A 56,461-nucleotide genomic window follows, 5' to 3' on the forward strand; every position below is an offset into this window, starting at 1 on the left:
GAAAGGCCGCGGATCGGCGATCCCAGCAGCAAGCGCGCCAGCACAATAACGATCAGCGGCTGGACGGCACCGACCGTCGCGGCCACGCCACCGGGCAGTCGATAGGCCGAAATGAACAGCAGCCACCAGAAGACAGAGAAATTCAGCGCCCCGAGCACCAGCGACTTCAGCCACCAGACCCCATGCGGCAACCGCCGCACGATGAGGAGCAGCAGCAGGCCGGCGGGCAGTGCGCGCAGCATGGCGACAGTCAATGGATAACCGGCCGGCAAAAGCTGCGTGGTTACCAAATAGGTGCTGCCCCAGATCGCCGGCGCGATGGCGGTGAGCAACAGGTCGAAATTGCGATTCATGGCCTTGGCCTCAAATTTATCTTGACCTCAAGATAATCTGAGATACCTTGACGTCAAGATAAATTCATGGCGAGATCTCGTTATGGATCGCATCGATAAAATTCTCGCCCAGTGGCGCCGTGAACGGCCGGACCTCAACACCACGGCGATGGGCCTTTTCGGGCGCCTGCGCAATCTCGCGCTCCATCTCTCGCGCGAGATGGAGAAGACCTTCGGCCGCTTCGGCCTGAACGCGGCGAACTTCGACATGCTGGCGACCCTGCGCCGCTCGGGCGAGCCCTATACGCTCTCGCCCAGCGACCTGATGGAAACGATGATGGTCTCGTCGGGCACGATGACCAATCGTATCGATCAGCTGGAGAGGGCCGGTCTCGTCGCTCGCAGCCAGAACCCGGATGATGGCCGCAGCTTCCTGATATCCCTGACGCCAAAAGGTTTCGAGCTTATCGATGCGGCGGTGACGGCGCATGTCGAAACGCAGAAACGCCTGATCTCCACCCTTTCTGAAGGCGAACAAAAAGCTCTTGACCGGCTGCTTCGCAATTACTTAGCCGACTTTGAATCCGGCTGATTGCCCCGAACGCGATCCGGCGCAGGCGTCGCGAATGCAGCCCCTCAGCCAGCGATGCGCCGGATCCGCATCCATGCGCGGATGCCAGAGCAGCGAGATCGTCACATCCGATGTCGGCACCGGCAGCACGAAACTGTGCATGCCGACACGCAGATTGCCCGTATAACGCTCCGGTACGCTGACGATCAGGTCGGAGGCGCGCGCCAAGGCCAGCGCAGCCGAAAAGCTGCCGACAATCGTTGCGATCTGCCGCTTCAGGCCCAACTCTTCCAACGCCTCGTCGATCTGCCCTTTCTGTAGGCCGCGCCGTGATACCAGAAGATGTTGCCCGGCCGCGTAACGTTCCGGGGTCAGCTCTCCTTCACTCAACGGATGTCCGCTTCGGACCACGCCGATGAAGCGATCGCGGAACAGCGCCTGCGTTCGCAATTCCGGACCGGTATCGTCACCGACAACACCGGTTTCGAAGTCGATCGTCCCATCGCGCAAAGGCGTGCTGTCCTTGTCCAGCTTCTGCATGAAGTAGAGCCGAACGCCAGGCGCCTGCTCGGCAATGCGCGCGATCAGTTCGGCGCCGAAATTCTCCACGAAACCTTCACGGGTGCGCAGCGTGAAAATTCGAGCAAGCTGCTTCAGATCCAAGCTTTCGGCGGGCCGCAAGGCCGCTTCCGCCTCCTGCACAAGCTGACCGACACGGTCGCGCAGCTCCAGCGCCCGCGGCGTCGGCACGAGCCCCCGCCCCGCCCGAACCAGCAGCGGATCCCCTGTCGTCTCACGCAGACGCGCAAGCTGTCGGCTCATGGCGGATGGGCTGAGCCGCAATCGCCGGGCGGCGCGCGCGACACTGCCTTCGGCAAGCAGGACATTGAGAGTGATGAGGAGGTTGAGATCGGGCGTGGACATGGCGCGAGCATAGCACGGTTTGTGTAATATATAGCGTCTAACGCACGAATGAAGTGCAAATGCTGCGCGTTCCGCCATATCGCGTCGAGAGCTACCTTTCTGCCGGAAGTTTTATTAGGTCGCTAGAAATGGAGCTCGTGTTGCAGCCAATCATCGAAGATCCGGGCAAAGCCGGCCACACAAAATCAGCATCCTCGACCCGCTGGGCGCTCGCCAGCCTCTCGCTCTCCATGCTGATGCCCTCGCTTGGCACCAGCATTGCCAATATCGCTCTGCCGACGCTTGCCCAGGCATTCGATGCCTCCTTCCAGCAGGTGCAATGGATCGTGCTTGCGTATTTGCTCGCCATCACCACGCTGATCGTCAGCGTCGGAAAGTTAGGCGACATTTTCGGCCGGCGGCGCTTGCTGCTGATCGGCATAAGCCTCTTCACACTCGCCTCGCTCTTCTGCGGCGTCGCACCGACCCTCTGGCTATTGCTCGCCGCCAGAGGTCTGCAGGGCCTCGGTGCCGCCATGATGATGGCGCTGACCGTGGCGATGGTCGGCGAAACCGTGCCGAAAGAGCGGACAGGCAGCGCCATGGGCCTGCTCGGCACCATGTCCGCGATCGGCACCACGCTCGGCCCATCGCTCGGTGGCATCGTGATCGCCAGCTTCGGCTGGGAGACCATTTTCCTCATCAACGTGCCGCTCGGGATCGCAAATTTTCTGCTCGCCGCCCGCTTCCTGCCGAGGGATCGTCTGGACCGGAAGGCGAGCGAGGGTCGACTGGATACGATCGGCACCCTGCTGTTGTCCCTGACACTCGCTGCCTATGCGCTGGCCATGACCCTTGGGCACGGCAGCTTCGGTGCGCTGAATATCGGCCTGCTGTTAGCAGCAGCTTTCGGCATCGTTCTCTTTGCGGTCACTGAAACGAAAGTGGAAGCGCCGTTGTTCCGCCTTTCGATGTTCCGTGATGCATCGCTAAGCGCAGGCCTTGCCATGAGCACCCTCGTTTCCACCGTCATCATGGCGACGCTGGTGGTCGGCCCCTTCTATCTCTCCCGCAGCCTTGGCTTCGATGCAGCCCATGTCGGCGCCATCATGTCCTCCGGCCCGCTGGTGTCGGCCCTGACGGGCGTGCCGGCCGGCCGCATCGCCGATCGCTTCGGCGCCCAGCGCGTGACCATGACGGGTCTTGTCGGCATGATTGCCGGCCTCTTCCTGATAGTGATGTTGCAAGGCAGGTTCGGAACCGCCGGCTACATCGGTCCGCTGGTTGTCGTGACCGCAAACTATGCGCTCTTTCAGGCGTCCAACAACACCACCATCATGAAGGACATAAAGGCGGAGCAACGTGGCGTGATTTCCGGTATGTTGAGCCTGTCGCGAAATCTCGGCCTTATCACAGGCACAGCCGTCATGGGTGCGATCTTCACGCTGGGGTCAGGAACGAGCGATATTATCACGGCACGCCCGGAAGCCATTGCAACAGGCATGCAGATCACCTTCGCAGTCGGCGCCCTGCTCATCGTCGCGACGCTGGCCATCGCCATCGCCGGCATGGCGCGTTCAAGGCGTGATGCCCTTGCGCAAGAGGTCTCGTGAGAATGAGCCGAGAGGATGGCGGAGGATAATCCCGCCATCCGGTCACACCGGTCCGTGGTCGCCGAATTCCGCCGAAACGAAGTCGAGAAAGCTACGGAGCTTCGGCGTGATGCGGCGATCCGGCGCGTAGAGAACATGCAGCGGGCGCGTCGGCACGCTATATCCGGGCAAAAGCGGCACCAGCGCTCCCGTTTCCAAGCTCGATTGGATGAGTTCGGACGACTGCAGGATAATGCCGAGCCCTGCCAACGCGGCTTTCAGCAGCGCCTCACCATTGTCGATCATCAGCCGGCCGGAGATCGGAACGCTCACATTCCCCTCCGGTCCTTCAAAATCCCAATGAGTCCTGAGCATCGTATGCGAGAAGATCAGGCACTCATGATTTCGAAGATCATCTGGCGTGGAGGGGGTGCCGCGGGCGCGCAGATAGCTCGGCGCAGCACAGATCACCAGACGATAGGGACTGAGACGACGGGCGATCAACCCGCTGTCAGCGAGCTCACCGACGCGAAAGACTGCGTCGTAGCCCTCATCGATCAGATCCACCATGCGGTTCGTTAGCGACAGATCGATCGAAACCTCCGGATGCGCTCCCAGATATTTGGGAAGCGTTGGCGCGAGCGCATGGATACCGAACGTGACGGGGGCGTTGACCCTCAGCTTCCCGCGCGGCACGGCCCGAGTTTCCGCCGCCAGCGCCTCCGCAGCCTCGACTTCTGCCAGAATATTGCGCGAGCGCTCGTAAAACTGGCTGCCGACTTCCGTCAGGTGCTGACGACGCGTGGTCCGGTTCAAAAGCCGAACACCAAGATGCTGTTCGAGAAATTGCACATGTTTGCCGACGAGCTGTGGCGACATATTCAATGCCTCTGCCGCGGCACTGAAGGAGCCGAGCTCGACTGCCTTAACGAAAACGTTCATGCCGGAGAAGCGATCCATTAGAAACAACCCGTTTCAAGTATCGATTTATCTAGACAATTTATCCGGATATGGCGATAAATTTATATGTTTGTCAGTCACAACAAGGAGCTGATAAATATGAAAATCGCTGTCATTGGTGTCGGAAATATGGGAGCAGGACTGGCGCGTCTGCTGACCGGAGCAGGGTCTGACGTGATCATCGGCCATCGCGATCCCGCAAAGGCAGTAGCCTTTGCCGCCGAACTGGGCGCTGGCATCGAAGCGGGCGGGGTTGCCGCCGTCGTCAAGCTTGCAGATATCGTCATACTGGCGCTGCCTTATGGCGCTATCGCGGAAACGTTGAAGGAAGCCGGAAATCTCAAGGGCAAGGTGCTGATCGATATCAGCAATCCCGTTACCGCAGATTTCAGCGGCCTCGTCGTCGGGCACTCGAGCTCGGCGGCCGAAGAAATTCAGGCGCTAGCGCCCGAGGCAGCGGTGGTGAAGGCTTTCAACACGATTTTCGCACCGTTGCTGCCCGCCGAGGGACGGAACGGCAAGGTGCTGCAGGTCTTCATTGCCGGAGACGACGAGAAGGCAAAACATGCCGTATCCGACCTCGTCGAATCCATCGGCTTCGAGCCGGTCAACGCTGGTCCGCTCAGCAATGCCCGTTTCATCGAGCCGATCGGCGAGATGAACATCCACTTCGGCTTCTTTCTCGGCAAAGGACCGACTGTGGCACCGGCCTGGGTTCAGGTCTGACGGCACTCAGGACGACAGGATGACAAAAGAGGCTCGGAGTCTTCACTCCGGGCCTCCTTGCATAAACTGATGGCAACCTGCTATCAAAAGCTCGCCGTCAGCGGATCCGGACCGATGCGCCCGCCAGCCGAATCGAGCTTGGCCATGTCAGCCAGATCGTCACCGTCGAGCTTGAAATCGAAAACGTTGAGGTTTTCCTCGATGCGGCTCGGCGTCACCGATTTCGGGATGACGATTAGGCCGTTGTCGATGTGCCAGCGGATGATGATCTGTGCTGGCGTGCGGCCATGCTTGGCGGCGACCTTGCCGATGACAGCATTGCTGAGAAGCTTGCCCTGGCCGAGCGGGCTCCAGGATTCGGTCTTGATGCCGAGTTTGTCGTGAACGGCACGCAGTTCCTTCTGCTGGAAGGTGGGATGCAGCTCGATCTGGTTCAGCACGGGCGTCACGCCGGTCTCGCCGATGATACGTTCGAGATGCGCGGCGGCAAAATTGGAGACGCCGATCGAACGAGCGCGGCCTTCTTCCTTGAGACGGACGAAAGCCTTCCAGGTGTCGAGATAGCGGTTGCGATGCGGCGACGGCCAGTGGATGAGGTAGAGGTCGATATAGTCGGTGCCGAGCCGTTTCAGGCTTTCGTCGAAGGCCTTCAGCGTGGAATCGAAGCCCTGTGCCTCATTCCAGAGCTTGGTTGTGAGATAGATGTCCTTGCGGGCAACGCCGGACTGGCGCATGCCTTCGCCGACGCCATCCTCGTTGGCATAGATGGCTGCGGTATCGATATGGCGATAGCCGGCTTTCAAAGCCGTGCTGACGGCCATCGGCGCGACGTTTTCCGGCGTCTGCCAGACGCCGAGGCCGACCTGCGGAATGGAATTGCCGTCATTGAACGTGATTGTCGGTTGCGTGGTCACGATAAGTCTCCAAAGGATGAGAAGCGGGTGGAGTGAAGGCGCGATTTAAATTCTAAAAGAAAAGGGGTCGGTCTGGTCCGCAAAGGCGCACCGGTCGAAATCCCATATAGTGGAGAATATCGGGATGTTAACCCCGGGCGACCTTTCAGACAACCCGGACGGTCGTACCTCTTCGCAGTAATGGCAGGATGCGCCTCATGTCGCGCAGGCTCACCGCAACACACCCGGCCGTCGGCTCATATCCCGGCCTGATCAGGTGGAAGAAGATCGCCGAGCCGCGGTTGCGCCGGCGCGAGCGCACGTTCCAGTCCAGCACCAGGCAGATATCGTAAAGGCCGTCCTCCCGCTGCAATTCCTCGTGGCTCGGCTTGAAGGGCGCCTTCACCGGCCTGTTGTAGTTGGCATCGTCGGGTTGATCGCACCAGAGCATATCCTTCCGGATGTGCCGCATCGGCAGGGCCGTCCGCAGGAAGCGGATCCGATCGCCGCGCGTGAAGCCATAGAGCAGCTTCATGCCCGCAATCGGCGTCGCGCCGTCGCCCTCCCGCTTCAAGATGCTGCGCCCGGACCGGCCGATTGCCGCCGGCACCGTGATGCCCGCTACTTGCACCAATGCCCGCGTTTTCTTACCCGGCGCAGGCCGCACGACGATCGTCGATGCGGTCCGTCCCGCCTCCGCCCTTATCTTTTGCATTTCACTCACATGTTTTTGCTTTGCGTGTGATTTCGTTTGAAATCATAGCAGTTTCAACCAAACGACCAAGCCTGAGCCGCCTCGCGACTTGCCAAAAGTGCAATTTGGCGTAGGACTTAGGAGGAATGAGAACAAGGACCCGAACGGCATGACGGCACGCACCATTCTCCTGGTGGATGATGACAACGACCTGCGTGAGATGTTGGTCGAGCAATTATCGCTTTACGAGGAATTCAACGTCCTGCAGGAGGCGACCGCCGGAAAAGGCGTGCAGACCGCGCGCACCGTGCCCGTGGATCTCCTCATCATGGATGTCGGCCTACCCGATATGGACGGCCGCGAAGCCGTAAAGCTGCTGCGCAAGAACGGCTTCAAGCCGCCGATCATCATGCTGACGGGCCATGACACGGATTCCGACACCATTCTGGGCCTTGAAGCCGGCGCTAACGATTATGTGACAAAGCCTTTCCGCTTTGCCGTCCTCCTCGCCCGCATCCGTGCACAGCTGCGCCAGCACGAGCAGAGCGAGGATGCGACCTTTACTGTCGGACGCTATCTCTTCAAACCGAGCCAGAAGCTTTTGACCACCGAAGACGGACAGAAGATCCGCCTGACGGAAAAGGAAGCCGCCATCATCCGCTATCTCTATCGCGCCGACCAGAAGGTCGTCACCCGCGATATCCTGCTGGAGGAAGTCTGGGGCTATAATTCCGGCGTGACCACCCATACGCTCGAGACCCATGTCTACCGCCTTCGCCAGAAGATCGAGCGCGATCCCTCCAACGCCGAAATCCTGGTCACGGAAAACGGCGGCTACAAGATCATTCCATAGGCAATCGATGGCGCTGAACGACGATATTCGACTGCTGTCGCAACTGCCGCTGTTTCATGGCATGGGCGACGAGCCACTGCGACTGATCGCCTTCGGTGCCGATCGCCGCCACGTGAACGAAGGCCAGACGCTGTTCCGGGAAAAGTCGCCCGCCGAATGCGCCTATGTCATCACGCGCGGCAGTTTCGAACTCAGCACCATCGATGCTAACGGCCAGATACAGGTGGAAGCGATAGTCCAGGCCGGCACCATGCTTTCGGAGCTGGCGATGGTGACCTTGGTGGAACGGAAATATACGGCTGTTGCCGCCGAAGAATCCGACGTGATCCGCATCACCCGCGCCCTCTTTCACCGGTTGATCGAAGAATATCCAGACGCCGGCCTGCTGATCCAGAACCGCATCCGCGAAAACTTCGCCGCACTTGCCAGGCAAGCGGCCGCAATGCTCGGCCGGTTTTCCTGATAACACTCAATCCCGCTTCAGAGATTGAAATGCGCCACGACCGGCACGTGGTCGGACGGACGATCCCAGCCACGCGCCACTTTCAGAATCTCGATTCTCTGCAGATGCGGGCCGAGATCGGAGGATGACCAGATATGGTCGAGACGGCGGCCACGGTCGGCGGCCTCCCAATCCTTGGCGCGATAGCTCCACCACGTATAGAGCTTTTCGTTTTCCGGCACCTGCTGGCGCATCAGGTCGAGCCAGGCGCCGCGCTTCATCACCTCGAGCAGCCCTTCGGTCTCCACAGGCGTATGGCTGACGATCTTCAGGAGCTGCTTGTGCGACCAGACGTCGTGCTCCAGCGGAGCGATATTGAGATCGCCGACGAGGATTGCGGAGGTGTTCTGCTCGGCATTGGCATGCAGCTTCTTCATCTCCTCGATGAAATCGAGCTTGTGGCCGAATTTCGGATTGATCGTGCGATCCGGTTCGTCGCCGCCGGCCGGCACATAGAAATTATGCAGGCGAATGCGGCGGCCACCGCGCTCGAAGATGGCCGAGATGTGCCTGCTGTCGCCGACATTGCAATAATCCTGGCGGTGGTCCTCGGTCAGCGGGAAACGCGAAGCGATGGCAACGCCATGATAACCCTTCTGGCCATGAATGATGATGTGCTCATAGCCAAGCGCGCGGAGCGGCGCATAAGGAAAAAGCTCGTTCGGAACCTTGGTTTCCTGCAGGCAGAGAATATCCGGCCGGGCCTGCATGACGAACTGCTCAACGATGGGCATGCGTAGCCGCACTGAATTGATATTCCAGGTCGCAATCGAAAATCCCATGCCCGAACCTTTTCCCTAAAGCAATTCGAGGAAAAGTGCGCAGCGGTTTTCCGTCCGGAATTGCGTCAAACAGACAGCCGGATCGACTCTGCGATTCGATGAATCGCTGGTCCCTCCGGTCAGCCTAAGGCTTTAGACCGGCTGTGGCGGAAAGAAAAGCACCATTCGCCGCTTACTACGGCTCGGATGGAGACGACGCTCAGCGCGTGTAATCGATGCGGAAAACGCTGTCGTCGAAGGCGACGTTCGTCTTTACGTTGTTGATGATCACATCGGTTGTCTTGCCTTGCGGATCGATGACAGTCCATTGGCGCAGGTCATAGGACTTCGAATCGAAGATCATCGTGATGGTGGAATCGCCGAAGACCGTCCGGTTGCCGAGCGTGATCTTGGTGAGATCCGGCTGCGAATCCACATTGCGCACCATATCGGCTGAGAGGTCGATCTTGTTGGCCAGCAGCAGGCTCAGCGGCGTCTTCGACAGCTGATACATGTTCCTCGTCTGCGTCTGGTCGTTGATGACCTGCACGTTGTTCCCGTCGCAAATTACGCGCATGCGCGACGGCGGATCGTAGTTGAAGCGCATCTTGCCGGGCCGCTGGATGAAGAATGCGCCGCTCATCTGATCGCCGCGCGGGCCGATCTGCAGGAAGCCGCCCTTCATCGACTTGATGGACGAAAAATGATCGGCGATGGCCTGGGCGATGTTGGGATTGAGGGTAGCGGCCGCCGGCTGCGTCTGTGCTTGGGCCTGCGCGAAAGCCGAAACCGGCAGAGCGCCTGCCGCGCCGACAGCAACCGCAGCGCCGAGGAAATGCCGGCGGGTGAGGGAAAGTCGGCTGGACGGCTGCGCATCAAACTTTGTCATCGAATTCTCCTTCATGCTTCGTCCATGGCGCGCAAAATCGGCGTCTTCATGGCGCAACGGCCCAAGGCCGGTAAGGGCTGCGATCAAATTTCTCTGAACATAGACGGGATATGCCACACGGAAAGGTGGGTTGCCTCAGCGATCCAGGATATCGGCTTCAGTCGGAACGAGAATTTCGCGCTTGCCGGCATGGTTGGCCGGGCCGATCAGGCCCTCCTGCTCCATGCGCTCGATCAGCGACGCCGCACGATTGTAGCCGATGCCGAGACGGCGCTGGATATAGGAGGTCGAGGCCTTGCCGTCACGCAGCACAATCGCAACCGCCTGATCGTAGGGATCCTCCGAATCGGAAAGATTGGAGGTGCCGACCGGGCCATGGCCGTCATCGTCCTCGTCGTCATCAGCGGTAATGGCATCGAGATATTGCGGCGCGCCCTGTGTCTTCAGATAGGCGACGATATCCTCCACCTCGCCATCTGAGACAAAAGGTCCGTGGACGCGCTGGATGCGCCCGCCGCCGGCCATATAGAGCATGTCGCCCATGCCGAGGAGTTGTTCGGCCCCCTGCTCGCCGAGGATGGTGCGGCTGTCGATCTTCGACGTTACCTGGAAGGAGATGCGGGTCGGGAAATTCGCCTTAATCGTGCCGGTAATGACATCCACGGACGGGCGCTGCGTTGCCATAATGACATGGATGCCAGCCGCACGTGCCATCTGCGCCAGACGCTGCACGGCACCTTCGATATCCTTGCCGGCGACCATCATCAGGTCGGCCATTTCGTCGATGATGACGACGATATAGGGCATGGGCTTCAGGTCGAATTCTTCCGTCTCATAGATCGCCTCGCCGGTCTGGCGGTCGAAGCCGGTCTGCACGGTCCGGCTGATCGCCTCGCCCTTGGCGACGGCCTGCTCGACGCGGCTGTTGAAGCCGTCGATGTTGCGCACGCCGATCTTCGACATCTTCTTGTAGCGCTCTTCCATCTCGCGGACGGTCCATTTGAGCGCAACCACGGCCTTCTTCGGGTCGGTGACGACAGGCGACAAGAGGTGCGGAATGCCGTCATAGACGGAGAGTTCGAGCATCTTCGGATCGATCATGATCAGGCGGCATTGCTCGGGCGTCATGCGGTAGAGCAGCGACAGGATCATGGTATTGATCGCAACAGATTTACCCGAGCCGGTAGTGCCAGCAACAAGCAGATGCGGCATCTTGGCGAGGTCGGCAATCACGGGCTCGCCGCCGATCGTCTTACCGAGCGACATCGCAAGCTTTGCCTTGGAGGTCTCGAAATCCCGGCTGGCTATGAGCTCGCGCAGATAGACCGTCTCGCGCGTCGAGTTTGGCAGCTCGATGCCGATCGCATTGCGGCCGGGAACGACGGCGACGCGGGCAGCGATCGCGCTCATCGAACGGGCGATATCATCAGCAAGGCCGATGACGCGGGACGACTTGATGCCTGGCGCCGGCTCCAGCTCATAGAGCGTGACGACCGGACCGGGGCGGACGTGAATGATTTCGCCCTTGACGCCGAAATCCTCCAGCACGCCTTCGAGCATGCGAGCATTCTGCTCCAGCGCATCTGCAGAGAGCGTTGCATCGCGGGCGACGGCCTTCGGCTCGGCAAGCAGATGGACTGCGGGAAGCTGGAAACCATAGGGACGAATGAAGGAAGTCTGCGCCTCCCGCTCAGCCCGCGCTCCAGGCTTCGGGCGCGGAGCGGCTGGGGTGACGCGATGGCCGGCGGCAGCTCCCTTCGATGCAGCCGGGGCTAACGGCCAATCTTCATCCTCATCGTCAGGCAGAATATCGGCAGGACGCCGCGGATCGCGATCATAAAGGGAATCCTCGTCCTCATCCTCGTCATCGCCGAGGCTGATCGAGGGCGCGGAAACGACGCGCCGGGCCGCGGGGCCATCCATGGACGGCTCGAGACGGTCACCGCGCACCATCGGCGCCTTGGCACGCACGGGCTCGTTCAGCGTACCGAATTCGTCATCATTGAAATCGTAAGGCGCGTCGAAGGCATGGTCGCGGCGCTTGCGTGGACCCATGCCGAACAGCCGGCGCAAGCGGGCCTGCGTGTTATACCAGGCATGCATGACTGCTCCGAAGGCCATGAAATTGCCAAGGAAGCTGCCGCGGTCGTCATCCTCGTCCACGTCGCCCACCCGACGGGCGCGGCTGCGGGTTTCCTCGTAATCGTCCTCATCCTCCTCGTCTTCCACGAGATTTTCGCCGATGACGCCGGAGGCAAAGAGCATGAGCCAAATGGCCGGGACGGCGAGAACCGAACCGATGATGATGGCGACGACACCGCTCGGATAGGTGCCGATGAAAAGGGCCGGGAGGCGTAGCAGAAGATCACCGACGACACCGCCGATGCCGTTAGGGATCGGCCAAGTCGGCGGAGCGGGAAAGCAGGCGATCGAGCCGGCTGCGACGATGCAGCCGCCGAACCAGGCGCCGAGGCGCGAGGGTACCCGATGAAGCTTGCGGTTGGTGATCAAAGCAAAGGCCCAGGCGACGACGGGCAGCATCGCCAGAAGCGAGGTGAGGCCGAGCGACTGCATCATGACGTCGGCAAAGGCGGCGCCGGGAAAGCCGAGCAGGTTGGTCGGCGCATTGGCAGTTGCGTAGGAATAGCTGGGGTCCATGACGTTCCAGGTCGCCAGCGCCGCAACGGCGAGCGCCAGCAGGAACAATATTCCAAAGCCCGACAGCCCCTTGATCTGACGCCAAACCACGCTCGAAAGCGATAAACGGTCGGGGCGACCGCTCAACGCCGCCGAATTGCTTCTGCCCATGATATCAAGCCCCGTTCCAGTCCAAAGCGCAAGCGAATCGGTCTATGCCCACTCACCGGCAGGTTAGCCATACCTAATCAGAGGAGGGTTAATGGCATGTTAACCATGCATGCCGAGCCGGGAGATTACGGGGCTTTCGCCACTGGATGTAATCGCACCAAAGAAAAGGGCCCGAACCGAGGTCCGGGCCAAGAGCGGCCTATTTGCGATGAAACAGGACGCGACGGGATATTGAGCGAAACCGGAGAGTTTGCTCCGATTTCGCAAGCTCCGATCAGGAATTGTGGTAGGCGGCTTCGCCGTGCGAGGCGAGGTCGAGACCTTCGCGCTCGGCTTCCGGAGCGACGCGCAGACCGATGATGACATCGACGACCTTGTAGAGGATCGCCGAGCCGATGCCGCACCACAGGATGGTCGTGACGACGGCGGTCAGCTGGACGACGACCTGGCTGCTCATGGTGACGCCTTCGGCATAGCCGACGCCACCGAGCGAGGCGCTGGCGAAGACGCCGGTTGCGATGGCGCCGAAGATGCCGCCGATGCAGTGCACGCCGAAGACGTCAGCCGTGTCGTCATAGCCGAACTTGTTCTTCACGACCGAGACGAAGAAGTAGCAGAGCGGCGAGACGATAAGGCCCATGACGATCGCGCCCATCGGACCGGCGATGCCGGCTGCAGGCGTGATGGCGACGAGGCCGGCAACCATGCCCGAAGCGCCGCCGAGCATGGAGGCCTTGCCGCGGGTGAAGGTTTCGACCAGCGACCAGGAGATGATGGCGGCTGCGGTTGCGATGAAGGTGTTGACGGTTGCGAGCATTGCGCCGCCGGATGCTTCAAGGTTCGAGCCGGCATTGAAGCCGAACCAGCCGACCCAGAGCATGGATGCGCCGACCATGGTCAGCGTCATGGAATGCGGAGCCATCATGTCCTTGCCAAAGCCGACGCGCTTGCCGACGAGGATGGCGCCGACGATGCCTGCGATACCGGCATTGATGTGAACGACAGTACCGCCTGCGAAATCGAGCGCGCCCATCTTGAAGAGCATGCCGTTGGAATCCCACACCATGTGAGCGATCGGGAAGTAGACGAAGGTCGCCCACAGCGCGCAGAAGAGCACGGCCGCGCCGAACTTGATGCGCTCGGCGAAGGCACCGATGATCAGGGCCGGCGTGATGGCGGCAAAGGTCATCTGGAACAGCATGAAGATGAACTCAGGAATGACGACGCCCTTGGAGAAGGTTGCAGCCGTCGTCGAGGTCGAAACGCCCGACAGGAACATCTTGGCCGTGCCGCCCCAATAGGGGCTGGTGCCGCCGCCGAAGGCGAAGGAGTAGCCGTAGAGAACCCAGATGATCATCACGACGGCGCCGATCATCGTGCACTGCATCAGGACCGAGAGCATGTTTTTGGCGCGGACAAGACCGCCATAGAACAGCGCAAGGCCCGGAACGAGCATGAAGAGCACGAGAATGGTGGAGATGAACATGAAGGCGGTGTCGCCCTTGTCCGGAACCGGAGCGGCGGCGGTCGCAGCCGCAGCAGCCGGGGCGGCCTCCTGCGCAAAGGCGATCGCCGGCGCAAGCAAGGCCGCAGAAAGCGCGCCCACCCGTGTCAGGGCAGAGGAAAGCTTGGAAAATGACATGCAAATAACTCCCTGGTCCGCCGTGTCTTACAGCGCTTCTGAATCGGTTTCGCCCGTACGGATGCGCACGGCATGGTCAATGGAATAGACAAAGATCTTGCCGTCGCCGATCTGGCCGGTCTTGGCGGCCGACGCAATGGCCTCGACGGCCTTGTCGACGGTTTCGGATGCGACTGCGACTTCGATCTTCAGCTTCGGCAGGAAGCTCACGGCATATTCGGTGCCGCGATAGATCTCGGTATGCCCCTTCTGGCGCCCGTAGCCCTTCACTTCGGTCACAGTCAGGCCCTGGATGCCGACAGCCGTGAGGGCCTCACGGACCTCATCGAGCTTGAACGGCTTGATAATGGCCATCACAATTTTCATCTGGTTTCCCATCCTTTGTTAGCCTCGGCGCGGAGCCGACTCTCCTTGCCGCCGACGAGTGTTTCTGCAGCGACTGGCCATACACATTCAAAGGGCGTGCCAGATTCGTGACACATTTATAACGTATTGAAATAAAACAGATTTATTGCGCAGAACCAATAAAGCGGCATTTCTCGCCAAAAGAGCAGCACAAATAAAGTGCAATTTTATAAAATTGCACTTTATTTAATCATTTGCCTTTTTACGAATCAGGCCTTCCTGCGCTACCGACGCAATCAGGATACCGGATCGCGTAAACAGGCTGCCGCGCGTAAATCCGCGGGCGCCGGAGGCGCTCGGGCTCTCCTGGCTGTAGAGCAGCCAGTCATCGAGCTTGAACGGTCGATGGAACCACATGGCGTGGTCGAGGCTCGCCACCTGGACGGTCGGGTCCAAGACCGATGTGCCATGCGCGTTCAGGGAAACATCGAGCAGCGTCATGTCGGAGAGATAGGCGAGCACCGCATTCTGGTAGAGCCGGTCATCCGGCACCGGTCCCGTCACCCGAACCCAGATATTCTGCCGCTGGCTCGGCTGTGCGCGGGAGAAATAGCTCTCGATCGACACCGGCCTGATTTCGATCGCCCGCTTGCGCTCCCAGTAGCGGCGGACGTTCTCCGGCGCGTGGGCGAGATAGCGCTGTTTCACCTGCTCCTCGTCCATCAGCTCCTCCGGCATCGGCACATCAGGCATATCGCTCTGATGTTCGAAGCCGGGCTCGTCGACCTGGAAAGATGCGGTCAGCGCAAAAATCGCCTTGCCATGCTGGATGGCCAGCACGCGCCGCGTATTGAAGCTCGAGCCATCGCGCAGGCGATCGACCTGATAAAGGATCGGCACCGAAGGATCGCCCGGCAGCATGAAATAGGCATGCAGCGAATGCGCGAAGCGATCGCCATCCAGAGTTCTCTGCGCCGCCATCAGCGCCTGGCCGATGACCTGCCCGCCGAAGACGCGCTGCCAGCCGACCTGCGGGCTCTTGCCGCGAAATAGGTTCATCTCGATCGTTTCGAGATCGAGCGTCGCCAACACGGTTTCCATCGGGGTGAGCTTCTCGGTCTCTCGCGACATTTTGCTTGAACTCCCATGGTAGGAACCGTCAACAGGATGCTCTATATAGAGCAGGACGCGATAGTAAGACACAGGGAAGCACTATGTTGGACATGCTGGTAGTGGGTGGCGGATATGTGGGTCTTGCCGCAGCAGTCGCAGTCAAGCAGGCCGCACCTCACCTCGACGTGATGATCGTGGAAGCCGCTCCCGAAACCGCTTGGAAGAAGGATATGCGGGCATCGGCGATCATCGCCGCCGCCTCGAAGATGCTCGATGTTCTCGGTGTCTGGAACGAAATCGCGCCTGAGGCCGAGCCGATCACCCGCATGATCGTCACCGATTCGCGCACCGGCGATCCCGTCCGCCCGGTCTTCCTCACCTTCGACGGCGAAGTCGCCGAGGGTCAGCCCTTCGCCCATATGGTTTCGAATATGACCATGGTCGGGGCGCTTCGCGGCGCCTGTGAGCGCTTGGGCATCCCGATCAAGCATGGCCTCAGCGCCACGGATTTCGTCACCGACGACAACAAGACCACGCTCACCCTCTCGGATGGCAGCACCCTGGAAACGCGGCTTCTGGTCGCCTGCGACGGCGTGCGCTCCAAGCTGCGCGACATGGCCGGTATCAAGACCGTCAATTGGAATTACGGCCAGTCCGGCATCGTCGTCACCGTCGAGCATGAGCGCCCGCATGGCGGCTGCGCCGAGGAGCATTTCCTGCCCTCCGGCCCCTTCGCCATCCTGCCCTTGAAGAACAACCGCTCCTCGCTTGTCTGGACGGAGCGCACCCCCGATGCCGAACGACTGGTCGCCTCGGACGATCTCGTCTTCGAGGAGGAGCTGGAACGCCGCTTCGGCCACAAGCTCGGCGCACTCACCACCGTCGGCGAGCGCCGCGCCTTCCCGCTCGGCCTCACGCTTGCCCGCGCCTTTGTCGCGCCGCGCTTCGCGCTCGCAGGGGACGCAGCTCACGGCATCCATCCGATCTCCGGCCAGGGCCTCAATCTCGGCTTCAAGGATGTGGCGGCCCTTGCCGAAACCATCGTCGAGGCCGATCGCCTCGGCCTCGACATCGGCTCGATCAACACCCTCGAGCGCTACCAGACCTGGCGCCGCTTCGACACCTTCCGCATGGGGGTGACGACCGACGTGCTGAACCGGCTCTTCTCCAACGACAACACACCGCTGCGCATCGCCCGCGACTTCGGGCTAGGGATCGTCGACCGCCTGCCCAGCCTCAAATCCTTCTTCATCGGCCAAGCGGCCGGCACGACGGCAAAGGACAATCCGCGGCTACTGGCGGGCGAGGCGATTTGAAGCGAGACCGAAATTTCCGCCGTTAGGCAATAAGCAGTTCCATCAGCGCATTTTGCGCGTGCAAAAGAAAAGCCTTCGCTGTCAGACTTTGGCAAGCGGAATGTGTCATGGCATCGACTGTCACTTCCTGACCCCGGGTAACCGGTGGACAAGGAAGGAAGATCGCGTTGGGACGTCCTCGGTCGAGAAGAGAAGCCGATATCTGGAAATCGATCAATTCCGCTTCCTCGCAACCGGGCGGCCACGAGTCGGTAATGATCACATCCGCATCTAACAACTCCCCCATATCGGTACTTGTCCTAAAGTTCGGATTTAAAAGTCCAGGATCTGTGAGATGCCATTTCTCAGGATAGATCTGTGTGACCTGAATCGGTAAAGAAATCGAAGCTTCGACCCATGATCGGAGAATGTTGGCATCCGGCGCCACGACGACGACTGTCAGGCCGTCTGTGGTTCCTCTTACGCTTTTTATGTAGGCGAGATCACCGAGCGTCTCGCAAGGATGGTTGGATTTTGTGAGAGCATTGATAACGGGAGCGCTCGCGCCGCTGGCAAGCTTCTGAAGTGCGGCTAACTCTTTCGTACGAACGATCAACAGGTCGAACCAATTGTCGAGGTAGCCAGCCAGGTCGCTGGTAGTTTCATGGAGATTAAGGCTGATCGGAACGGTGACGCAGATGCCGCCCATCGCTTGCACGCCGAGATCGAACGCTGTCGTATTTCTCCAGCCGCCGTCGTCTATGATGAGCCCAACGCGTTTTCCTTCCATGGTACGCGGCATTGCCCGCCTTGACCACGCATCCGCCAGGACGCTTGCGCGGTCGATAATTGATAGCACAGTGTCCAAAGGCAGGTCGTGAAATTTAAGAAAGTCTTGGCGTGTTTCTAAAAGCACCGGTGACCCAGATTTCAAGGTGAACCTCAATCTTCGATACGTCTTGCTTCCGAAATCAGCATGATCGGAATGCCGTCGCGGATCGGATAGGCAAGGCGCCCCTTTTCCGAGATCAGCTCGTTCTTTTCTCGATCGTAACTTAGCGACCCCTTGGTCAGCGGGCAGACGAGGAGATCGAGCAGTTTCGGGTCGACTTTGCTGACCGTAACATCCATCGGCAAGCTCCTACTGCATCAGCGAATCAGTGTCGCCGGAGCCGGCCAGCACGATCTTGACGATGGCGATGAAGGTTTCGGCGCGGGTTTTGAGATCCGGGGCTTCGAGAAGAGCCTGCTTTTCGGCCGGATCGAAGGGCGCCATCATCGAGAGCGAATTGACCAGCATCATATTGTCGGCTCGCTCGACGCTTTCCCAATCCGCCTCCAGCTTGTTGGCTTCCAGATAGGCCCGGAAGGCCGAAAGCAGTGCGGCGCGGTCGACCGTATCCTCTTCATGGTGCGACTTGAGGTCGGAGATGAAAGGCGTGATGCGGAAGGTGCGATAGGGCTGATGCGTGGTGATTTCATCCATCAGCCGGAAACGGCATATGCCGGTCAGTGCGGCGATATAACGTCCGTCGCCGGTTTCGGCGATGGAGGTGATGCGTCCCAGGCAGCCGACATGCGAAAGGTTCGGCGATTCGGCGGGCTCGGAAAGGGCGGGCTGCACGATACCGATCAGCCTGTTGCCGGCGATCGCCGCATCGAACATGGCAAGATAGCGCGGCTCGAAGACATTGAGCGGCAATTGCGCCCCGGGCAACAGCAAAGCACCGGACAAGGGAAAGACAGCAACCGATTCGGGCAGATCGCTTGGCTTCAAATATCTGGCATTGCCGACTTGCATCTCTTCCATCCCGCTAGAACACCGCGCTGCCGGCCACGGTGGGCCGCACAGGAACGACACACATCGCGGTCGCTTCCATCCCGCGCCACGTCGTCAGACAATGTGAGCCCGTCTGCCGAAAACACAAGAGTATTTTAGCCGAGGTGCCGATACGCCGCGTTCATCTAAACCAAACGATCGCGCGAAATGTTTCGCACGATCGCTATCCACATCAGGAAAACAGGCTCTTACGAAAACAGAATGGAGGAAAGCTTGCGCCGTGCCGCGATCGTGGCCGGGTCCTTGGCGCCCCATACCTCGAAGAACTCCAGGAGCTGGCGGCGCGCGCCGTCATCGTCGTAGCTGCGATCCTTGCGCATGACGGTCAGAAGATGTTCGGCCGCCTCTTCGCGCTTGCCTTCGACATTGCGGATCTTGGCGAGCTTGATGCGCTGCTCGTGATTGTCGGGATTGAGGGCAAGCTCATGCTCGATCGCCACGGGATCGCCAAGCTTGCGGGCCTCGTCGATCTGGTCGAGCTTCTTCACCACGGCCTGGATGCCGGCATCGTTGGCGAGGGTCTCCGGCAGGTCGGCAAGCGCTTCGCGGGCACGCTGGCTCTGGCCAGCGGCGATCATGCATTCCGCCATGCCGGCGAGCGCCTTGGCATTTTCAGGATCCGCCTGCAGCACCGCGCCGAAGAGCTCGGCGGCACCATTGACATCACCGGCGGCAAGCACGCCGCTCGCCTCTTCCAGAACGGCGGCTATCTCCGCCGCCTGATCGTCCGCACCGCCCGCTGGGCCGCCGAGACGATCGATGAACTGGCGAACCTGGCTCTCGGGAACAGCACCCATGAAACCATCGGCCGGACGGCCATCGACGAAGGCGATGACGGCCGGGATCGACTGGATGCCCAGCTGACCGGCGATCGAGGGATGATCGTCGATGTTCATCTTGACCAGCTTGACGCGCCCCTGGGCCTCAGTGACCACCTTTTCGAGAACCGGCGTCAGCTGCTTGCACGGGCCGCACCAGGGCGCCCAGAAATCAACCAGCACCGGTTGCCGGCGTGATTCTTCGATAACATCCTTGGCGAAGTTGGCAGTCGTCGTGTCCTTGATCGGCGAAGCGCCACCGGCTGCCGGCGCGCCGCCGTAGGATGCCGAGGCCGACATCTGCCCGCCGAAGGAAGCGTTGTAGGGATTGTTCGAACCGCTCATGAGTGTCTCCCGCCTGCCGGCATCCTTGATCTTATGGAGAGCATGATTTCCAAACGAACCGATAAAGTTCGTTTGGCAGCACGCCGAATGGAATGGTCAAAGCACACGGACAGCCCGAAGAGAAGCCGCCTGCCATATCTTAGCGCTAAAATCGTACGTTAGCTCGTCACTTTCAAGACTAGCGGCGCATGACCCGTCGCCTCCATGAAGCGCAGGAGGTCGCCGCTGGCAATCGACGTCGTCGCATCGTTCGACAGGGGATGGCAGTTGATGATGTCATGCGCCATCAAATCGGCATCGAGGACGAAGGTAACGTTGTTGGCGACGTCGTTGATCGCACCGAAGGCCGTAACCGAGCCCGGAATGACGCCGAGATATTCCATCAGCTTTTCCGGCTTGCCGAAGGACACCTTGCTCGCCGCACCGATCTGGGTGTGAACGGTCTTCAGATCGACGGTCGCATTCTCCTCGACGGTCAACAGGAAGAAATTGTCCTTCTTGTCCTTCACGAACAGGTTCTTCGTATGGCCGCCAGGAATCTCGTCGCGCAGCGACACCGATTCGGCGACGGTGAAGACTGGAGCGTGGTCCTTGGTCGTATGGCTAATGCCGAGCTCGTCCAGGAATCGGAAAAGATCGTCGCGGGTTTTTGGAGTGGTCTCAGTCATGACGTCTCGCAATGAAAAATGGTTCGCCCCTGATAAGTCGCTCACAATTTCATTGCAATCTTCGAGACGGCAAAGCCCGGCGTTTCCGGGCTTTCCGAGAGCTTATGGAAAGAAGATGCATTTTTTCTTCGCGAACTCGTCATTTCCCTGTTGCATTTGAAAAATGGTTAGGCCATATAGCGCCCGTCGCCGCAAGACGACGCCCAGCGGTCCAACACACTACCCCGGATCGCGACGGGAATGAGCGGGTGTAGCTCAGGGGTAGAGCACAACCTTGCCAAGGTTGGGGTCGAGGGTTCGAATCCCTTCGCCCGCTCCAGTTTTCCAGATTTTCCTCCGAAGAGAAAAAGTCACGGCTCAGGCCGAGGCTGGTATTTTGCCGAAAAGGCGAGTTTCCTTATTCCCGTTTCCTTTCCTTGCATCTATGCCTTGCCCACACGCGAAGGGTCTCAAATCAGTCTCATTTGACGTTCAGGTCTGCGCATCGGATAGACCGGACGAAACGCGGTAGCTGCTCGCATGAAAAGCATGAAAACAAAGATTTCCCTGCTGATTGCGATGCTGTCGCTTCTACCCATTCCCGCATTTGCCCATCCGCATATCTTCATCGATGCCAAGTTCGAGGTCGTCTCGGCGCCCGATGGCTCGATCAGCGAGCTGCGCAACGTCTGGAGCTTCGACGAGGTGTTCACCTCCTCTGTACTCATGGATTACGGCAAGAGCGGCGACCAAGGTTTGAGCGCGAGCGAGCTCAAGGCGGTCGGCAAGACGGTGCGGGATTCGCTGGCGCAATATGGTTACTATACGAACGTCACCAGCAACGGCAAAGCGGTACCGATGGCCAAACCGGACGCGGTTGAGGCCAATTACAAGGATGGTTCGCTGACGCTGACCTTTTCGCTGAAGCCGGAGCAGAAGACTTTCCTCAAGGGAACCACCATCTTCGGCATCTACGACAAGACGCTCTATACGGCCGTCGATTTCGCCACCGACAACGATTTGACCACGTCGGGGCCGGCTTTAGGCCGCTGCAAGCGCAAGGTGATCAGGCCCAACCCGAAGGAAGTCATGGCGGAAAACCAGGCCGCGCTGACCAGCATGTTCTTCAGCGACCCCAAGGGCACGGACTACTCGCTGCTGGTCGCGACGCGGCTCGAAGTCCAGTGCTGATCCTGCAAGGGGCACATTCTCTCATTTGAAAGGCGGACCATCGTCTTCGGCAGACCCCTTGTCCCTTGGCCCAGCCGATATGTAGCGGCGGGCGATGAGCCAGCAGGCGAGCGCCCAGGTCGCGCCGGCGCACCAGCCGCCGAGAACGTCGGTCGGATAATGCACGCCGAGATAGACCCGGCTCGCGCCGATCATCAATGTCAGCAGGATACCGGCCGCGACGATGAAGACGCGCGTCGAACGATAGGTCCGCGTGCCTGAGATCAGCGCGGCGAGGGTCAGATAGGTCACGGCCGAAACCATCGCATGGCCGCTTGGAAAACTCAGATCCTGCACCTCGACCAGATGCGGTACGATATCCGGACGCGCCCGCGCGACGCCGATCTTCAACGCCGTGCTCAATGCCCATCCGCCCAGGACCGAAGCGAGGATGAAAATGGCGATGGAGCGCTGCCGGTCGAGAAGCAGATAGATCGTCACGAGCGCCGTCATCAGCGCGAGCACCGTCGTCCCGCCGAGGCTGGTAATGTCCTTGACGGCATGGGTGAGCCATCCCGGCCCGATCGGCATGTCAAGGTTCCCGGGCTGACGAAGCGCTAGCAATATCGCCTCGTCGAACCCCTTCGTGCTGCCTTCGAGCACCTCTCCTGTGAGATAGATGAACAGAAGAATGCCGCCCGAAAGCGCGGCGAACATCACGAGCAGCAAGGGCTCGTAGCGGTTCAACCATCCAGAAATGCCCGATGTGCCGAATGGCCGATCCTTCATGCGCTGAAACCTGCCTTGAGTGCTCTCATATCGTTCGTCCACCATCGATAGCGGACAAAGCCTATCTAGGAACAAAACGCGCAGCTTCCAATCGATGAAAGCCGGAACGATATATTCGGCGGCGCATGCGCTTCAGGTTCGTGAAATAAAACCTCTCTATCTTGACGGGAATTGTCGCAGGCACGGCGGCAGCCACGACAGGATGTGGCCTGCTTCGCTTTCTGCCGAAGGATGGTCGATGGGGGCGTTAGCAATACAGAAGCGTTCAGGCTGGTGGTCAGGCGCCATGTCTGCCGTCAAACTTTCTACTGTTTTCCAAGCCGCGAGCTGTGCTACTAGAGCTGCAGGGGCGATCAGGCATCAGGTGTTTTCAGAGTGTTAAATGTTGGGACATCTTTTTCCGCCCGGCCGTCTGTGCTGGCCGGAACGGGACTGCTGGCAGCGTTCATAGTCGGTATGTTCCCGGCCTCATCCAGAGCGGACGATACTCCTAAATCCTCAGCTGAGACCTGGGTCGTCACGCTTGGTGCGACGGTTGAATATGGCCCGAGCTATGAGGGATCGAAGCATTATACCTTCGGCGCCCTGCCCTCATTCGACATCCATCGTTTGGGTGAGGCGCAGGAATACAGCGCGCCTGACGATAATTTCGATTATCAGCTCTTCGATCTCGGCGGCGTCGAAATCGGCCCGGTTGTCGGACTGCGGGACGACCGCTTCGACATCAACGATCTGCACCTGCAAAGCCAGCGCAGGGTCCGCTGGAATTTCGATGCGGGCGGCTTCGCCCAATATTGGCTGATGGACAATCGGCTCCGGTTCCGCACGGAAATACGCCAGTCGCTTTGGGGCGGCGATGGTCTGGTGGGCGATTTTGCCCTCGACTGGTTCCAGCCGCTCGGAGACAAATGGCTCCTGTCCGCCGGCCCTCGCCTGTCGATGGCAAACTCAGTCTATATGCGCACCAACTTCGGCATCTTGGACAGTGAAGCTGCCAGACATGGCCATATCAATGCCTTCGATGCCGGTGCCGGCGTGAAATCGGTCGGCTTCACCGTGGCGGCGACCTATACGATCTCGCCGGAATGGAGCGTGCAGGTCTACGGGAAATATAACCGCCTGGTTGGCGATGCAGCCGACAGCCCGATCACCTCGCGCTTCGGCTCACCCGACCAGAACATCATTGGCTTCACGCTGAACAGAACCTTCAACGTCAAGTTTTGAAGCGCTCTTCGCTTCATTCTCGGCAATATAGTTGCGCGTTAGCGGAATGATATCGTTTCGCTTAGCAATCTGGATTTGGAATACGACGAGGTCCTCGTAGCGGAAGGCGGCCTCCGCCGTCGAAAGATAATATTCCCACATGCGGCAGAAGCGCTCGTCATAGAGCTTGGCGGCGTCGCCCCAACGCGCCATGAAACGCTCCCGCCACGCCTCCAGCGTCTTGGCATAATGCAGCCGCAGCACCTCGACATCGGTGATGGCAAGCCCCGCCGCCTCGATCTCCGGTACGATCTCGGACAGCGCCGGAATATAGCCGCCGGGAAAGATGTATTTGTCGAGCCACGGCGTCGTGAAGCCGGGCGTCGCCGAACAGCCGATGGTGTGCAGCACCATGATGCCGTCATCCTCGAGCAGTTCAGCGCATTTGCGGAAGAAGGTGCGATAAGACGCCAGCCCGACATGCTCGAACATGCCGACGGAAACGATCCTGTCGAAGCGGCCGGTCAGGCTGCGGTAGTCCCTCAGCGCGAACTGAACCTCTGCCGGCGTTCCGCCCGCCCTGTCGGCCACGCGTTTCGACGCATATTCATGCTGCTCTTCCGACAGGGTCACGCCGAGCACGTAACCGCCCGGTGCATATTCGGCCATATGCAGCGCGAGGCCGCCCCAGCCGCAGCCGATATCGAGGATGCTGTTGTTCGGCTCGATCAAAAGCTTGGCGGCGAGATGCCGCTTCTTGGCAATCTGCGCATCGTCAAGCGATTGGTCCGCATGCTCGAAATAGGCGCAGGAATATTGCCTGTCCGGATCGAGGAAGAGTTCGTAGAGCCTACCGTCGAGATCGTAGTGATGCGCGACATTCGCCTTCGATCGCCCCGGTAGGTTGCGATGGCGGAAAATCCGCAGCTTCGTCCTGATATGATCGATGATGCGGGCAATGAGGGGGTGGGTGCTGTTCTGCCCTTCGCGCAGCATCATCGCCACGAAATCGTAGAGCGTACCCTGCTCCACGATGAAGCGGCCATCCATAAAGAGCTCGCCAAGCCGCTTATCGGCATCGATGAGGAGCGCCCATTCGGCGCGGTCGTCGGTGAAACGGACACGGACCGGCTTGCCGGTGCCGTCGCCAAAGGTCAGCACACGGCCGCTTGCCGTGGTCACGGTCAATGCGCCGCGCGTCACGATCGAAGACAGCGCGCGCTTCACGCACCAGTCCACAACACCGGAGAAAAGGACATTGCTCTTGCCCTTAGAGCGGTTTTCAGCTGGAGAACCGGTCATCTTCCATCCTTACCGGCGCTGCTGCGCAGCCCGTCATGCTTGACATGCCAATCGTCACGCTCTTCCGGCGTCGCGTTGGCTCCGGCGATCAACCAGACGCCCAGGAGGATCAATCCGCTGCCGACCACCTGCAGGGCGACGACACGCTCGCCGAAGACGAACCAGCCTGTCGCGATGATCAGCACGTAGCTAATACCGGAAAGCGGGAAGGCGCGGCTGAGATCGAGTTCGGCAAGCACGTTCATCCAGATGAAGAAGGTCACGATCTCGACGGCGATGGCTGCCAATATCCAGTAGGAGGAGAGCGCTTGCCACAGCCAGCTTTCCGCGTCCCCGGCGTTCATCTGCTCGGCTCCGAGCTTGATGAAGAATTGGAACAGGGTATTCAGCACCGGTACGGCAAGCCAGGAAAGACGCATCGGCATTACACATCCGCCTCATCTGTCGAGAACAGCGGCGATACCAGTCGCAACAGTCCCTGAAGGAAAGGATTGCGATGGCGGAAATACATCGCATTGGCCGTCAGTTTGCTGCCGAGCCGCACCTTGTTTTCATAATAGGCCTGACCGCTCTGGTACCGGCTTAATCCATTGTCGAGGCAATAGCGCAGATTGGTGAACCAGCTCAGGAAATAGAGATTGTAGGGCCGGCCCTTTTCGCCATCCATGCAGAAGAACTTGTCGATCGCCACGCGCTCGTCATGGACGATCAGATTGGCGGCCATGAGCTTGTCTTCGACAAAATAGAAGGCGCAGAACGAGCGGCCGCTCATCCGGTCGAGAATGCCCTGGAAATAGGCGGGCGTCAGTTCTTCGAACTGCCATTCGCTGCGATTGCGCGTGTCGTGATAGAGCGCCATGACCTCAGGCAGGAATTCGCCGAAATCCGTCCGAATCTCGACCCTGACCTGTTCGAAGGATTTCATCTTGCGGCGCATGTCCTTGCGCGTGCCGGACGAAAGCCTGGCGAGATATTCGTCGATCGTCTTGAAATCGATATCGAGCCAGGCCGTCGGAAGGCCGCCGATCGTGGCATAGCCGCGCGCGGCAAACAGCGCACCGAATTCGGCCGATGTCGGCTCCGGAATATCCTTAAGCCCGATCAGCCCGCAATGCTCGGCCGCGGCGACCTGCTCGAAAAAGGACAGCATCTCGGCCAGCAAGGCGCCGCGTCGCTCGCCATCGACGTCGGGATGAAAGCCGATCGCCCCCGTTTCCGTGCAGGGTGAACCCAGGCAGGCAAGGCGCAGCTTCAGGAACTTCGGAAAATAGCGCTGGACCTTGCGCATGGACCGGCGCAGGAAGCCTTCCTCCAGCGTGGTGTCGAGGGCATAAAGGCAGAGAAAGGCCGGCATGGCTGCGCTGACCCGTCCGCCTTCCGTGACGGTGATGTAGCGCCATTCAAACCCTTCGAGACCGGCCTCCTCGATCGCCAGCAGGCAATCATAGTCCTCGACTTGACCCGGGAAACACGCATTCCAGGCATCGCGGCCGATGGCGCGGATGCTGACATGAACTTCGGCCACCGGATCGCCCATCGGCTGCGGCGGGACTTTAAGCAGCGGCTGCGACATGACGCGCCTCGAAGAAATCGGCCGTAAAATCGGCCACCTGACGGTGCTGCCGGTCGACATGGATCATATGATAGCTGTCCGTGATCCATTTCAGTTCGTGCGGAGCGCCGATATGCTCGGAAATGTAACGGGCATGCTTCGGGCTGGCGAGATCGTCATCCTCGGCATGCAGGATCAGCGTCGGCGTCTGCATCCGCGGCAACAGGCTGCGAAGAGCCTTGCCCAGCCGGTGCATCTCGACCAGACCTTTGCCCGGGAATTTTTCCAAAACGCCTTCGCTCGCCATGCCTTCGATCAGCCGGCGCATGCGCTCGTCCTTTATCCCGAGCGAGGTCGTCTCGCTGAAGTTCAGCCGATCGAGGAACGGAACGCGCGACAGCCAGCCGATCTGGGAGGCCAGCAGCGGATAGTAGAAGGGAACGTCCCAGCCGTCATAACTGAAGCAGGGAGAATAGATCGCCACCGCGCTGATGGTTTTCTTCTGCTGTTCGGCGGCCAGCATCGCCAGCTTGCCACCGACGCAGATGCCGGCCGCAAAGACTTCCTGCGTTCTGGATGCAAGAAATTCCGATGCGCTGACGACAGAGGCTAGCCAGTCTTCCCAGCTCGTTCCGCGCAGGGTCTTCGCATCGACGCCATGGCCTGCGAGCAACGGCGCATAGATGCTGTAGCCCCTGCGGTTGAGGTGACGGGCCACCAGCTTCATTTCGGCCGGCGCTCCCGTCAGACCGTGAATCAGAAGAACGCCTTTGCCGTTTGAGCCCTCCATGAAGAAGCTCAATTCGTCAGCTTTCATGAGACAGCTCCGACTGCCGATTTTCCTTGGCCATAAAGCCAAGAGCATGGCAGGTGCTGATCACATGCGTGCCATTCTTTTCTTGCTCGTCCTTGATCTGCTCATGCAGCGCCTGGAGTTTCGTCCAGTGAGTCCGCGGGCGATAATGGTGCTCAGCATGATAGCCGTTGCCGAACCAGAGCCAGTTGTAGAAGGATTTGTGGCTCGAAACGCCCCAGGCGATGGGCTCGTCCGGATCGCCGTTCAGATGTTCGTAATAGCCGTTCAGCGACGACAGGCAGTTGCCGATATAATAGAAGGGCACGAAGAACAGCACCGCCTTCCAATCGTAGATCAGCGCGAGCGCGGCAAGGCCCAGGAAGAAATAGAGTTCGAACCGTCCCCAGGCCGCATCGAAGGGGCGGTTGCGGGCGATCGCCTTGTGGATGTCGCCGAGGCTGTCGCGGAAGAAGCTCAGAAACGTGTAGGACCAGACGTTTTCCGGCTGGCCGTCGCGGCCATGGCGATAGATCGACAGCAGATCGATAGTGTCGCCTTTCTCATCCGGCCGGTCGCTGTTGCCGGAATGGTGGCGCATATGCACCCAATGATAATAGGTCTGCGAGAAACCGATCGCGACCGATTCCAGCAGGCTAAAGCCGTAGTTCATCCAGCGCGGCTTGAAATAGGGCGTATGGATGAAGTTGTGCGATATGCTGTTGATGTTCCAGGAGATGGAAACGGCATAAAGGCAGCCAAGAATGGCGGAAAGCCAAAGCGGCCGGCTTTCGAAGCCGACGATCAGATAGACATCGAAGGCGAGATGGGCGACAGCGGCCAGAACCGGTGCCAGATCCCATCGGGTGTGCGCAAAGATTTTCATAGTCCTGTAACTCCCACGCAGGCCACACCGGCGGTGACGAGGAACACGCCCGTCGCGTGGCGCAGGTTGATGTTTTCCTTGAAGATGACGGCGCCGGCGAGCACGATGACCACATAGCTCAACGCCATCAGCGGAAAGGCGATGGTCAGGGGGACGCGCTCCAGAACGGCCGTCCAGGCGAAAAGCTCAACGGCCCAGAACAGAATGCCGAGCCAGGTGATCGGCTTGGCCAGCGCCGAAAGCAGGGCGCCTTCGCCGGCCGTTTGCTTAAAGCAAACTTCGCGGGCCGTCTCCGCGAGTATGCAGAATAGGATCAGTCCCAGCATGGGAAGTGTCAGGCTGCCAGTCATTCCATGTACTCCGCCAGCACCTCCAGCAGCGCATGATTGGCTGCGCTGTTGATGTTTCTCATCGTTTCGGCGCCCTGGCGCATACGCGGCTGATCGATGAAGATCTCCGCGCGCTTCATGAACTGCATCCGAAGACTGCCAGCATAACTCGGGGTCGAATAATCCCCGATGACATCGGCGCCGATGATGCGGTGACGGCTGCCAATTTCGCTGATGAGGGAGAGGAGATAGGGCAGCCGCATGCGGCCCTGATCCCAATTGGTAACGGCATCGTCGGCGGCCAGCACGTCCTTGTCGATCGTCACATAGACCGCCTCGGTGCGAATACGGCTGAGCATGTGATCGATGAAATTTTCCTCGCCGATTTCGGCGATCGACTTCCAGTGCAGCGCCCCCCCTTCCTGGCGGTAGCTGGCCCCATTGCCATAATCGGCCAGGACGCGGCTCGGCGGATGTTCGTAAGGGTAGAGTTCCAGCTTGCCGTCGCCGAGCCAGTGCAGATTGGCCCCCTTGCGCTCCGGGCTGCGAAGATCATGGCTGCAGACGCCGATCGTGATGACCTTCTGGATGCTGGGATTGGCAAGTGCGCTGTTGACCCAGGAGCCGCAGTGCAGTCCGCCGTCGAACTTGACCCAATCCGGATGATTGTCGAAATGGATCAGCGTGGCCGCGCTGGACTGCCGCTCGAGCGCGTCGTCGAGCAGCAGGGCGGTGATATGATGGAAATCACCGGAGCCCATGAAGCACAGTTGCGGCGTCTTGCCCGTCGCAGGCCTGTTCTTGACGATCTCGCGGCTGAGATCGTCAAGAGCACCCTGCTTGCTCCACAGCCGAACCTGCTGGCCGGCATTCTTGCCGAAATACTGGTACGCGCCTGCGAATTTGCACGCGCGTACGAAGTCGGGCTGCAACTCCAAAGCATCATCGAGATGAAGAAGCAGCAGTTGCACCGTCTTATCTCCGGGCCGCGCGCGTCAGAAGCTGATCGAGAAGCGCAAGCGCCAGATCGATCTCTTCGCGGGTGATGAGCAGGTTCGGAGCAAACGTGATGACGTTCTTGTGGTAGCCGCCGACGTCAAGCACGAGGCCATAGGTCCTGCCGCCGACTTGAAGATCGCCCTTCATGCCTTCGTCGCACATCCAGTCCAACGTCGCCTTGTCGGGCGTGTAGCTGTCGTCCTTGCAGATTTCCATGCGCAGGGCGAGACCGAGACCATCGACCTCGCCGACGGTGGCGTGGCGCTTCTGCAGCTGCTTCAGCCCGTCGAGGAAATGCGCGCCCTTTTCCATGATCGCAGCGCCGAAATCCTGCTCTTCCAGCATCTTCATCGTTTCGAGCGCAACGGCAGTCCCCATCGGGTTGCTGGCGAAGGTCGAATGCGTGGAGCCGGGCGGGAAGATCTCCGGATTGATCATCTCTTCGCGAGCCCAGACACCGGAAAGCGGGTTGAGGCCGTTGGTGATCGCCTTGCCGAAGATCAGCGCATCCGGCGAAACGCCGAAATGCTCGATCGACCAGAGCTTGCCGGTGCGGTAGACGCCCATCTGGATTTCGTCGACGACGAGCAGGATGCCGTGATCATCGAGCACCTTCTTCAGTTCGACGAAGAAGTTCATCGGCGGAATGACATAGCCGCCCGTGCCCTGGATCGGCTCGATATAGAAGGCCGCATATTCGGACTTGCCGGCCTTCGGGTCCCAGACGCCGTTATATTCGCTCTCGAACAGGCGGGCGAACTTCTGGACGCAGTAATGTCCGTATTCTTCCTTCGACATGCCCTTCGGGCCGCGGAAGTAATAGGGAAATTCAACGAATTGGGCGCGATCGCCGAAATGGCCGTAGCGGCGGCGATAGCGATAGCTCGAGGTGATCGCCGAAGCGCCGAGCGTGCGGCCGTGATAGCCGCCCTCGAAGGCGAACATCAGGCTCTTGCCGCCGGTATAATTGCGCACAAGCTTCAGTGAATCCTCTACGGCCTGCGAGCCGCCGACGTTGAAATGGACGCGGCCCTTGTGACCGAACTTGCGCTCCGCATCCTGGGCGATCATCGCCGCAAGCTCTACCTTTTCGCGGTGCAGATATTGCGAGGCGACCTGCGGGAGACGGTCGAGCTGGCGGTGCGCGGCCTCGTTCAGGCGCTCGTTGCGATAGCCGAAATTGACGGCAGAATACCACATCTGCAGATCGAGGAACGGCGTCCCGGTCCGATCGTAGACATAGGAGCCTTCGCATTCTTCGAAGAATTTCGGCTTGTCCATATAGTGAACCGTGTCGCCATGGGAGCAATAGATCTCCTCAAGCGCGCGCAATTCCTCTTCGGAGCGGACGGACTCGGTCTCACCGCTGAAGGCTTCGGCTACATTCGTTTTCATTCAATGCCTCTCGGTCTGTTTTACGCTGTCTTGAAATGCGGCAGCGTACGGGAGCGTCGCTCGACGCTCGGGAGAACGGCTTCCATCTTTGGAAGCAGGTCGGAAAAATCTGCGAAACCGACATAGGGAATGCCGTTTTCCTCGCAGTAATCGACAAGCTTGGCCTTGGCGAAAACGAGGTCGACCTTGTCGGAAACGCAGAAGTCGCTTCGCCCGTCGCCGATGTAGACCTGAAGGTCATTGCTATCGACGACGCGGCATTTGCAGACACCGGCGCCGGATACGCAGCCGGTTGCCGTAAACGGCGGAAACAGCGAATAGGATTCGCGGCCCTGGGAAACACTGCAGGTCAGCACATTGGCGACGATCGGCAGGCCCTCGATGCCATGACGCGCCAGGATGCGCCGGATAAAATAATCCACACCATCGCTGACAATCGTGACAGGCAATTCGCCGCGACGGCAGAAGGACAGGAAAGCCTCAAAGCCGGGATCGATCGCCAGCGTATCGAGAAACCGGTCGAGCTCGCCTCTATTTGCTTCGATGAGAGCGATCTGCCGGCGCATGCATTCGCCGGAGCCGATCTGCCCCTGCTTCCACAACTGCTCGATATCTTCCCACTCGGAACCGGCGAAACGGGTTAGCACCATATCCGTCGCGTCTTCGATGGATACGGTTCCATCAAAATCGCAAAACACCTGCATGAAATACCCCTTCGCCTTATCTTAAGTTGCGTCTAACAACCTCAGATGAGCCGGGCATGAGCGGAAAATGATGCGAAAATGAAAAACGACGAGGCCGTGAGTTTTAGCTGAGCGGCAATCTCAAATCGACCTGGAGACCGCTACCCAGACGGGACGAAGAGAGATCGACGGTTGCCGAAAGGCGGTCTGCAGTATCCGCGACGATGGCAAGCCCAAGTCCAGCCCCTTCGGTATGCAGCGTATGCAGGCGGTAGAAGCGTTGGAACACCGCTTCCCTTTCATGCGGCGGAATGCCGGGGCCGCTATCGCTGATGGAAATGCAGGCAAAGCCATCCTCCGAAGCGATAGAAACTTTGATTTCCCCTCCCGCAGGCGTGTATTTGATCGCATTGTCGAGCAGATTGGTGACGAGCATGCGCAGCAGCGCCTCATCGGTTCTGACCTGGATCGCCTCATCGCCTTCCAGCACGACGTCGAGCTCGCGGCTGGTGATGATATTGCCGAGCTCGGCAATGAGCGACGCCATCCAGTGATAAAGCTCGATCGACGTGAGATTAAGGGGGTGGTGACTGACCCTGGCGAGCCGCAGCAGCTGTTCGATAAGATGAATGGTGCGGTCGTTGCTGGCCACGAGATCGGAAACGATCGCCTGCCGCTCCTGATCGCTGTCGCTGTTTTCGAGCATCCGCAAAAGCAGCTTCACGCTCGCCTGGGGCGTACGCAGCTGATGCGCAGCAAGATCGGAGAAGCGTCGCTCCAGCGTCAGCGACTGGCCGAGCTTTTCCAGCAGCTGGTTGATCGACCGACCAAGCGGCAGCAGATCGCGCGGCAGCTCTTCAACGGGAATAGCCGAGAGATCATCCGGCGATCGCGTGCGGATCTGCCGCACCAGCCCATGAATCGTGCGCAGGCCGCTATTGATGCCGAGCCAGATGAGAAAGCCGATGACCGGCACAAGCATCAGCAGCGGAAAAAACAGATTGAGGAGAATGTTGGAAACGAGCGTTTCGCGAAGCGCAATCTTTTCGCCGAGTTCGATTACAATGGTCGTGTTCGGGATCGGCAGCGAATAGACACGCCATTCGTCGCCGCCATAGGTCAGCGTGGTAAAACCCACCTTCTGCTGCGGGACGTCGGAGAGAAAGGCCGTGCTGCTATAGAAGCGGATATTGCCGTCGACCCAGGCGCGGAACATATGCGCATCGGCATAGTCATCAGCGTCTTCGTTGAAAGCCAGCTGATTGTCCATGTTGAAGTCGATATCGTCGATCTGCTTGGCGCCATGGTCGGGATTCTTTTCCAGCGGCCTGCGCAGCAGGCTCCAGATCACGTTGGCATCGTCGATGAGCTGGGCATCGTAGATATTGTTGATCTCCCGCGTTGCGCTGTTGAAGGCGAAGGCGGCGATCACGACGATCGTCACCACGACGACCGGCGCGATGCGCAGAAACAGCTTGCGGGTAAGCGTGGAATTGTTCATCGCTCGATCATGTAGCCGACGCCGCGGATCGACTTGATGAAATCGGTGCCGAGCTTCTTGCGCAGATTGTAGATCGTCACTTCGATCGTATTGCTCTCGACGGTGTTTTCCGCGTCATAGAGCGCATATTCGATATCGTTCTTCGTCACGTACCGGCCGCTGCGCTCCATGAGCAGCTTCAGGAGATGAAATTCTTTCGCCGTGGTATGGACCTGCACATTGTCTTTGCGAGCCACCATGGCCGAGGGGTCGACCTCCACGTCGCCGCAGCGGATGACGCTTTCGGTCCGCCCGTCACGCCGGCGGATGAGCGCGCGCAGCCGCGCCAGCAGCTCGTCGAGATCGAACGGCTTGACCAGATAGTCGTCGGCGCCCTCGTCGAGGCCTTCGACCTTCTGGCGCACGGAATCCATCGCCGTCAGCAGCAGCACGGGCACGGAATTTCCCCGCTGCCGGATACGCCGCAACACCTCCATGCCGCTTAGCTGCGGCAGATTGATATCGAGCACGATCGCCGCAAAATGCGAATGCGCCGCCGCTTCGAGGCCGGATTCGCCGTCGCGCATCCAGTCGACGCCGTAAGCGTGCTTTTCCAGCGCCTTCTTCAGCGACGAGCCCAGGATATTGTCGTCTTCAACAAGCAGAACGCGCACGACCGACCTCACATAGCGGTGTATTCCAAAGCGGATGTGAGCCGCAATTGGAGCGACCATGTGGCAAAGCTATGACGGATATTTTCCGCCTGGCAAGAGTTTCAAGAAAAGACGGCACTCCTGCAGACGGCTCGGAGGAACGGTTTTGCGCCGAATATGGCCTCATTGCTGCGTCGCCATCAAGCATTCCGCAAGACAGATTGCAGCTGGCGTGCTCTCCTGCGGCTGCAATATCCCTATCTCGCGATAAAACCCCGGTTCGGATAAGGGCACCATGCGGATCGGCGCCACCGGAGGAGGGCTGCCGTCGACAACAGGCAGAAGCGCCACCCCGAGCCCATGCCCGACCAATGCGGCAATCCCGGCGATATCGTCGACCTCCACCGATTCACGCGGAACGATCGAATGCGATCGCAGGAAGCGGTCGACCTGCCGCCCTCCGAAAGAGCTGCGATCATAGCGGATGAAGGGCTGCTCGCGCAGCAGCGTCCGCCAATCATCGCCCTGCAGCTTTTCGGGAACCGCAAGCACGTAGGGCTCGCGCACTAGGGGCCGCCAGATGAGATTCTTGGGCAAACCGAAGGGTGGTTCTATGAGCACGGCAAGATCGAGTTCGCCGGCATCGAGCAGGTCGAGCAAATGCAGAGAGACCCCTGGGACAACGCGAAGATGATGATTTGCGAATCGCAGACGGAAGGGGCCGAGAGCGCGGGCAAGCAACGCCGATTGAACGGAAGCAATGGCGCCGACGCGCAGCTCGCCGCCCGAAGCCTCGTCGACGGGATCGGCGATGTGCTCGAACATCGCGATAATGCTCTTGGCGCGCTCGAGCGTTCTAAGCCCGGCAGCATTCAGTGTCGCGGAGCGGCCCGTTCGCTCGAACAATTTAACGCCAAGCCTTTCCTCGAGCCGCTTCATCTGTCCGCTGACGGCGGCCTGCGTCAGGCCGATCCGATCTCCTGCCGCAGCAAACGTTCCAAAGCGGGCGATAGCCACAAGAGTTTGAAGTTCCGCAATCATGATTCATAAATTTTCCTGTATCTCAACATCACAATATACCGTTTTTCATAGAGAAAAATGTATCTTATTCATTGCTGCATCAATTCGCTTCTAGGAGACGATCATGAGCGCAGCACCGCTTCATCCCTTCCACCTCGCATTTCCCGTCAACGATCTCGCCGCGGCGAGAACCTTCTATGGCGGCCTTCTCGGTTGCCCCGAAGGTCGCAGTTCGCCTGATTGGATCGATTTCAACTTTTACGGCCATCAGATCGTCGCCCATCTGGCGCCGGGTGAAACGACCGACGTGGCAGCCAATGCCGTCGATGGCCACGGCGTTCCGGTACGCCATTTCGGCGTCGTTCTGTCGATGGAGGAATGGGAGGCAGCCGCCGAGAAGCTGACGAAAGCCAACATAGAATTCGTCATCAAGCCCTATATCCGCTTCCGGGGCGAGCCGGGAGAACAGGCGACCATGTTCTTCAAGGACCCGAGCGGCAATGCCATCGAGATGAAGGCTTTCGCCGACATCAACAGTCTCTTCGCCAAATAGGGATCAAGCCGGCGACAGGAGCGGCCGCCACGGTGGAAACCCGCCGGTCAGGAAATGCTCGTGTCGCCGGTAAACCTCTGGGCTGCCGTAAGACCGCTCGCAGCGGCATCCTTGCGTATCGCCCGCAGCTTTCGCATGGACGCTTCCAGCACGTCGAAGATCCGGGGATCGGCCGATTGTGCAACGTTGAACCGCATGAAACGGCCCGCCGTCTCCGACAGGCTGAAAACATTTCCGGGCGCGAGGATGACCCCTTCCGCGAGGCAAGCACGGGCAAGATCGGCGGCATCAAGCCCTTCCGGAAGCCTGCACCAGAGAAACATGCCCGCATGCGGCTTGAGCCACGGGACGATACCGATCGCTTCCAGCCGGGCCGCAACCTCATCCATCGCCTTTGCAAGCCGGACGCGCAGCGCCTCGGCATGCTTGCGATAACTTCCATCCTTCAGCGCGAGATAGACGAGCTCGGCCGACACTTGCCCGCAGCTGAAGCTGCTGGCGACCTTGAGATCGACGAGATCGTCGATCCACTCGGGCTTCGCGGCGATGAAGCCGCAGCGAATGGAGGCGGAAAGCGTTTTCGAGAAACTGCCGATATGGATCACCCGGTCCAATCCGTCATAGGCGGCCAGACGCGGCGCCGGCACCTGCTCGAAATCGGCGAAAATATCATCCTCGATGATGATGAGCCCGGAAGCATCCGCCAGCTTCAGCAGCCGATGCGCCGTGACGGGGGAAAGCGCCGCACCGGTCGGATTGTGAATGGCGGAATTGGTAATGTAGAGCCGCGGCTTGTACCGTTCGAGCACTTGGCCGAACAGCTCGACATCCGGCCCAGTCGGTGTGAAAGGCACGGAAACGACGTTGGCGCGATGCGCGCGCAGCAGGGCATGGAAATTGAAGTAGCAGGGATCGTCGACCACGACGGTATCGCCGGGTTCCAGCAGGAATCGGCAGAGAAGATCGATCGCCTGCGTGCCCGATTCCGTCAGCATGATCTGATCCGGGGGCACGTTGATTCCATGTTCGCCCAGGCGGCGGGCGAGCAGCTGCCGCAATGGCGGCAGGCCGAGCGGTGTCCCGTAATTCGCAAGCACTCCGATATCGCCGCGCGCCAGCGTTCGCATCGCCTTGCGCAGGGCCGCCTGCGGCAGCCATGAAGGCGGCAGCCAGCCGCAGCCCGGTTTCAGCGCGTCGTCGCCGACTTCGAGCGATTGCCGCGAGATCCACAGCGGATCGACATTGCGGCCCGATTTCGCTCCTGTTTCGGAGAGCGACAGGGGCGGCAGCGGCCCGCAGACATAGAAGCCGGATCCCGGCCGCGAGCGGATCACACCCTCGGCCGCAAGCCGTTCATAGGCCTCCACAACGGTCGAAACCGACACCTGCATCGTCTTGGCAAAACTGCGCACGGAGGGAAGCCGCGCACCGGGTACAAGGCTGCGCGCGGCGATGCGCTCTGATATCGCCGCCATCACGCCTTCGATCCGGGTCGTGCCGGCAGCGCCGGTCATCGAGAGATTGTCCATCCGTACTGCACCTTCAACCATAACAGTTCGCACAGATTGTACTGCACCGTCTCTGGTTCGGCCAGATAAATACGCCGATACCCGCGAATATCACGAAGGAGCATGCGCCATGGACAAGACGACGACAGGATGGATCTACGGTTTGACGGGAGTGGTGATCTTCAGCGGCTCTCTGCCGGCGACGCGGGTGGCCGTGATGGATTTCGACCCTCTGTTCCTGACCGTTGCCCGAGCCGTAATCGCCGGCCTTCTGGGTCTTGGCCTGCTGCTCGCTTTTCGTGAGAAGCGCCCGACCCGCGGCGACATCGTCTCGCTCGTCATCGTCGCCCTCGGCTGCGTCGTCGGCTTTCCGCTCTTGACGGCATTGGCGCTGAAGCATGTCACCTCGGCGCATTCGATCGTCTTCATCGGATTGCTGCCGCTAGCGACCGCGATATTCGGCGTGATGCGCGGCGGCGAGCGGCCGCGCCCGGCCTTTTGGATATTCTCCATCCTCGGCAGTGCGCTGGTCTGCAGCTACGCGCTGGCGCAGGGCGTATCGGCCTCGCCGGTCGGGGATCTCCTGATGCTTGCAGCCGTGATCGTCTGTGGCCTTGGCTATGCCGAAGGTGCCGTGCTCTCGCGCCGGCTGGGCGGCTGGCAAGTCATCTGCTGGGCTCTCGTCCTGTCCCTGCCCGTCACCATCGCGCTCTGCATCATGACCATGCCGCACAGCATTGACGGCATCGGCGGACCTGCCTGGTTCGGCCTCATCTATGTCTCGCTTTTCAGCATGCTGATCGGCTTCATCTTCTGGTATCGCGGGCTCGCCCAGGGTGGCATAGCCGCCGTCGGCCAGCTGCAGTTCCTCCAGCCCTTCTTCGGCTTCGCGCTCGCCGGAGCCCTCCTCAAGGAAAGTGTCAGCTGGTCGATGCTCATCGTGACCCTCGCCGTTGTCGCCTGCGTCGCCGGAGCGCGAAAATTCGCCCATTGAGTCCATCACCCGGCATATCGCGGCACTTGATCTTCTAAACCGATCGGTCTATAAACGACAAATCGGTTTAAAAGGAGTGCACCATACCGATCCCTCTCGCCCCGCCTTTCACCGCCGAAACCGCAATCGCCAAGGTCCGCATGGCCGAGGACGGGTGGAACAGCCGCGATCCGGAGCGTGTTTCCAAGGTCTATACAGAAGACAGCCAGTGGCGGAACCGCGCCGAATTCCCCCGCGGCCGCAAGGAGATCGTCGAATTCCTGACGCGCAAATGGGCACGCGAACTGGACTATCGGCTGATCAAGGAACTCTGGGCCTTCGAGGGCAATCGCATCGCCGTGCGCTTTGCCTATGAATGGCATGACGATAGCGGCCATTGGTTCCGTTCCTACGGCAACGAGAACTGGGAGTTCGATGCCGAAGGCCTGATGCAGCGCCGTTTCGCCTCCATCAACGACATGCCCATCAGGGAAGAGGACCGGAAATTCCACTGGCCGCTCGGCCGCCGGCCGGACGATCATCAAGGCCTCTCCGAGCTCGGCCTTTAAGATGGTGCGCAGCGTCTTCGAAAAATCCGACGCCATTGCCCTCGTTGCCGAAGTCTATCGCGAGCTCGGCTACGAGGGCGCGTCGATGAGCGAAATCACCGCCCGTACCAAACTGTCCAAGGGCAGCCTCTATCACTTCTTTCCGGGCGGCAAGGAACAGATGGCCGCCGAGGTCATGGCCAATATCGACGCATGGTTCGTCATGGAAATGTTCAGGCCGCTCGAAGAGGAAGAGCCGCGTGCCGCCATCGCCCGCATGTGGGAGACAACGGATAGCTATTTCCGCTCCGGCCACCGCGTCTGCCTGATCGGCGCCTTTGCGCTGGACGAAACACGCGACCGCTTTTCCACCGCCATCCGAGGCTACTTTCATCATTGGATCGAGGCGCTTTGTGGCGCTTTGCTCAGGGGCGGCGTGCCAAGTACCGAGGCGAAAATGCTCGCTGAAGAAGCTGTCATCGGCATTCAGGGCGCGTTGACGCTTGCCAGAGCCCTTGAAGATGAGACGGTGTTTGGCAGAACCTTGGCGCGGCTGAAGCACAGGCTGGAAACTGCCCTCGGCTAAAGCCATTTCATTGACGCGAATCACTGAACTATCGATGCTTCGCCCTCGCCGAATGCGCTCGTACCATTAGCTATTCCTCCACTTTTGCTAGCGATCTCCGCGAAAATCGCCTGGAAAGGGCATCTCCAGCCTCTCGATGTTGGGGATGACTACCTCAACAACCCACTGATATTAAAGAATCCTCCACAAAAGTATGTCATCGTTAATCATCTTTGATTTGCAACTATCCAAGCTCCCATGTTCAGCAGGGAATGGGAGCATCGAGGAGATGGATAGAAGATGCTGCAGCAGGTAAACGAAACCGACGACGCGCTGATCGACCAATTGCAACGCTCGGCGTTCGACTATTTCATGCTCTATACCAATCCGGAAAACGGACTGGTGGCGGATACGTCGATCAAGACGAGCCATTGCAGCATTGCCGCCGTCGGCTTCGCGCTATCGAGTTATCCGGTGGCCGTCGAGCGCGGCTGGATCAGCCGCGCCGATGCGGCAAAACGGGTGTTGGCCGCCCTCGATTTCTTTGCCGACAGCCAGCAGGGCACCGAACGCGGCGCCACCGGCCATCGCGGTTTCTATTATCACTTCCTTTACATGGAAACCGGCAAGCGCGCCTGGAACAGCGAACTTTCGACGATCGATACCGGTCTGCTGCTGCTCGGCGTCTTGACAGCCGCCGCCTATTTCACCGGAAACAGCCAGGTCGAGCGCGATCTCCGCAAGCAGGCGAAATTTCTCTATGAGCGTTGCGACTGGCATTGGGCCTTGAACAAGGGCCAAACCATCAGCATGGGCTGGAAACCGGCCAGCGGCTTCCTGCGCTGGCGCTATCAGGGCTATGACGAGGCGATCTTCCTCTATTTGCTGGCGCTCGCCTCGCCGACGCATGCGATCCCATCCTCCAGCTACGACGCCTTTGCCTCGACCTATACGTGGATGATGTTCAAGGACGCGCCCTTTCTCTATGCCGGGCCGCTGTTCATCCACCTCTTCTCGCATGCCTGGATCGATTTCCGTGACATCCGCGACAAGCACGTCGCCGACAAGGACACCGATTACTTCCGCAATACGCAGGCGGCAATTGCGGTGCAGCGCGATTACACCGAGCGCAATCCCGGCCATTTCGTCGGCTATACGAAGGACATCTGGGGCCTTTCCGCCTGTGACGGCCCGAACCCGACTGGCACCAAACATAGCCTGCGCTATGCCCCGAAGGTCTTCGGCTATGCCGCCCGCGGCGCGCCGCTGGGTCCCGACGACGGCACCATCGCCCCATGGGGGCCGCTGTCCTGCCTGCCGTTCGACCGCGAAGCGGCGCTCGATGGCACGCGGGCGCTGCTTTCAACCTATCCCAACCTGCTGCTCGACGGCCGCTTCCCCGGCGGCTTCAATCCGAGTGTGAAAGGCCCCGGCCCGGAAGGATGGGTGGACGACCGCTCGGTGGCGATCGACCAGGGGTTGCTGGTCATGATGATCGAAAACGCCCGCACCGGCATGATCTGGGACCTGATGCGGCAATCTCCGATCCTCCGCACCGGCCTCGAACGCGCCGGCTTCACCGGCGGCTGGCTGGACGAAAAGAAGGTAAAGCCTGCCATCGCTTGATCTGCCGATCGCGGTGGCCATCAAATGTCTCTGTCAACACAGCCAATGCCTGTCTGGCCACTCACCCGACCATCATCTCAGCCCCTCAAAGCCTCTTTATCGCGGCAATCACTTCGTCCTCGACATCGATACCCTCGCTTAGCGCAAGACGCCGTGCGCTTTGCCCGCGCCGGCCGGGCAGGCGAACATTCGGGTCGCGGGTGATTTCGCCTGCCAGCAAGGCCAGCCGTTGTGCCGTATCCACGGCACTCGTCGCCTCCGGATTGATGGCAATGATTGTGTGCCCGAGCGCCGGCGGAGCGCCTTTGTCGTCGAAGAGCGAGGAAGCCTCGAAGGCATAGTTGGCGCCGGTCAAGCCAGCCGCCAGAATTTCGACCATGAAGGCAAGTGCCGCACCCTTGACATCGCCGGCCGGGACCATCGTCCCGGCCAGAGCCTCTTCGGCATCCGTGGTCGGCCTGCCATCGCGATCGAAAGCCCAGTCCGCGGGGATCGAAGCGCCCTGCTGCCGCGCCGCCATCACCTTTCCGCGTGCCACCTTGGACAGCGCGAGGTCGATGACAACAGGCTCGTCGCCAGGAAGCGGTGCGGCGAAAGCGATCGGGTTGGTGCCGAAAACAGGCGTCTTGCCGCCCCAGGGCGCCATAGAGGCCGGCGCATTGGCGACCATCAGCACCACCAGCCCTTGATCGGCAAAACGCTCGACCGTCAGGCCCATGACGCCGGCATGATGCGAACGGCTGATGGCGGCAAGTGCGATACCCTGCTCGCGGGCGACAGCCGGCAGCTCGGCAACGGCAAGGTCGAGTGCGGGATAGGCATAGCCGTTGCCGGCATCGATGCGCAGCACGGCAGGAGAAGGCCGGCTGAGCTGCGGTTGAGCGAAGCCATCGACCTTACCAACCTTGGCCTGTCCGGCATAGGCAGGCACGCGCCGCAGCCCATGACCGCTCTGCCCGGCGGCCTCCGCTGCGACGAGCGCGACCGCCACCGAGCGGGCATTCGCATCGCTCACCTTGTTTCGCCGCAGAGCCGCCACAACAAGCGTTTCGGCTTCGGCGAGCGACAGGTGCATGAGACAAGTTCCTGAACAAGATGAGGGGGTAAGGACCTTCTACGCCGTCATTCGCCCCATCGCAACGCAGCAAAGTGCCATTACGCCACGTCGAACTTGACGCCCTGCGCCAGCGGCAGCGTGCGGCCGTAATTGATCGTGTTGGTCGCCCGGCGCATATAGGCCTTCCAGGCATCCGAGCCGGACTCGCGGCCGCCGCCAGTTTCCTTCTCGCCGCCGAATGCGCCGCCTATCTCGGCGCCGGAAGGGCCGAGATTGACGTTGGCAATGCCGCAATCCGAGCCGCGCGCGGACACAAACGTCTCGGCCTCGCGCATGTCATTGGTGAAGATGGAGGAGGACAGACCCTGCGGCACGGCATTATGCAGCGCCAGCGCTTTATCGAAATCGCTGTATTTCATCACATAGAGAATCGGCGCGAAGGTTTCCTGCTCGACGGGACCGGTCTGCTCCGGCATTTCGACGAGAGCCGGGCGAACATAGAAGGCATCGGCTGAACCGTTTTCGACGCGTTCGCCGCCGGTGACCTTTCCGCCGGCCGCCTTTGCAGCGGCAAGCGCTGCCTGCATGCCGTCGAAGGCATGTTTGTCGATCAGCGGGCCGACCAAAGTGCCGGGTTCAAGCGGATTGCCGATCGTCACCGAACCATAGGCCTTCTGTAGGCGCGGAACGAGCTGATCGTAAACGCTGTCATGAACGAAAAGGCGGCGCAGCGTCGTGCAGCGCTGGCCGGCCGTACCCATCGCGGAAAAGGCGACGCCACGCAGGGTGAGATCGAGATCGGCCGTCGGGCAGACGATGGCTGCGTTGTTGCCGCCGAGCTCGAGGATGGCGCGGGCGAAACGGCCGGCAAGACGTGGACCGACCGCGCGGCCCATGGCGGTCGATCCGGTTGCCGAGACCAACGGCACCTGCGGATGATCGACCAAAAGCTCACCGAGATCGCGGCCACCGATCAAAAGCGTCGAAAGATTGGCCGGCGCCTCGCCGCCCTCGGCGACATAGCGCTTCAGTGCCTTTTCAAACAGAGCCTGTACGGCAAGCGCCGTCAGCGGCGTCTTTTCCGACGGTTTCCAGATGGTGGAATTGCCGCAGACGATGGCAAGCGCCGCATTCCATGACCAGACGGCGACGGGGAAATTGAAGGCCGAGATGATTCCGATCGCCCCTAGCGGATGCCAGCTTTCCATCATCCGGTGCTCGGAGCGCTCGGTGGCGATGGTCAGGCCATAAAGCTGACGCGAGAGTCCCACAGCGAAGTCGCAGATATCGATCATCTCCTGCACCTCGCCAAGACCTTCAGAAGTGATCTTGCCGACTTCAATCGAGACGAGCCGGCCAAGGGCGGCTTTGCCGGCGCGCAGCTCCTCGCCGAGTAGACGGATCAGCTCGCCGCGCTTCGGCGCCGGCACATTACGCCAGGACAGAAACGCCGCGTGCGCCGCCGCGATTGCCGCCTTCGCCTCACCGGCCGAATGCTCCTTCAGCCGGCCGATTTCGGCGCCGGTCACAGGAGAGGTGACGGCAAGCGTTCCGCCGATGTAACGATCGGCCGATACGCCGAGCTCCGTCAATATAACCTTGGTTTCGGCGGCAAGATCTGATGTCGCGGTCATCTTGTTTCCTCTTCCCGTAATGTTGGTTCTCGGAATTGCCTTAGACTCTAGCGCCGACGAAATGCGCGGCCTGGGCGCCCGCCTCGTACCACATTTCCTTTGCCGCCCTGAAGCTCGGCTCGACGATATCGGTCACCGGCAGCGGCAGATCGGCCTCGGAAATCTGCCCGAGAATATGAGCGGCAAGCACCTTGCCGAACACCGTGCCCGGCGCGATGCCGCGGCCATTATAGCCGGAGAAGCCGACGACATTCTGATCCAGCTTGTGGAAACGGGGCAGCGCATTGTCGGTCATGCCGATCTTGCCATACCATTCGCATTCGAACGGAATGTCGCCGAGCTGCGGAAAGAGCTTTTTGATCGACCGCCGAGCCCAGTTCTTGTGAATGGCAAGACCGGTGTTGCGCAGCGCACCGACGCTGCCGAGAACGAGCCGGCCGGCCTGATCCATGCGGAAGGACGAGAGCACTTCTTTCGTATCCCAAGCCCCCTCGCGCCCGGGCAGCACGGATTTGCGCAAGTTGTCGCCGAGGGGGACGGTGGCGAAGTTGAAATAGGGCAGATGCACCTGTTCGTTCCGAACCTTTTCCCACGGGCCGGTGCTGTAAGCGTCCGTGGCCACCACGATCCAGTCGGCGCTGACCTTGCCGCCATCGGTCGAAACCACCCATTTCGCTCCGCTTCTTTCCGTCGATGTCACGCGGCTGCCGGTGTGAATGGTAACGCCGGCGTTGACCACGGCATGGGCAAGGCCGCGCGCGTAGGCAAGCGGCTGCAGCGTGCCGGCGCGCATGTCGAGCAGTGCCCCCGCATAGGCCGAACTGCCGACGCGGCGCTCCGTTTCCCGCGCATCCAGCACGGTGACCGGCGCACCGCGCTTTCCCCATTGCCGGGCGCGCTCCTCGATTTCCTTCAGCCCCTCCGGCCCGACGGCGCAATGCAGCGTACCGTTGCGCTCAAGCTCGCAGGCGATGCCGTGCTTGTCGATCAGTTCCATGACCAGCTTCGGCCCATTGCCGAGCAGATCGAGCAGCCGCTCGCCGTGGACGGCACCGAGTTCGCCCGGTAGATCGTCCGGCATCACCCACATGCCGGCATTGATGAGACCGACATTGCGCCCCGCCCCGCCAAAGCCGATTTCATTGGCTTCCAGCAGCACGACATTCGTGCCGGCTTCCGCCAGATGCAGCGCCGTCGAAAGACCGGTATAGCCGCCCCCGACCACCACGACATCGGCGGAGACATCGCCGGAAAGTGGCTTCGTTGATGGCGGAAGCGGGGCGGTCTTTTCCCAAAGACCGTGGGAGCGCGGGTCATTCAGCATGAAATCGGTCCAATCGAGAGAGCTAATGGCACCAATCTAGCGCTATGCTCGAAATTGCGGAAGCGGCAAGAGCGACATCCGATGGACATGGCATGATGCCAAAAAATCATCGGCTCTGGAGAAAAACTTGCATGGCGAGGACGCTTTCGACCATGATAGAGAAAAACCGGCCGCCATTGCGGCGGCAGACAGAAGCAGGACATCCTCATGAAGCCCATTTTCGTTCAGCTCCAATGCGCCCCCGGCAAGACCTACGAGGTCGCCGACGCCATCTACCAGACGGAGCTGGTTTCGGAACTGTATTCCACCAGCGGCGACTACGACCTCCTGATGAAGGTCTACATTGCCGAAGAGCAGGATATCGGCAAGTTCATCAACGACCACATCGCCAATATCCCCGGCATCGTCCGCTCGCTGACGACGCTAACCTTCCGAGCGTTTTGAGAGATCCGGATTTCGGGTCGCAATACATCATCTCATTGGAAATTGCCCCTCACCCCAGCCCTCTCCCCGTTTTGACGGGGAGAGGGAGTTCATCGAGTTCTGTGGGCGAAACGAAAGGCACGCAGCAAACACCGAAGCAATCCCCTCTCCCCGCAATGCGGGGAGAGGGTTAGGGTAAGGGGCCGGGCACACTGGTCCAGCATTGTCATATTCACCTGACAAGCTCGACCTTTCTGCCGCCTAACGCCCCGCTATTAACCCTCTTGCCCGAAACCGCTCGGCTTTCCGCCGGCGATTAAACCCTTTTTAACCGACCCGATGATCTGCTTTGCCGACTGATCAACGGGCGGCGCGCTGCAGCGCCGGATTGCTCGCCATGCGGCGCGGCATAGAGGTCGAGGGTGGATCGATGACATCGGCTGTTGCGGATATTCAGGCAAACAAGCAGGCCGGGCCGCTGATCGTACATGTCGTGCGTCAGTTCCTGCCGAACAAGGGCGGCCTGGAAGACGTCGTTGCCAACCTCTGCCGCCAGCTGGTTTCCCGCGGCTATCGCGTGCGCGTCGTCACCTGCAACAGCCTGTTTTCCGATCCCGGCCGGGAACTTGCCGAAAGCGAGACCATCGACGGCATCGAAATCGTCCGCATTCCCTGGTCCGGCTCCAGCCGCTATCCGTTGGCACCCAAGGTCTTCCGCCATCTGGCCCATGCCGACCTCATTCATGTCCATGCCGTCGACTTCTTCTTCGATGCACTGGCATGGGGCAAGCTCCTGCATGGGCGCCCCATGGTCGCGACCACGCATGGCGGCTTCTTCCACACGCAGAAATATGCAGCCATCAAGAAGGTCTGGTTCAATACCGCGACGCGGCTGTCCGCGCTCGGCTATGCCTCTCTCATCTGTTGCAGCCAGTCCGACGCGCGCCTCTTTTCCCAGATCGCCGACAGCCGCGTGCACTTGATCGAAAACGGCGCCGATGTCAGCAAATTTTCAAATTGCGCTGCGCTGGAAGCGCGCCGCCGCGTCGTCACCATCGGCCGTTTCTCCATCAACAAGCGGCTCGATCATCTTCTCGACGTCATGAAGGTGCTCGCGGCCCGCCGTGACGACTGGCACCTCGATATTATCGGCGCCGAGTCTGATCTAGATCGTGCAATGCTGGAAAAGGAAATTGCCGTCCGCGATCTAACACACAATGTTGCTCTGCATATTTCGATCGATGAAGGCTCGATCCGCAACATCATCGCCCGCGCCTCGCTCTTCGCTTCAGCTTCAGAATATGAAGGCTTCGGCCTGGTGGCGATCGAGGCGATGAGCGCCGGCCTGCTGCCGGTGCTGAACGCCAATGAGGCCTATAAGGCGATGGCCGAAACCCATCCGGCCCTCATGCTCGCAGATTTCGCAAATCCGGAAGCAACCGCCGATACCCTGACCGCAGCTTTCGAGCGCCTAGAGGCCGACGATCTGAGCCTGCGGCAGGAATTGCTGCGGGACGCCCGCGCCTATGCATGGAATGAAGTCGCCCAACGCTACATGGATGTCTATGCCGAGACGCTGACGCCGAGAGGCAAATCGCCTCAGCCTCTGCGCCAACGCGGCCAGGCCGCATAACCTTCCAGAATACCCATCAGCCAGGCGCGCTTGTAGCGTGCCGCATCGACGTTGAAACGCGCCAGCGCCGCCAGCCAGCCGGCGACCGGACGAAACAGCCGGTAGCCGACATAATACGGCGGAAACGCCTGCTTGCGCATCAGAGCGCCGAAGCCGCGCCCATATTTGCGGGCTCGCTCTACCTGCCGCGGCCCATACTCGCTGGTGACTTGATCGTGATGGACGATCAATTCCGGGAAGAACATCGCCTGCCTGCCGGCGCCGAGCGCGCGCAGCAGGAAATCCGCTTCCTCGCCGCTCTGGAACGGCGATTCCGAGCCGACGCCGAGATTCTCGTCGAAGCCGCCGATATCAGCCAATGCGGCGCGGCGCACGAAGATCCCATTGGAATTGCCGCACTTCAGGTAGTTCCAGCGCGTCAGCGCCAGCCGCGTCTCGCCTGTCGGGCTGACGGAAGCAAGCCCCTCGGCATCGAGCGTGCGGCCAGTGACGATCGCAAGCTCGGGATGCACCGAAAACAGCGCCGCGGCCATCGAAAGCGTATCGGCCTCATACCAGCAATCATCATCGGGAAAGCAGATGTAATCGCCTGCCGCGACGGCCATGCCATTGTTGCGCGCGCGCGAAAGTCCCTTCGGCGAACGGATGTGACGGATCGTGAAGGAAGAGGAGAAGCTTTCGATCAGCGCCCGCAGCCGGTCGTCGGCATTCTGATCGACGACGATGACCTCGAAATCCTTATGACTCTGCCCCACCAGCGAATGGAACAACCGCTCCAGCTGATCGAACCGATCGATCGTGCAGACGATGAGGCTGAACAATGAAACCCTCCGCACAAGCCTTGGAGCGGCCAATATCAGAGAGAAAGAATATTAGCCGAAGTAAAAAACGAACTTATGGCAGCATTAAACCCTAAATATTAAGGCATATGAAATAGAGCTGACGCTATCTCCACGAAGAGCCGGATATGTGTATAGGTTCCGGCAATTTGAGGAACGGTCAATCTTCATGACGAAGAGCATAATGGCAAATTCGGTTTTGAACGCCGCGGCGGGATTGACCCTGCTTGCGACCGGCTTTGCCTGTTCGATCATCGCGGCGCGTCTGCTTGGCCCGGAGGCCAACGGCATCATCGCCTTCTCCCTATGGCTGACGACAACAGGCGCGCTCGTCGCCGAGCTCGGCGCCGGCGTTACCCTGCTGCGCGTCCTGCCGCAGCTGAAAGGAAACGGCTATTCGACGGAAGAGCGGCTGGGCTTTGCCGCTTACCTTCTGCAGCCGACGATTCTCGCAACCGTCATCCTGCTCGCCGGCTATGTCGCCTATTATTGGGATACGGAGCGTTTGCACTGGGCGGGCGATGCATCTGAAGTCATTGCCATAACAGGCGTCTTCTTCGTTCTTCAGTCTCTTGGCGCCTATAGCAAAAACTATCTGATCGGCGAACAGCGGGTCAGCGCGTTCCTGCGCATCACCTTGATAAGCTCGGCGCTGCAGCTGGTTACCGTCCTTGCGGGAGCGATCTTCTTTGGCGTCAGCGGCGCACTTGCCGGCTATGCGATCGGCCAGCTGCCGATGTTCATCGCGACGCTCAGAATCGCGATTGTCCGCAAGAACAGCTGCGGTGTCGGCCTTTCCGCTCTCGCCAGTTCGTCGCTCATTCTTTCGATCGAACTCATCAACAGCTCGATCTTCCTCAACCGCATCGAGCTGTTGTTCCTGCAGCGTTACTGGGGCATCGAAGCGGTCGGCTTTTACGCCGTCGGCCTGTCGCTCGCCAACCTGGCGCTGCAGCTGCCGGTGCAGTTGAGCGGTAGCCTCTTGCCCTATTATTCCGAGCAGATGCACGCGAGGGAATCGGACAAGCTGCCGGTCGAGGTCTTCGCCGGAGTGGCGCGCAGCATTGCCTACATCACCCTGCCGATGAGTTTCGGTCTGGCAGCCATCTCGCCGGAACTTGTCGTAACGATCTTCGGCCCGGCCTTTGCGCCGAGCGGCGGCATGGTGGCGCTGCTGTCCCTGACTGCCGTGCCCTACGTCTTCATGCAGATCTGCACGCAATATCTCTATTCACTGGATCGCGTGCGCGAACGCACCGTCATCGGCGTCGTCGCCAGCTTCGTCATGGTCGTCGGCTGCGCAGTCGCCGTGCCCTTCTACGGAGGCGAGGGTGCCGCGCTTGTTCGCCTGCTCACCTTTGTCGCCCTGTGCCTGATGACGGTACGCCGCATGGAATTCGAAGGATCGACGCGCGGTATGCTCATCAACCTTGCAAAAGTCACGGTTGCTGCCATTGTGTGCGCGGTTGCAGCCTATGGTTTCGTTCAGGCGCTGACCGGTGTCGCAGGCCTCGTAGGCGCCATCATCGCCGGTGCGCTGGCCTATGGCATTGCGCTCAGACTGCTGAAAGCCGTTCCAGCCGAAGATATCGACGTCATGCAGAAGATCGCGATGCGATTGCCTGCACGCATAAATCCGATTGCCACTCAGGCTCTGGCTCTATTAGCGCCGCGCCGAATGTGAGGAGACTAGCATGGCTGGTTGGGGAGCCGCCGAAAAGCAGGGCAAGCAAGGGCAGACAAGATCCGCAGCCATCCCGGTAACCTTTGCCGGCACGGTCGGCTTGTTTACATCAGCCGTCACACCCTCGCGCGGTAGCGCTGTCTTGTTTCTCAGCCCCTGGGGTTTCGAGGAGATGTGCGTCCGCAAGTTCTGGCGGATTCTGGCTGAGGATCTCGCCGATATCGGCATATCGAGCCTTCGCTTCGATTACGCCGGCACGGGCGATGCGCTTGATCTGACCGATGAAGGCAAAGGTCTGGAGCCGTGGCATGAAACCGCTCTCGCGGCAGCAGCAAAGCTGAAGGCGCTTTCCGGCTGCGAGCGGCTGATCCTCGTCAGCCAAGGGCTTGGCGGAACCATCGCCGCCGCTCTCGCCGAGCGGCTTGCCGGCATCGACGGCATCGCCTTTCTTGCACCCGTCGTCTCAGGTCGTGCCTATCTTCGCGAACTGACCGTCTGGTCGAAGATGATCGATGAGAGCATGGGGCTTGCCGAAGCGCAGCGCCAGACGGAGGGCGTCACCGTCGCAAGCCTCCGGATGCCCGATAGCGCGGCCGATGCAGTGAAGAAGCTGAACCTCATGACACTGGATCGGCTCGCGACGCCGAATTGCCTGGTGCTGACGCGCCCGGGCCGCCCCGGAGACTCCGACTTCGCGCACCATCTCGAAACGCTCGGCCCCGAGGTCACTGAAACTTCCTACGAAGGTTACGACGATCTCGTCTCGAACCCGACCATCGCCACCATGCCGACCGAAACCGGCCGGAAAATAGTCGAATGGGTGCAGTCGGTAGCCGCTAAAACCGGTGAGGCCACATCGACCGAACTTACGCCGCCCCTCGCGGAACCTCTCATCGGCGAAGGCTTTCGCGAAACGCCGCTGCGTTTCGGCGCGGACAACCGCCTGTTCGGCATTCTCTGCGAGCCCGAAGGTGTGCGCACCGGCGCGACCGCGCTGCTCCTTACGACGGCCTATGACAGGCACGCCGGCTGGGGTCGTATGTCGGTCACCATGGCGCGCTCGCTTGCCGGCGACGGCATTGCCTCGCTGCGTTTCGATACGGCCAATGTCGGCGACAGCCCGCCGCTTTCCGGCGCCCCCGAGCAGGTGCTCTATTCCCGCGAACAGCATCTCGATGTCGCAGAGGCACTGGACCTGCTGGAGAGACGGGCTCTACTACCAACCTATGTGGTCGGGCGTTGCAGCGGTGGCTATCTCGCCTTTCAGGCAGCATTGCGCGATACGCGCTGCCGCGGCCTCATCACCGTCAATCCCTACAGCTTCCATTGGGACGAGAGCCGATCGGTCGATGAAGCCCTGCGCTTTGCTCCCCGTTCGCTGGAAACTTATGGGCGCAAACTCCTGCAGATGGAAACGCTGAAGCGGCTCTTCGGCGGCCAAGTCGATGCAAGGAGCGCCATATGCAACATGGCGACCGGGCTCGGTCGGCGGGCGATACGAACGGTACGCCACCTGCTCGGTGCGTTCCCCATCTTCGCTGCGGCTCAAGGACCTGTGCTGGGTGGTTTCCGCACGCTTGCCAAGCGTGGCGTCGATATGTCCCTGATCTACAGCGCCCACGATATCGGGCTCGATCATCTGCATGACGAGTTCGGCGAGAACGGTGTCGGATTAAAGCATTTTCCGGACATACGCCTCACCGTCATTCCCGAAGCTGACCACAATCTGACCCCGCCCTATGCGCGCAAGGTCTATTTGCGAGAGGTCCGGGAGATGGGTTTGCGGCTCGCCAACCGATGACGTACAGGCTGGAAAACCGCCGGAAATATTCGCCATATCCGACACTTGCTGTATAGTCGCGCCATGAGGCTCCTGATCGTCGAAGACAACCGCGAACTGGCGTCCTGGCTCGGCAAGGCGCTGCGTCAGGCGCAGTATGTCGTCGATATCGCCTATGATGGCGAAGATGCCGAGCACATGCTGAAAGTCGCAGCTTACGCCATCGTCATCCTCGATCTGTCGCTGCCGAAGATGGACGGGTTAACTCTGCTGAAGCGACTGCGCCAGAGCGGCAACAAGGTGCCGGTCATCATCCTGACGGCCAATGCCAGCCTCGACGGCCGCGTTGCCGGCCTCGACAGCGGCGCCGACGATTATCTGGCGAAGCCCTTCGAAATTGCCGAGCTCGAAGCGCGCATACGCGCGGCCGTCCGCCGCGGTCACGACCGCGCCGCGCCGGAGATCGCCGTCGGCGACCTGGTGTTCGATGGCGGCACGCGGCAATTCTCTCTGGCCGGAGAATCCCTGGCGCTGACACCGCGCGAGCACGCGGTGCTCGAACACCTGATCATGAAGGCAGGCACGACCGTTACAAAGGCGACGCTCTCGGAAAGCGTCTTCGGTTTTGACGATCTCGCCGACACCAGCGCCATCGAGATCTATGTGCATCGCGTCCGCAAGAAGCTTGAAGGCAGTTCCGTGCAGATCGCAACGCTGCGCGGCCTGGGTTACCTCCTTCGCCATGCGCAATGATGAGGCTGCACCATCCAAAGGCCTTGTAAGCCGCACCCTCGGCGGGGTAGCGAGCAGTCTTCGCGCGCAGCTGTTTGCCTGGGTCGTATTGACCCTGATCGGCGCGATCTGCATCAACCTTTATCTAAGCTTCCGTTCCGCCGATGCGACGGCCGATCTTGTCACCGACCGTACGCTGCTCGCCTCCGCCCGCGTCATCGCGGAAGCGACGCATGTCGACGGAAGCGGCACCGTGCAGATCGATATTCCCCCGGCTGCGCTGGAAATGTTCGATACCGGCTATGGCGACCGCGTTTTTTATCAGGTGGTCACGGCATGGGGGAGCCTCATCGCCGGTTTTCCCGATCTGCCACGGCCGAAGCGGGATCTGATCGGCGAGGACATGACGTTTCGGACCGACGGCGTGCGTGTACTCATGCTGAGCCACCCGGTTGTTGGCCTTGATCAGGACAGCACGATTTCCGTCGCCGTTGCTGTTACTCATAACAGCCAATATGCCATGCGCCGCAGGCTGTGGCTGTCCGATTTCACCAAGCAGCTCGCGCTTGTCCTGCTTGCCGGGCTCGTCACCATCATCGGCCTGCAGCGCGGACTTGCGCCCGTGCTGCGCCTGCGCGACGCCGTGCGCGAGCGTGGCCGCCAGCGTCTCGATCCGCTGGACCCTCACATGGTGCAGAACGAGCTTCGGCCGCTCGTCCACGCCCTCAATGATCACATGGAGCGGGTGCAGAACCAGATGGCGGCGCAGCGCCGCTTCGTCTCGAACGCCGCTCATCAACTGCGGACACCGCTTGCCCTGATCTCGACCCAGGCAAGTTTTGCTGCACGCGAAACGGACAATAACAGGCGTGACGAGGCGCTGACCGCATTGCGTTCGAGCACGCGACAGGTAACGCGGCTTGCGAGCCAGCTTCTGACACTCTCGCGTGCCGAACCCGGCAGCCGCCGACCGCGAAACGACACCATCGATCTGGCGGAAACCGCCCGGCGTGTGCTGGAAACCCTCGCCGAGGAAGCCCTGCGCCGCAATATCGATCTCGGGCTCGAGGCGGATGATACGGCGGTTCATATCGAGGGCGACGGCACCATGCTGCGTGAAATGCTGGTCAATCTCGTCGATAATGCACTGCGCTACACGCAGGCGGGCGGTCGCGTGACGGTGGGAGTCGGCCGCGACGGCGATACGGCTCTGCTATGGGTCGAGGACAACGGACCGGGCATCCCCGAAGCGGAACGCGCCCAGGTCTTCGAGCGCTTCTATCGCATCATGGGCACGGAGCCAGAGGGAAGTGGCCTCGGTCTCGCCATCGTCCGCGAAGTCGTCGACGGCGCCGGCGGCTCTGTCATGCTTGACGAGGCGATGGGTGGCGGCCTGCTGGTCCGCGTGCGGCTGCCGGCTGTTTGAAGGGCGAAGTTAGTTCGCTGTCTTTGGTCGGCAAGTGCAGCAATTGCGGGATAGTCCCCTCTCCCCGCCTGCGGGGAGAGGGAGTCTCTACGTCGACACAAAAAAGGCCGGGCGAAACGCCCGGCCCCTGGCCTTGGGAGGTACCAGAAAATCAACGCTTAGTGCGTGTCGAGGCTCTGCTGCGGACGCCAGCGGGTGATGCGGTTTTCGATGAGCGTCATCACATATTCGGCGCCGAGCGTGACGACCATCACCAGGATGATCGCGGCATAGAGGCCGGCGGCATCATAGGTGCCCTTGGCGATCGAGATCAGGTAGCCGATGCCGGCCAGCGATCCCACGAACTCACCGACGATCGCGCCGATGATGGCGAAGGAGAAGGAGATATGCAGGCTTGCAAAAATCCAGCTCATTGCTGACGGCAGGATGACGTTGCGGGTCACCCGCCAGTTGGAAGCGCCGAGAATGCGGGCATTGGCGATCATGTTGCGGTCGGCTTCGCGAACGCCCTGGAAGGCATTGGCGAACACGACGAAGAACACCATGATAAAGGCCAGCGCCACCTTCGACGCCAGGCCGAGACCCATGATCATTACGAAAATCGGCGCGAGAACGACGCGCGGGATCGAGTTGATCGCCTTGATGTAGATCGAGAGGATGTCGGAAGCCAGCTTGTTGCGGCCAAGGGCGACGCCGACAAGGACGCCGGTCACCGAGCCGATGATGAAGCCGATCAGAGCTTCTTCCATGGTGACGCCGAGGTGATACCAGAGCGAGCCGCTCTCGGTACCCTCGGTGATCCACTCCCAGAGGCGCAGTGCGATCCCGTACGGGCTCGAATAGAAGAACGGATCGATCCAGTGCAGGTCGGAGGCGAGCTGCCAGAGGCCGAGGATGGCAAGCAAAATGCCGATCTGCCATGCCTTGACGACATACTTGCGATGAGCGAGCGCCTTCAGCGCTGCGGCTTCGATTTCCGCGTCCGAGGTGCCGGCGCGGAAGATTGGAGCATTGCCTGCTTCGAGAGCTGTATTTGCCATGATCAATCCTCCCTTATGCCGCTTCCGCGGCACGGCGATAGCTGGTTTCGACCTCTTCACGCAGGTCGTCCCAGATCGTCTTGCAATAATCAATGAAGTTCTGCTCGTAGCGGATCTCCGAGACGACGCGCGGGCGCGGCAGGTCGATCGTGTAGACCGATTTGACCGTCGCCGGGCCGGCCGTCAGCACATAGACCTTGTCGGCGAGCGCAACGGCTTCTTCGAGATCGTGCGTCACGAAGACGACGGAAGCCTGGCGTTCGGCCCAGAGCTTCAGCAGTTCTTCATGCATGACCGTGCGGGTCTGCACGTCGAGCGCCGAGAAGGGCTCGTCCATCAGCAGGATTTCCGGCTCGTTGATGAAGGTCTGCGCCAGCGAGACGCGCTTGCGCATGCCGCCCGAGAGCTGATGCGGATAGTGATGCAGAAACTTGGAAAGACCGACACGGGCAAGCCAGTCCTTGGCCATCTTCTCGGCCTCGGCCTTCGACTTGCCGCGGAACAGCGGGCCGGCCATGACGTTTTCGATGACATTCTGCCAGGGGAAGAGCGCATCCGTCTGGAAGGCGAAGCCGACGCGCCGGTCGATGCCGTTGACCGGGCCACCCATCAGGCGGACTTCGCCGGCGCTCGGCTTGGCAAGGCCGGTGACGAGGTTGAGCGTCGTCGACTTGCCGCAGCCCGTCGGCCCGACAACGGCGACGAATTCGCCGCGCTCGACGGTCATGTTGAAATCGCGCAGTGCGGTCAGCGACTTGCCGGTCGGCGATACGAAACGGCGGCTGACATTGATGAGCTCTATCGCCGGGGTGCGGCTTTCATCCTGTTGCATGGTGCTGATCCTGACGCGTGCCTTTGGGGCGTGCACGCAAAGCCCAGTGGAACTGCAAAGTCTCTTGAACTGCCGCTTCCGGAACCTGCCTGAAAACTGGCCGGAAGCGGCGTTCTGACTGTTTACTTGACGTTCTTCACGAATTCCGTCGTGTAGGTCTTCGACAGGTCGATTGTCTTGCCCTTGACGTTCTTGGAGAACTGCGAGAGCACGGCGAGAACGGTCTTCGGACCATCTTCCGGCATCACGCCGTCGGCGGTGAACATTTCCTTGCCGGCGTCGAGAGCCTTGATGTAGCCGTCCTTGTCACCGACGTAGAAGTCCTTCGGCATCTTCTCGGCAATTTCAGCGGCGGAATGCGTATGGATGAAGCGCAGCGTCCTGACGAAAGCGTTCGCGAGCTTCTGCACTTCTTCCTTATGAGCGTCGACCCATGCGGCATCCATATAGAGCGAGGCCGCCGGATAGGTACCGCCGAGCGCCTCTTCGGTGCCCTTCAGCGTGCGCAGATCGACGAGGATCTTCGCTTCGCCGGTCTTGAGCAGTCGCGAAATCGTCGGCTCGGTGGTCATGCCCACCTGGATGGCGTCCTGCTGCATGGCGGCGATGAAAGTCTGACCGGCGCCGACCGGAACAGGCGTGATGTCAGCCGGCGAGAGGCCAGCCTTCGACGCCATGTAAAGCGTCAGGAAGTTCGTCGACGAGCCGAGGCCTGTGACGCCGGCGCGCTTGCCCTTCAGGTCGGCGAAGGACTTGATATCGGGATATTTGGCCGAAACCAGCTCGACTTCGCCGGGCGCCTGGCTGAACTGCACGACCGATTTGATGAACTTGCCCTTGGCTTGCAGGTCGACGCAGTGGTCGTAGAAACCGACGACGCCCTGAACGGCGCCTGCCAGCAGCTGGTTTTCGGCATCGACGCCGGCGGATTCGTTGAGAAGCTCGACCTCGAGGCCTTCATCCTTGAAGTAACCGAGCCCTTCGGCAAGCTTGGCCGGCAGATAGATCTGCTTTTCGTAGCCGCCCACCATGATGGAAATCTTGTCGGCAGCATTGGCGGCCGTGGCTGCAAGGGAAGCAGCTGTCATGACGAGGGAAAGGGCTATGGTATGAAAAAACGTGCGCGATGGACGCATCAATGTCTCCTCCTGTTTTATTCTTGCGCCACACGACGCTCTGGAAAGGCGCTTCCTCCACGAAGCTCAACGAGGCTAGCGCGGGCAACCTTTCAGTCAGCTTTCAGTGCGCAACCCTGCGAGGGAACATTGCGATTTTATTAACGCGGACGCCGGCGGCTCGATATGCCGCCGGCGCCGGAAACGCTACGGCGCACTATTTGGCGTTTTTGACGAATTCCGTCGTGTAGGTCTTCGACAGATCGATCGCCTTGCCCTGTACGTTCTTGGAGAACTCGGAAAGCACGGCAAGAACGGTTTTCGGACCGTCTTCCGGCATCACGCCATCGGGCGTGAACATCGCCTTGCCGTTTTCAAGCGCCTTC

At 60.4% G+C, this 56,461-nt stretch carries 57 protein-coding genes and 1 tRNA gene (2 of these 58 running past the window's edge); 20 read left to right on the forward strand and 38 right to left on the reverse strand.

Annotated elements, in window-relative coordinates; genetic code table 11:
• Positions 1-353 carry the beginning of an EamA family transporter gene (locus FHX05_RS22905; protein ID WP_183874724.1) on the reverse strand. It extends 550 nt beyond the left edge of the window, so only the first 353 of its 903 coding nucleotides appear in the window; the start codon lies at positions 351-353; its stop codon lies off the left edge, out of view.
• Between the two features lie 82 nt (positions 354-435).
• On the opposite strand from FHX05_RS22905, the gene FHX05_RS22910 reads away from it, so the two are divergent.
• Complete coding sequence (locus FHX05_RS22910; RefSeq protein ID WP_183874726.1) at positions 436-924, forward strand: MarR family transcriptional regulator; 489 nt, start codon at positions 436-438, stop codon at positions 922-924.
• On the opposite strand, the gene FHX05_RS22915 is transcribed toward FHX05_RS22910, so the two are convergent.
• The gene (locus FHX05_RS22915; protein WP_183874728.1) at positions 901-1,827 is read right to left on the reverse strand and encodes a LysR family transcriptional regulator; all 927 of its coding nucleotides are present in this window, start codon (positions 1,825-1,827) and stop codon (positions 901-903) included. The two genes, FHX05_RS22910 and FHX05_RS22915, sit on opposite strands and share 24 nt — an antisense overlap.
• Before the next feature lie 59 nt (positions 1,828-1,886).
• On the opposite strand from FHX05_RS22915, the gene FHX05_RS22920 reads away from it, so the two are divergent.
• Entirely contained in the window at positions 1,887-3,419 is a 1,533-nt protein-coding gene (locus tag FHX05_RS22920; RefSeq protein WP_183874730.1) for an MFS transporter, read from the forward strand.
• A gap of 42 nt (positions 3,420-3,461) precedes the next feature.
• Here FHX05_RS22920 and FHX05_RS22925 read toward each other — a convergent pair whose 3' ends face one another.
• Positions 3,462-4,358: a LysR family transcriptional regulator gene (locus FHX05_RS22925; protein WP_112412911.1), complete on the reverse strand. Its 897-nt coding sequence runs from the start codon at positions 4,356-4,358 to the stop codon at positions 3,462-3,464.
• Positions 4,359-4,424: 66 nt separating this feature from the next.
• On the opposite strand from FHX05_RS22925, the gene FHX05_RS22930 reads away from it, so the two are divergent.
• Entirely contained in the window at positions 4,425-5,084 is a 660-nt protein-coding gene (locus tag FHX05_RS22930; protein ID WP_183714999.1) for an NADPH-dependent F420 reductase, read from the forward strand.
• A gap of 83 nt (positions 5,085-5,167) precedes the next feature.
• Here the strand turns inward: FHX05_RS22930 and FHX05_RS22935 are convergent, their stop codons facing one another.
• Entirely contained in the window at positions 5,168-5,998 is an 831-nt protein-coding gene (locus FHX05_RS22935) for an aldo/keto reductase (protein ID WP_183874732.1), read from the reverse strand.
• Positions 5,999-6,143: 145 nt separating this feature from the next.
• Positions 6,144-6,692 (reverse strand): L,D-transpeptidase, encoded by a 549-nt coding sequence (locus tag FHX05_RS22940; RefSeq protein WP_183874929.1) that lies wholly within the window; start codon positions 6,690-6,692, stop codon positions 6,144-6,146.
• Positions 6,693-6,840: 148 nt separating this feature from the next.
• Here FHX05_RS22940 and FHX05_RS22945 point away from each other — a divergent pair, with 148 nt between their 5' ends.
• Positions 6,841-7,524 carry a response regulator transcription factor gene (locus tag FHX05_RS22945; protein ID WP_069614787.1) on the forward strand — a complete coding sequence of 228 codons (684 nt, stop codon included), beginning with the start codon at positions 6,841-6,843 and terminating at the stop codon, positions 7,522-7,524.
• A gap of 7 nt (positions 7,525-7,531) precedes the next feature.
• A complete protein-coding gene (locus FHX05_RS22950) occupies positions 7,532-7,987 on the forward strand; it encodes a cyclic nucleotide-binding domain-containing protein (protein WP_015341494.1) in 456 nt (151 codons plus the stop codon).
• A 17-nt stretch (positions 7,988-8,004) separates the two neighbouring features.
• Here the strand turns inward: FHX05_RS22950 and FHX05_RS22955 are convergent, their stop codons facing one another.
• The 6 genes from FHX05_RS22955 to tesB all read right to left on the reverse strand — a co-directional run bounded on the left by FHX05_RS22955 (position 8,005) and on the right by tesB (position 15,602).
• A complete protein-coding gene (locus FHX05_RS22955; RefSeq protein ID WP_183874734.1) occupies positions 8,005-8,808 on the reverse strand; it encodes an exodeoxyribonuclease III in 804 nt (267 codons plus the stop codon).
• Between the two features lie 199 nt (positions 8,809-9,007).
• Positions 9,008-9,676, reverse strand: coding sequence for an outer membrane lipoprotein carrier protein LolA (locus FHX05_RS22960; protein WP_112336295.1), 669 nt, complete (start codon positions 9,674-9,676; stop codon positions 9,008-9,010).
• A gap of 135 nt (positions 9,677-9,811) precedes the next feature.
• Positions 9,812-12,484, reverse strand: a complete 2,673-nt coding sequence (locus tag FHX05_RS22965; protein ID WP_183874736.1) for a DNA translocase FtsK — start codon at positions 12,482-12,484, stop codon at positions 9,812-9,814.
• A 274-nt stretch (positions 12,485-12,758) separates the two neighbouring features.
• Positions 12,759-14,126, reverse strand: coding sequence for an ammonium transporter (locus tag FHX05_RS22970; RefSeq protein ID WP_183715007.1), 1,368 nt, complete (start codon positions 14,124-14,126; stop codon positions 12,759-12,761).
• 27 nt (positions 14,127-14,153) lie between these two features.
• Positions 14,154-14,504 carry a P-II family nitrogen regulator gene (locus FHX05_RS22975; RefSeq protein ID WP_015341499.1) on the reverse strand — a complete coding sequence of 117 codons (351 nt, stop codon included), beginning with the start codon at positions 14,502-14,504 and terminating at the stop codon, positions 14,154-14,156.
• A 213-nt stretch (positions 14,505-14,717) separates the two neighbouring features.
• Entirely contained in the window at positions 14,718-15,602 is an 885-nt protein-coding gene (gene tesB / locus FHX05_RS22980; RefSeq protein WP_112607929.1) for an acyl-CoA thioesterase II, read from the reverse strand.
• A gap of 5 nt (positions 15,603-15,607) precedes the next feature.
• Here tesB and FHX05_RS22985 point away from each other — a divergent pair, with 5 nt between their 5' ends.
• Positions 15,608-16,900, forward strand: a complete 1,293-nt coding sequence (locus FHX05_RS22985; protein ID WP_183874737.1) for a ubiquinone biosynthesis hydroxylase — start codon at positions 15,608-15,610, stop codon at positions 16,898-16,900.
• 22 nt (positions 16,901-16,922) lie between these two features.
• Here the strand turns inward: FHX05_RS22985 and FHX05_RS22990 are convergent, their stop codons facing one another.
• The 5 genes from FHX05_RS22990 to FHX05_RS23010 form a co-directional block, all read right to left on the reverse strand.
• Positions 16,923-17,813 carry an ornithine carbamoyltransferase gene (locus FHX05_RS22990; RefSeq protein ID WP_210294963.1) on the reverse strand — a complete coding sequence of 297 codons (891 nt, stop codon included), beginning with the start codon at positions 17,811-17,813 and terminating at the stop codon, positions 16,923-16,925.
• Between the two features lie 8 nt (positions 17,814-17,821).
• A complete protein-coding gene (locus FHX05_RS22995) occupies positions 17,822-18,010 on the reverse strand; it encodes a Trm112 family protein (protein WP_015341504.1) in 189 nt (62 codons plus the stop codon).
• Between the two features lie 10 nt (positions 18,011-18,020).
• Complete coding sequence (locus FHX05_RS23000) at positions 18,021-18,680, reverse strand: LON peptidase substrate-binding domain-containing protein (protein ID WP_183715030.1); 660 nt, start codon at positions 18,678-18,680, stop codon at positions 18,021-18,023.
• A gap of 227 nt (positions 18,681-18,907) precedes the next feature.
• On the reverse strand, positions 18,908-19,882 hold the full coding sequence (gene trxA / locus FHX05_RS23005; RefSeq protein WP_183874739.1) for a thioredoxin: 975 nt from the start codon (positions 19,880-19,882) through the stop codon (positions 18,908-18,910).
• Positions 19,883-20,040: 158 nt separating this feature from the next.
• On the reverse strand, positions 20,041-20,550 hold the full coding sequence (locus FHX05_RS23010; RefSeq protein WP_183874741.1) for a prolyl-tRNA synthetase associated domain-containing protein: 510 nt from the start codon (positions 20,548-20,550) through the stop codon (positions 20,041-20,043).
• 244 nt (positions 20,551-20,794) lie between these two features.
• Here FHX05_RS23010 and FHX05_RS23015 point away from each other — a divergent pair.
• Positions 20,795-20,869, forward strand: a tRNA-Gly gene (locus tag FHX05_RS23015).
• Between the two features lie 209 nt (positions 20,870-21,078).
• On the forward strand, positions 21,079-21,720 hold the full coding sequence (locus tag FHX05_RS23020; protein WP_183874743.1) for a DUF1007 family protein: 642 nt from the start codon (positions 21,079-21,081) through the stop codon (positions 21,718-21,720).
• A gap of 21 nt (positions 21,721-21,741) precedes the next feature.
• Here the strand turns inward: FHX05_RS23020 and FHX05_RS23025 are convergent, their stop codons facing one another.
• A complete protein-coding gene (locus FHX05_RS23025; protein ID WP_183874745.1) occupies positions 21,742-22,488 on the reverse strand; it encodes a phosphatase PAP2 family protein in 747 nt (248 codons plus the stop codon).
• A 456-nt stretch (positions 22,489-22,944) separates the two neighbouring features.
• Between FHX05_RS23025 and FHX05_RS23030 the strand changes: the two genes are divergently transcribed.
• Entirely contained in the window at positions 22,945-23,712 is a 768-nt protein-coding gene (locus tag FHX05_RS23030; protein ID WP_246699053.1) for a MipA/OmpV family protein, read from the forward strand.
• On the opposite strand, the gene FHX05_RS23035 is transcribed toward FHX05_RS23030, so the two are convergent.
• The 12 genes from FHX05_RS23035 to FHX05_RS23090 form a co-directional block, all read right to left on the reverse strand.
• Positions 23,653-24,993: a cyclopropane-fatty-acyl-phospholipid synthase family protein gene (locus FHX05_RS23035; RefSeq protein ID WP_183874749.1), complete on the reverse strand. Its 1,341-nt coding sequence runs from the start codon at positions 24,991-24,993 to the stop codon at positions 23,653-23,655. The two genes, FHX05_RS23030 and FHX05_RS23035, sit on opposite strands and share 60 nt — an antisense overlap.
• The gene (locus FHX05_RS23040; RefSeq protein WP_183712535.1) at positions 24,990-25,418 is read right to left on the reverse strand and encodes an EamA family transporter; all 429 of its coding nucleotides are present in this window, start codon (positions 25,416-25,418) and stop codon (positions 24,990-24,992) included. The genes FHX05_RS23035 and FHX05_RS23040 overlap by 4 nt, the downstream gene beginning before the upstream one ends.
• Positions 25,418-26,566 (reverse strand): GNAT family N-acetyltransferase, encoded by a 1,149-nt coding sequence (locus tag FHX05_RS23045; protein WP_183874751.1) that lies wholly within the window; start codon positions 26,564-26,566, stop codon positions 25,418-25,420. Before FHX05_RS23045 ends, FHX05_RS23040 begins: the two co-directional genes overlap by 1 nt.
• A complete protein-coding gene (locus FHX05_RS23050) occupies positions 26,547-27,362 on the reverse strand; it encodes an alpha/beta fold hydrolase (RefSeq protein ID WP_112336280.1) in 816 nt (271 codons plus the stop codon). Before FHX05_RS23050 ends, FHX05_RS23045 begins: the two co-directional genes overlap by 20 nt.
• Positions 27,352-28,224, reverse strand: a complete 873-nt coding sequence (locus FHX05_RS23055; RefSeq protein ID WP_112606592.1) for a fatty acid desaturase — start codon at positions 28,222-28,224, stop codon at positions 27,352-27,354. The genes FHX05_RS23050 and FHX05_RS23055 overlap by 11 nt, the downstream gene beginning before the upstream one ends.
• Entirely contained in the window at positions 28,221-28,574 is a 354-nt protein-coding gene (locus tag FHX05_RS23060) for an EamA family transporter (protein WP_015341516.1), read from the reverse strand. The genes FHX05_RS23055 and FHX05_RS23060 overlap by 4 nt, the downstream gene beginning before the upstream one ends.
• A complete protein-coding gene (locus tag FHX05_RS23065; protein WP_112399514.1) occupies positions 28,571-29,524 on the reverse strand; it encodes an arginase in 954 nt (317 codons plus the stop codon). Before FHX05_RS23065 ends, FHX05_RS23060 begins: the two co-directional genes overlap by 4 nt.
• A gap of 4 nt (positions 29,525-29,528) precedes the next feature.
• A complete protein-coding gene (locus tag FHX05_RS23070; protein ID WP_015341518.1) occupies positions 29,529-30,947 on the reverse strand; it encodes an aminotransferase class III-fold pyridoxal phosphate-dependent enzyme in 1,419 nt (472 codons plus the stop codon).
• 20 nt (positions 30,948-30,967) lie between these two features.
• Entirely contained in the window at positions 30,968-31,651 is a 684-nt protein-coding gene (locus FHX05_RS23075; RefSeq protein ID WP_112606594.1) for an MtnX-like HAD-IB family phosphatase, read from the reverse strand.
• A 103-nt stretch (positions 31,652-31,754) separates the two neighbouring features.
• The gene (locus FHX05_RS23080; protein WP_183712540.1) at positions 31,755-33,131 is read right to left on the reverse strand and encodes a HAMP domain-containing sensor histidine kinase; all 1,377 of its coding nucleotides are present in this window, start codon (positions 33,129-33,131) and stop codon (positions 31,755-31,757) included.
• Positions 33,128-33,784, reverse strand: a complete 657-nt coding sequence (locus tag FHX05_RS23085; protein WP_041678005.1) for a response regulator transcription factor — start codon at positions 33,782-33,784, stop codon at positions 33,128-33,130. The genes FHX05_RS23080 and FHX05_RS23085 overlap by 4 nt, the downstream gene beginning before the upstream one ends.
• A gap of 162 nt (positions 33,785-33,946) precedes the next feature.
• Complete coding sequence (locus FHX05_RS23090; protein WP_112606596.1) at positions 33,947-34,804, reverse strand: LysR family transcriptional regulator; 858 nt, start codon at positions 34,802-34,804, stop codon at positions 33,947-33,949.
• A 103-nt stretch (positions 34,805-34,907) separates the two neighbouring features.
• Between FHX05_RS23090 and FHX05_RS23095 the strand changes: the two genes are divergently transcribed.
• On the forward strand, positions 34,908-35,336 hold the full coding sequence (locus FHX05_RS23095) for a VOC family protein (RefSeq protein ID WP_112336275.1): 429 nt from the start codon (positions 34,908-34,910) through the stop codon (positions 35,334-35,336).
• A gap of 47 nt (positions 35,337-35,383) precedes the next feature.
• Here FHX05_RS23095 and FHX05_RS23100 read toward each other — a convergent pair whose 3' ends face one another.
• On the reverse strand, positions 35,384-36,886 hold the full coding sequence (locus FHX05_RS23100; protein ID WP_246699054.1) for a PLP-dependent aminotransferase family protein: 1,503 nt from the start codon (positions 36,884-36,886) through the stop codon (positions 35,384-35,386).
• An 88-nt stretch (positions 36,887-36,974) separates the two neighbouring features.
• Here FHX05_RS23100 and FHX05_RS23105 point away from each other — a divergent pair, with 88 nt between their 5' ends.
• From FHX05_RS23105 to FHX05_RS23120, 4 genes are all read left to right on the forward strand, one after another.
• Positions 36,975-37,838: a DMT family transporter gene (locus tag FHX05_RS23105; RefSeq protein ID WP_183874753.1), complete on the forward strand. Its 864-nt coding sequence runs from the start codon at positions 36,975-36,977 to the stop codon at positions 37,836-37,838.
• An 83-nt stretch (positions 37,839-37,921) separates the two neighbouring features.
• Complete coding sequence (locus FHX05_RS23110; RefSeq protein ID WP_183874934.1) at positions 37,922-38,386, forward strand: nuclear transport factor 2 family protein; 465 nt, start codon at positions 37,922-37,924, stop codon at positions 38,384-38,386.
• A gap of 1 nt (position 38,387) precedes the next feature.
• A complete protein-coding gene (locus tag FHX05_RS23115; RefSeq protein ID WP_183874755.1) occupies positions 38,388-38,951 on the forward strand; it encodes a TetR/AcrR family transcriptional regulator in 564 nt (187 codons plus the stop codon).
• Positions 38,952-39,230: 279 nt separating this feature from the next.
• Positions 39,231-40,556, forward strand: coding sequence for a glucoamylase family protein (locus tag FHX05_RS23120; RefSeq protein WP_183874757.1), 1,326 nt, complete (start codon positions 39,231-39,233; stop codon positions 40,554-40,556).
• A gap of 85 nt (positions 40,557-40,641) precedes the next feature.
• Here the strand turns inward: FHX05_RS23120 and FHX05_RS23125 are convergent, their stop codons facing one another.
• The 3 genes from FHX05_RS23125 to FHX05_RS23135 all read right to left on the reverse strand — a co-directional run bounded on the left by FHX05_RS23125 (position 40,642) and on the right by FHX05_RS23135 (position 44,571).
• Entirely contained in the window at positions 40,642-41,631 is a 990-nt protein-coding gene (locus FHX05_RS23125) for an Ldh family oxidoreductase (protein WP_183874759.1), read from the reverse strand.
• Positions 41,632-41,711: 80 nt separating this feature from the next.
• Positions 41,712-43,247, reverse strand: coding sequence for an aldehyde dehydrogenase family protein (locus FHX05_RS23130; RefSeq protein WP_183874761.1), 1,536 nt, complete (start codon positions 43,245-43,247; stop codon positions 41,712-41,714).
• A gap of 40 nt (positions 43,248-43,287) precedes the next feature.
• Positions 43,288-44,571, reverse strand: coding sequence for an FAD-binding oxidoreductase (locus FHX05_RS23135; protein WP_183874763.1), 1,284 nt, complete (start codon positions 44,569-44,571; stop codon positions 43,288-43,290).
• A 207-nt stretch (positions 44,572-44,778) separates the two neighbouring features.
• On the opposite strand from FHX05_RS23135, the gene FHX05_RS23140 reads away from it, so the two are divergent.
• Both FHX05_RS23140 and FHX05_RS23145 read left to right on the forward strand, forming a co-directional pair.
• The gene (locus FHX05_RS23140) at positions 44,779-45,015 is read left to right on the forward strand and encodes an Lrp/AsnC ligand binding domain-containing protein (protein WP_015341532.1); all 237 of its coding nucleotides are present in this window, start codon (positions 44,779-44,781) and stop codon (positions 45,013-45,015) included.
• Positions 45,016-45,424: 409 nt separating this feature from the next.
• Positions 45,425-46,627, forward strand: a complete 1,203-nt coding sequence (locus tag FHX05_RS23145) for a glycosyltransferase family 4 protein (RefSeq protein WP_183874936.1) — start codon at positions 45,425-45,427, stop codon at positions 46,625-46,627.
• Here FHX05_RS23145 and FHX05_RS23150 read toward each other — a convergent pair.
• Positions 46,594-47,448: a glycosyltransferase family A protein gene (locus FHX05_RS23150; RefSeq protein ID WP_183874765.1), complete on the reverse strand. Its 855-nt coding sequence runs from the start codon at positions 47,446-47,448 to the stop codon at positions 46,594-46,596. The genes FHX05_RS23145 and FHX05_RS23150 overlap by 34 nt on opposite strands.
• A gap of 187 nt (positions 47,449-47,635) precedes the next feature.
• Between FHX05_RS23150 and FHX05_RS23155 the strand changes: the two genes are divergently transcribed.
• From FHX05_RS23155 to FHX05_RS23170, 4 genes are all read left to right on the forward strand, one after another.
• A complete protein-coding gene (locus tag FHX05_RS23155) occupies positions 47,636-49,150 on the forward strand; it encodes a polysaccharide biosynthesis C-terminal domain-containing protein (protein ID WP_183874767.1) in 1,515 nt (504 codons plus the stop codon).
• Between the two features lie 10 nt (positions 49,151-49,160).
• Positions 49,161-50,951, forward strand: coding sequence for an alpha/beta fold hydrolase (locus tag FHX05_RS23160; protein WP_183874769.1), 1,791 nt, complete (start codon positions 49,161-49,163; stop codon positions 50,949-50,951).
• A gap of 63 nt (positions 50,952-51,014) precedes the next feature.
• The gene (locus tag FHX05_RS23165) at positions 51,015-51,683 is read left to right on the forward strand and encodes a response regulator (RefSeq protein WP_015341537.1); all 669 of its coding nucleotides are present in this window, start codon (positions 51,015-51,017) and stop codon (positions 51,681-51,683) included.
• Positions 51,673-53,088, forward strand: coding sequence for a sensor histidine kinase (locus FHX05_RS23170; RefSeq protein WP_183712563.1), 1,416 nt, complete (start codon positions 51,673-51,675; stop codon positions 53,086-53,088). Before FHX05_RS23165 ends, FHX05_RS23170 begins: the two co-directional genes overlap by 11 nt.
• Positions 53,089-53,246: 158 nt before the next feature.
• Here the strand turns inward: FHX05_RS23170 and FHX05_RS23175 are convergent, their stop codons facing one another.
• The 4 genes from FHX05_RS23175 to FHX05_RS23190 form a co-directional block, all read right to left on the reverse strand.
• Positions 53,247-54,128 carry an ABC transporter permease gene (locus FHX05_RS23175; RefSeq protein WP_183712565.1) on the reverse strand — a complete coding sequence of 294 codons (882 nt, stop codon included), beginning with the start codon at positions 54,126-54,128 and terminating at the stop codon, positions 53,247-53,249.
• Positions 54,129-54,141: 13 nt separating this feature from the next.
• Positions 54,142-54,960, reverse strand: a complete 819-nt coding sequence (locus tag FHX05_RS23180; protein ID WP_112336261.1) for an ABC transporter ATP-binding protein — start codon at positions 54,958-54,960, stop codon at positions 54,142-54,144.
• Positions 54,961-55,082: 122 nt separating this feature from the next.
• On the reverse strand, positions 55,083-56,096 hold the full coding sequence (locus FHX05_RS23185; RefSeq protein WP_183874771.1) for an ABC transporter substrate-binding protein: 1,014 nt from the start codon (positions 56,094-56,096) through the stop codon (positions 55,083-55,085).
• Positions 56,097-56,292: 196 nt separating this feature from the next.
• Positions 56,293-56,461 carry the final stretch of an ABC transporter substrate-binding protein gene (locus tag FHX05_RS23190; protein WP_183874773.1) on the reverse strand. The gene runs 845 nt beyond the window's last position, so the window shows 169 of its 1,014 coding nt (coding positions 846-1,014); its start codon lies beyond the right edge, outside the window — the gene reads right to left on this strand; its stop codon occupies positions 56,293-56,295.

Source organism: Rhizobium sp. BK491 (assembly GCF_014194925.1).
Classification (GTDB): Bacteria; Pseudomonadota; Alphaproteobacteria; order Rhizobiales; family Rhizobiaceae; genus Rhizobium.

Bases quoted from the DNA above. Each gene is read 5' to 3' on its own strand.
- FHX05_RS22910 (WP_183874726.1), top strand. From the start codon at position 436: ATGGATCGCATCGATAAAATTCTCGCCCAGTGGCGCCGTGAACGGCCG.
- FHX05_RS22915 (WP_183874728.1), bottom strand. From the start codon at position 1,827: ATGTCCACGCCCGATCTCAACCTCCTCATCACTCTCAATGTCCTGCTT.
- FHX05_RS22920 (WP_183874730.1), top strand. From the start codon at position 1,887: ATGCTGCGCGTTCCGCCATATCGCGTCGAGAGCTACCTTTCTGCCGGA.
- FHX05_RS22925 (WP_112412911.1), bottom strand. From the start codon at position 4,358: ATGGATCGCTTCTCCGGCATGAACGTTTTCGTTAAGGCAGTCGAGCTC.
- FHX05_RS22930 (WP_183714999.1), top strand. From the start codon at position 4,425: ATGTTTGTCAGTCACAACAAGGAGCTGATAAATATGAAAATCGCTGTC.
- FHX05_RS22940 (WP_183874929.1), bottom strand. From the start codon at position 6,692: ATGCAAAAGATAAGGGCGGAGGCGGGACGGACCGCATCGACGATCGTC.
- FHX05_RS22945 (WP_069614787.1), top strand. From the start codon at position 6,841: ATGACGGCACGCACCATTCTCCTGGTGGATGATGACAACGACCTGCGT.
- FHX05_RS22950 (WP_015341494.1), top strand. From the start codon at position 7,532: ATGGCGCTGAACGACGATATTCGACTGCTGTCGCAACTGCCGCTGTTT.
- FHX05_RS22955 (WP_183874734.1), bottom strand. From the start codon at position 8,808: ATGGGATTTTCGATTGCGACCTGGAATATCAATTCAGTGCGGCTACGC.
- FHX05_RS22960 (WP_112336295.1), bottom strand. From the start codon at position 9,676: ATGACAAAGTTTGATGCGCAGCCGTCCAGCCGACTTTCCCTCACCCGC.
- FHX05_RS22965 (WP_183874736.1), bottom strand. From the start codon at position 12,484: ATGGGCAGAAGCAATTCGGCGGCGTTGAGCGGTCGCCCCGACCGTTTA.
- FHX05_RS22970 (WP_183715007.1), bottom strand. From the start codon at position 14,126: ATGTCATTTTCCAAGCTTTCCTCTGCCCTGACACGGGTGGGCGCGCTT.
- FHX05_RS22975 (WP_015341499.1), bottom strand. From the start codon at position 14,504: ATGGGAAACCAGATGAAAATTGTGATGGCCATTATCAAGCCGTTCAAG.
- tesB (WP_112607929.1), bottom strand. From the start codon at position 15,602: ATGTCGCGAGAGACCGAGAAGCTCACCCCGATGGAAACCGTGTTGGCG.
- FHX05_RS22995 (WP_015341504.1), bottom strand. From the start codon at position 18,010: ATGGATGTTACGGTCAGCAAAGTCGACCCGAAACTGCTCGATCTCCTC.
- FHX05_RS23000 (WP_183715030.1), bottom strand. From the start codon at position 18,680: ATGCAAGTCGGCAATGCCAGATATTTGAAGCCAAGCGATCTGCCCGAA.
- trxA (WP_183874739.1), bottom strand. From the start codon at position 19,882: ATGAGCGGTTCGAACAATCCCTACAACGCTTCCTTCGGCGGGCAGATG.
- FHX05_RS23010 (WP_183874741.1), bottom strand. From the start codon at position 20,550: ATGACTGAGACCACTCCAAAAACCCGCGACGATCTTTTCCGATTCCTG.
- FHX05_RS23020 (WP_183874743.1), top strand. From the start codon at position 21,079: ATGAAAACAAAGATTTCCCTGCTGATTGCGATGCTGTCGCTTCTACCC.
- FHX05_RS23025 (WP_183874745.1), bottom strand. From the start codon at position 22,488: ATGAAGGATCGGCCATTCGGCACATCGGGCATTTCTGGATGGTTGAAC.
- FHX05_RS23030 (WP_246699053.1), top strand. From the start codon at position 22,945: ATGTTCCCGGCCTCATCCAGAGCGGACGATACTCCTAAATCCTCAGCT.
- FHX05_RS23035 (WP_183874749.1), bottom strand. From the start codon at position 24,993: ATGACCGGTTCTCCAGCTGAAAACCGCTCTAAGGGCAAGAGCAATGTC.
- FHX05_RS23040 (WP_183712535.1), bottom strand. From the start codon at position 25,418: ATGCCGATGCGTCTTTCCTGGCTTGCCGTACCGGTGCTGAATACCCTG.
- FHX05_RS23045 (WP_183874751.1), bottom strand. From the start codon at position 26,566: ATGTCGCAGCCGCTGCTTAAAGTCCCGCCGCAGCCGATGGGCGATCCG.
- FHX05_RS23050 (WP_112336280.1), bottom strand. From the start codon at position 27,362: ATGAAAGCTGACGAATTGAGCTTCTTCATGGAGGGCTCAAACGGCAAA.
- FHX05_RS23055 (WP_112606592.1), bottom strand. From the start codon at position 28,224: ATGAAAATCTTTGCGCACACCCGATGGGATCTGGCACCGGTTCTGGCC.
- FHX05_RS23060 (WP_015341516.1), bottom strand. From the start codon at position 28,574: ATGACTGGCAGCCTGACACTTCCCATGCTGGGACTGATCCTATTCTGC.
- FHX05_RS23070 (WP_015341518.1), bottom strand. From the start codon at position 30,947: ATGAAAACGAATGTAGCCGAAGCCTTCAGCGGTGAGACCGAGTCCGTC.
- FHX05_RS23075 (WP_112606594.1), bottom strand. From the start codon at position 31,651: ATGCAGGTGTTTTGCGATTTTGATGGAACCGTATCCATCGAAGACGCG.
- FHX05_RS23080 (WP_183712540.1), bottom strand. From the start codon at position 33,131: ATGAACAATTCCACGCTTACCCGCAAGCTGTTTCTGCGCATCGCGCCG.
- FHX05_RS23090 (WP_112606596.1), bottom strand. From the start codon at position 34,804: ATGATTGCGGAACTTCAAACTCTTGTGGCTATCGCCCGCTTTGGAACG.
- FHX05_RS23095 (WP_112336275.1), top strand. From the start codon at position 34,908: ATGAGCGCAGCACCGCTTCATCCCTTCCACCTCGCATTTCCCGTCAAC.
- FHX05_RS23100 (WP_246699054.1), bottom strand. From the start codon at position 36,886: ATGGTTGAAGGTGCAGTACGGATGGACAATCTCTCGATGACCGGCGCT.
- FHX05_RS23105 (WP_183874753.1), top strand. From the start codon at position 36,975: ATGGACAAGACGACGACAGGATGGATCTACGGTTTGACGGGAGTGGTG.
- FHX05_RS23115 (WP_183874755.1), top strand. From the start codon at position 38,388: ATGGTGCGCAGCGTCTTCGAAAAATCCGACGCCATTGCCCTCGTTGCC.
- FHX05_RS23120 (WP_183874757.1), top strand. From the start codon at position 39,231: ATGCTGCAGCAGGTAAACGAAACCGACGACGCGCTGATCGACCAATTG.
- FHX05_RS23125 (WP_183874759.1), bottom strand. From the start codon at position 41,631: ATGCACCTGTCGCTCGCCGAAGCCGAAACGCTTGTTGTGGCGGCTCTG.
- FHX05_RS23130 (WP_183874761.1), bottom strand. From the start codon at position 43,247: ATGACCGCGACATCAGATCTTGCCGCCGAAACCAAGGTTATATTGACG.
- FHX05_RS23135 (WP_183874763.1), bottom strand. From the start codon at position 44,571: ATGCTGAATGACCCGCGCTCCCACGGTCTTTGGGAAAAGACCGCCCCG.
- FHX05_RS23140 (WP_015341532.1), top strand. From the start codon at position 44,779: ATGAAGCCCATTTTCGTTCAGCTCCAATGCGCCCCCGGCAAGACCTAC.
- FHX05_RS23145 (WP_183874936.1), top strand. From the start codon at position 45,425: ATGACATCGGCTGTTGCGGATATTCAGGCAAACAAGCAGGCCGGGCCG.
- FHX05_RS23155 (WP_183874767.1), top strand. From the start codon at position 47,636: ATGACGAAGAGCATAATGGCAAATTCGGTTTTGAACGCCGCGGCGGGA.
- FHX05_RS23160 (WP_183874769.1), top strand. From the start codon at position 49,161: ATGGCTGGTTGGGGAGCCGCCGAAAAGCAGGGCAAGCAAGGGCAGACA.
- FHX05_RS23165 (WP_015341537.1), top strand. From the start codon at position 51,015: ATGAGGCTCCTGATCGTCGAAGACAACCGCGAACTGGCGTCCTGGCTC.
- FHX05_RS23170 (WP_183712563.1), top strand. From the start codon at position 51,673: ATGCGCAATGATGAGGCTGCACCATCCAAAGGCCTTGTAAGCCGCACC.
- FHX05_RS23175 (WP_183712565.1), bottom strand. From the start codon at position 54,128: ATGGCAAATACAGCTCTCGAAGCAGGCAATGCTCCAATCTTCCGCGCC.
- FHX05_RS23180 (WP_112336261.1), bottom strand. From the start codon at position 54,960: ATGCAACAGGATGAAAGCCGCACCCCGGCGATAGAGCTCATCAATGTC.
- FHX05_RS23185 (WP_183874771.1), bottom strand. From the start codon at position 56,096: ATGCGTCCATCGCGCACGTTTTTTCATACCATAGCCCTTTCCCTCGTC.